This window comes from Mesorhizobium humile (assembly GCF_033977215.1).
Lineage (GTDB): Bacteria > Pseudomonadota > Alphaproteobacteria > Rhizobiales > Rhizobiaceae > Mesorhizobium > Mesorhizobium humile.
On record NZ_JAVIIV010000031.1, the window covers coordinates 1 to 50,156 of the forward strand.

42 protein-coding genes are annotated in these 50,156 nt (G+C 63.6%); 19 read left to right on the forward strand and 23 right to left on the reverse strand.

The window, feature by feature from the left end:
* The 6 genes from RFM52_RS29910 to RFM52_RS29935 form a co-directional block, all read right to left on the reverse strand.
* Positions 1-1,193: COG1361 family protein (locus RFM52_RS29910; RefSeq protein WP_320327894.1), on the reverse strand; the 1,193-nt coding region annotated here is incomplete at its 3' end.
* A gap of 510 nt (positions 1,194-1,703) precedes the next feature.
* Positions 1,704-2,561: a patatin-like phospholipase family protein gene (locus tag RFM52_RS29915; protein ID WP_320298258.1), complete on the reverse strand. Its 858-nt coding sequence runs from the start codon at positions 2,559-2,561 to the stop codon at positions 1,704-1,706.
* Positions 2,558-3,817 carry a M16 family metallopeptidase gene (locus RFM52_RS29920; protein WP_430699298.1) on the reverse strand — a complete coding sequence of 420 codons (1,260 nt, stop codon included), beginning with the start codon at positions 3,815-3,817 and terminating at the stop codon, positions 2,558-2,560. Before RFM52_RS29920 ends, RFM52_RS29915 begins: the two co-directional genes overlap by 4 nt.
* A gap of 296 nt (positions 3,818-4,113) precedes the next feature.
* Complete coding sequence (locus RFM52_RS29925) at positions 4,114-5,472, reverse strand: M16 family metallopeptidase (protein WP_320298259.1); 1,359 nt, start codon at positions 5,470-5,472, stop codon at positions 4,114-4,116.
* A gap of 84 nt (positions 5,473-5,556) precedes the next feature.
* Positions 5,557-6,111 carry a 16S rRNA (guanine(966)-N(2))-methyltransferase RsmD gene (gene rsmD, locus RFM52_RS29930; RefSeq protein ID WP_320298260.1) on the reverse strand — a complete coding sequence of 185 codons (555 nt, stop codon included), beginning with the start codon at positions 6,109-6,111 and terminating at the stop codon, positions 5,557-5,559.
* Positions 6,092-8,233 carry a pseudouridine synthase gene (locus tag RFM52_RS29935; RefSeq protein WP_320298261.1) on the reverse strand — a complete coding sequence of 714 codons (2,142 nt, stop codon included), beginning with the start codon at positions 8,231-8,233 and terminating at the stop codon, positions 6,092-6,094. The genes rsmD and RFM52_RS29935 overlap by 20 nt, the downstream gene beginning before the upstream one ends.
* Positions 8,234-8,413: 180 nt before the next feature.
* On the opposite strand from RFM52_RS29935, the gene RFM52_RS29940 reads away from it, so the two are divergent.
* Complete coding sequence (locus tag RFM52_RS29940) at positions 8,414-8,872, forward strand: nucleoside deaminase (protein ID WP_320298262.1); 459 nt, start codon at positions 8,414-8,416, stop codon at positions 8,870-8,872.
* A 119-nt stretch (positions 8,873-8,991) separates the two neighbouring features.
* On the opposite strand, the gene RFM52_RS29945 is transcribed toward RFM52_RS29940, so the two are convergent.
* The 4 genes from RFM52_RS29945 to RFM52_RS29960 form a co-directional block, all read right to left on the reverse strand.
* Complete coding sequence (locus RFM52_RS29945) at positions 8,992-9,666, reverse strand: hypothetical protein (protein WP_320298263.1); 675 nt, start codon at positions 9,664-9,666, stop codon at positions 8,992-8,994.
* A gap of 370 nt (positions 9,667-10,036) precedes the next feature.
* On the reverse strand, positions 10,037-13,003 hold the full coding sequence (ileS, locus tag RFM52_RS29950) for an isoleucine--tRNA ligase (protein WP_320298264.1): 2,967 nt from the start codon (positions 13,001-13,003) through the stop codon (positions 10,037-10,039).
* A 305-nt stretch (positions 13,004-13,308) separates the two neighbouring features.
* Positions 13,309-14,106 carry a MipA/OmpV family protein gene (locus RFM52_RS29955; RefSeq protein WP_320298265.1) on the reverse strand — a complete coding sequence of 266 codons (798 nt, stop codon included), beginning with the start codon at positions 14,104-14,106 and terminating at the stop codon, positions 13,309-13,311.
* Positions 14,107-14,221: 115 nt separating this feature from the next.
* Positions 14,222-15,337, reverse strand: a complete 1,116-nt coding sequence (locus RFM52_RS29960; protein ID WP_320298266.1) for a glycosyltransferase family 4 protein — start codon at positions 15,335-15,337, stop codon at positions 14,222-14,224.
* A gap of 156 nt (positions 15,338-15,493) precedes the next feature.
* Between RFM52_RS29960 and RFM52_RS29965 the strand changes: the two genes are divergently transcribed.
* From RFM52_RS29965 to RFM52_RS29980, 4 genes are all read left to right on the forward strand, one after another.
* The gene (locus RFM52_RS29965) at positions 15,494-16,501 is read left to right on the forward strand and encodes a hypothetical protein (protein ID WP_320298267.1); all 1,008 of its coding nucleotides are present in this window, start codon (positions 15,494-15,496) and stop codon (positions 16,499-16,501) included.
* A 119-nt stretch (positions 16,502-16,620) separates the two neighbouring features.
* Positions 16,621-17,577: a glycosyltransferase gene (locus tag RFM52_RS29970; protein WP_320298444.1), complete on the forward strand. Its 957-nt coding sequence runs from the start codon at positions 16,621-16,623 to the stop codon at positions 17,575-17,577.
* A 10-nt stretch (positions 17,578-17,587) separates the two neighbouring features.
* Entirely contained in the window at positions 17,588-19,018 is a 1,431-nt protein-coding gene (locus RFM52_RS29975; protein ID WP_320298268.1) for a glycosyltransferase family 4 protein, read from the forward strand.
* A 125-nt stretch (positions 19,019-19,143) separates the two neighbouring features.
* Positions 19,144-19,698 carry an HdeD family acid-resistance protein gene (locus tag RFM52_RS29980; protein ID WP_320298269.1) on the forward strand — a complete coding sequence of 185 codons (555 nt, stop codon included), beginning with the start codon at positions 19,144-19,146 and terminating at the stop codon, positions 19,696-19,698.
* Positions 19,699-19,915: 217 nt separating this feature from the next.
* On the opposite strand, the gene RFM52_RS29985 is transcribed toward RFM52_RS29980, so the two are convergent.
* Positions 19,916-20,896: a bifunctional riboflavin kinase/FAD synthetase gene (locus RFM52_RS29985; protein ID WP_320298445.1), complete on the reverse strand. Its 981-nt coding sequence runs from the start codon at positions 20,894-20,896 to the stop codon at positions 19,916-19,918.
* A 35-nt stretch (positions 20,897-20,931) separates the two neighbouring features.
* On the reverse strand, positions 20,932-21,792 hold the full coding sequence (locus tag RFM52_RS29990) for a TIGR01459 family HAD-type hydrolase (protein ID WP_320298270.1): 861 nt from the start codon (positions 21,790-21,792) through the stop codon (positions 20,932-20,934).
* Between the two features lie 284 nt (positions 21,793-22,076).
* Here RFM52_RS29990 and RFM52_RS29995 point away from each other — a divergent pair, with 284 nt between their 5' ends.
* The 3 genes from RFM52_RS29995 (at position 22,077) to RFM52_RS30005 (ending at position 26,885) form a co-directional block, all read left to right on the forward strand.
* On the forward strand, positions 22,077-23,945 hold the full coding sequence (locus tag RFM52_RS29995) for a pilus assembly protein (RefSeq protein ID WP_320298271.1): 1,869 nt from the start codon (positions 22,077-22,079) through the stop codon (positions 23,943-23,945).
* Positions 23,946-24,141: 196 nt separating this feature from the next.
* Positions 24,142-26,115 (forward strand): pilus assembly protein, encoded by a 1,974-nt coding sequence (locus RFM52_RS30000; protein ID WP_320298272.1) that lies wholly within the window; start codon positions 24,142-24,144, stop codon positions 26,113-26,115.
* A gap of 137 nt (positions 26,116-26,252) precedes the next feature.
* The gene (locus RFM52_RS30005) at positions 26,253-26,885 is read left to right on the forward strand and encodes a LysE family translocator (RefSeq protein WP_320298273.1); all 633 of its coding nucleotides are present in this window, start codon (positions 26,253-26,255) and stop codon (positions 26,883-26,885) included.
* 25 nt (positions 26,886-26,910) lie between these two features.
* Here the strand turns inward: RFM52_RS30005 and RFM52_RS30010 are convergent, their stop codons facing one another.
* Positions 26,911-27,735: a DUF2189 domain-containing protein gene (locus tag RFM52_RS30010; RefSeq protein ID WP_320298274.1), complete on the reverse strand. Its 825-nt coding sequence runs from the start codon at positions 27,733-27,735 to the stop codon at positions 26,911-26,913.
* Positions 27,736-27,959: 224 nt separating this feature from the next.
* Between RFM52_RS30010 and RFM52_RS30015 the strand changes: the two genes are divergently transcribed.
* Complete coding sequence (locus tag RFM52_RS30015; protein WP_320298275.1) at positions 27,960-28,466, forward strand: CAP domain-containing protein; 507 nt, start codon at positions 27,960-27,962, stop codon at positions 28,464-28,466.
* A gap of 36 nt (positions 28,467-28,502) precedes the next feature.
* Here RFM52_RS30015 and RFM52_RS30020 read toward each other — a convergent pair whose 3' ends face one another.
* On the reverse strand, positions 28,503-29,228 hold the full coding sequence (locus tag RFM52_RS30020) for a haloacid dehalogenase type II (protein ID WP_320298276.1): 726 nt from the start codon (positions 29,226-29,228) through the stop codon (positions 28,503-28,505).
* On the reverse strand, positions 29,225-30,148 hold the full coding sequence (locus tag RFM52_RS30025) for a DMT family transporter (RefSeq protein ID WP_320298277.1): 924 nt from the start codon (positions 30,146-30,148) through the stop codon (positions 29,225-29,227). The genes RFM52_RS30020 and RFM52_RS30025 overlap by 4 nt, the downstream gene beginning before the upstream one ends.
* A 204-nt stretch (positions 30,149-30,352) precedes the next feature.
* Between RFM52_RS30025 and RFM52_RS30030 the strand changes: the two genes are divergently transcribed.
* The gene (locus RFM52_RS30030; RefSeq protein ID WP_320298278.1) at positions 30,353-31,243 is read left to right on the forward strand and encodes a LysR family transcriptional regulator; all 891 of its coding nucleotides are present in this window, start codon (positions 30,353-30,355) and stop codon (positions 31,241-31,243) included.
* Positions 31,244-31,286: 43 nt separating this feature from the next.
* Here RFM52_RS30030 and RFM52_RS30035 read toward each other — a convergent pair whose 3' ends face one another.
* The 4 genes from RFM52_RS30035 to RFM52_RS30050 form a co-directional block, all read right to left on the reverse strand.
* Positions 31,287-32,819, reverse strand: a complete 1,533-nt coding sequence (locus tag RFM52_RS30035; protein WP_320298279.1) for a DHA2 family efflux MFS transporter permease subunit — start codon at positions 32,817-32,819, stop codon at positions 31,287-31,289.
* A 408-nt stretch (positions 32,820-33,227) separates the two neighbouring features.
* A complete protein-coding gene (locus tag RFM52_RS30040; RefSeq protein WP_320298280.1) occupies positions 33,228-34,406 on the reverse strand; it encodes an HlyD family secretion protein in 1,179 nt (392 codons plus the stop codon).
* Positions 34,403-34,882, reverse strand: a complete 480-nt coding sequence (locus tag RFM52_RS30045) for a MarR family winged helix-turn-helix transcriptional regulator (RefSeq protein WP_320298281.1) — start codon at positions 34,880-34,882, stop codon at positions 34,403-34,405. Before RFM52_RS30045 ends, RFM52_RS30040 begins: the two co-directional genes overlap by 4 nt.
* Before the next feature lie 202 nt (positions 34,883-35,084).
* Entirely contained in the window at positions 35,085-36,290 is a 1,206-nt protein-coding gene (locus RFM52_RS30050) for a glycosyltransferase family 4 protein (protein ID WP_320298282.1), read from the reverse strand.
* Between the two features lie 178 nt (positions 36,291-36,468).
* Here RFM52_RS30050 and RFM52_RS30055 point away from each other — a divergent pair, with 178 nt between their 5' ends.
* From RFM52_RS30055 to RFM52_RS30090, 8 genes are all read left to right on the forward strand, one after another.
* A complete protein-coding gene (locus tag RFM52_RS30055; RefSeq protein ID WP_320298283.1) occupies positions 36,469-37,356 on the forward strand; it encodes a glucosamine inositolphosphorylceramide transferase family protein in 888 nt (295 codons plus the stop codon).
* A gap of 182 nt (positions 37,357-37,538) precedes the next feature.
* Complete coding sequence (locus tag RFM52_RS30060) at positions 37,539-38,147, forward strand: CDP-alcohol phosphatidyltransferase family protein (protein ID WP_320298284.1); 609 nt, start codon at positions 37,539-37,541, stop codon at positions 38,145-38,147.
* Positions 38,148-38,183: 36 nt separating this feature from the next.
* Positions 38,184-39,971 carry a bifunctional alpha/beta hydrolase/class I SAM-dependent methyltransferase gene (locus RFM52_RS30065; RefSeq protein ID WP_320298285.1) on the forward strand — a complete coding sequence of 596 codons (1,788 nt, stop codon included), beginning with the start codon at positions 38,184-38,186 and terminating at the stop codon, positions 39,969-39,971.
* Between the two features lie 13 nt (positions 39,972-39,984).
* The gene (locus RFM52_RS30070) at positions 39,985-41,322 is read left to right on the forward strand and encodes a phosphatase PAP2/dual specificity phosphatase family protein (protein ID WP_320298286.1); all 1,338 of its coding nucleotides are present in this window, start codon (positions 39,985-39,987) and stop codon (positions 41,320-41,322) included.
* A complete protein-coding gene (locus RFM52_RS30075) occupies positions 41,319-41,762 on the forward strand; it encodes a hypothetical protein (protein ID WP_320298287.1) in 444 nt (147 codons plus the stop codon). Before RFM52_RS30070 ends, RFM52_RS30075 begins: the two co-directional genes overlap by 4 nt.
* The gene (locus RFM52_RS30080) at positions 41,759-42,418 is read left to right on the forward strand and encodes a lysophospholipid acyltransferase family protein (protein WP_320298288.1); all 660 of its coding nucleotides are present in this window, start codon (positions 41,759-41,761) and stop codon (positions 42,416-42,418) included. The genes RFM52_RS30075 and RFM52_RS30080 overlap by 4 nt, the downstream gene beginning before the upstream one ends.
* The gene (locus RFM52_RS30085; RefSeq protein WP_320298289.1) at positions 42,418-43,353 is read left to right on the forward strand and encodes a phosphatidate cytidylyltransferase; all 936 of its coding nucleotides are present in this window, start codon (positions 42,418-42,420) and stop codon (positions 43,351-43,353) included. Before RFM52_RS30080 ends, RFM52_RS30085 begins: the two co-directional genes overlap by 1 nt.
* A gap of 274 nt (positions 43,354-43,627) precedes the next feature.
* Entirely contained in the window at positions 43,628-44,461 is an 834-nt protein-coding gene (locus RFM52_RS30090; RefSeq protein WP_320298290.1) for an AraC family transcriptional regulator, read from the forward strand.
* 161 nt (positions 44,462-44,622) lie between these two features.
* Here the strand turns inward: RFM52_RS30090 and RFM52_RS30095 are convergent, their stop codons facing one another.
* The 4 genes from RFM52_RS30095 to RFM52_RS30110 all read right to left on the reverse strand — a co-directional run bounded on the left by RFM52_RS30095 (position 44,623) and on the right by RFM52_RS30110 (position 49,344).
* On the reverse strand, positions 44,623-45,558 hold the full coding sequence (locus RFM52_RS30095; RefSeq protein ID WP_320298291.1) for a bifunctional helix-turn-helix transcriptional regulator/GNAT family N-acetyltransferase: 936 nt from the start codon (positions 45,556-45,558) through the stop codon (positions 44,623-44,625).
* Between the two features lie 173 nt (positions 45,559-45,731).
* Entirely contained in the window at positions 45,732-46,868 is a 1,137-nt protein-coding gene (locus RFM52_RS30100; RefSeq protein WP_320298292.1) for an alanine racemase, read from the reverse strand.
* Positions 46,865-48,145 carry a D-arabinono-1,4-lactone oxidase gene (locus RFM52_RS30105; RefSeq protein ID WP_320298293.1) on the reverse strand — a complete coding sequence of 427 codons (1,281 nt, stop codon included), beginning with the start codon at positions 48,143-48,145 and terminating at the stop codon, positions 46,865-46,867. The genes RFM52_RS30100 and RFM52_RS30105 overlap by 4 nt, the downstream gene beginning before the upstream one ends.
* Before the next feature lie 14 nt (positions 48,146-48,159).
* Positions 48,160-49,344 (reverse strand): MFS transporter, encoded by a 1,185-nt coding sequence (locus RFM52_RS30110; protein WP_320298294.1) that lies wholly within the window; start codon positions 49,342-49,344, stop codon positions 48,160-48,162.
* A gap of 120 nt (positions 49,345-49,464) precedes the next feature.
* On the opposite strand from RFM52_RS30110, the gene RFM52_RS30115 reads away from it, so the two are divergent.
* Positions 49,465-50,091 carry a TetR/AcrR family transcriptional regulator gene (locus RFM52_RS30115; protein WP_320298295.1) on the forward strand — a complete coding sequence of 209 codons (627 nt, stop codon included), beginning with the start codon at positions 49,465-49,467 and terminating at the stop codon, positions 50,089-50,091.
* The last annotated feature ends 65 nt before the right edge of the window (positions 50,092-50,156 follow it).

Genomic DNA, 50,156 nt, shown 5'->3' on the forward strand with positions numbered 1-50,156 from the left:
TAGTGCGTGCCATGTGAGGAGTTGGCGACGAAGCCGGCCAGCAGGTCGATGTCGTCGCTGGTGTCGCCGGGGGTCGCATTGTCGTCGATCAGCGAGGTCAGCGTCAGTGGATCAAAGGCGCCGGCAGCGCTCGTGTTGGTCACCTCATAGGTGTAGGTGACGTCGGTGGCCGAGCCTTCGTTGATCGAGGTCGGGTCGGCCGTCTTCTCGATGGCGACCGACGGCGCGACGTCGTTCACCGTCACGGTCGCGGTGTCGTTGGCGGTCACGTCGTTGGTGCTGTCGTCGTCATGGGCGTGTACCACCACCGTGTTGACGATGCTGTCGCCGGCATTGTGGGCACCGATATTGACGTCCGCCGTAAATATCCAAGTCTCGTTACTGTCGACGAGGTAGTCGCCGTCGGTGTCACCGGAGACATAGTGCGTGCCATGTGAGGAGTTGGCGACAAAGCCGGCCAACAAGTTGATGTCGTCGCTGGTATTGCCGGGCGTTGCATTGTCGTCGATCAGTGAGGTCAGCGTCAGTGGATCGGCAGCACCGGCCGTGCTCGTGTTGGTCACCTCATAGGTGTAGGTGATATCGCTGGCCGAACCTTCGTTGATCGAGGTCGGATCGGCGGTCTTCTCGATGGCGACCGACGGTTGATCGACAACACTCGGCACGGTCGTAGTGCGCCATTCCTCAAAACCGCCATCCGAGCCAGAGAAGCTGGAGAAGAGTGTTACGTAGGAACCAGAGGTCGCGCCAGCGGCTGTAAACGAGCTGACCGGGACAAGCACCCGGTAGTCATCCGTGCCGGAACCGCTATTGGAATCGGTCAATACCTGCGTGCCGGCCATATCGAAGACCGAGACGAAGCCGGAGAAGCCACCGTTATAGTCAGTCAGGGTCGCGTCATGATCGGAAATATAGACCCTGAGGTCGGTTAGCGTGATGTTGGCATTGACGTTTTCGTTAAGGTCCAGCCGAAATTCGATGTATTGGACGCCGCCCACGGTGATCGGTTGCAGATTGCCCCATTGCAGGCTGTGCGTGAAGGAGGCCTTGTTGTCGAGGACGTTGCCGTTCTGGTCGGTGTTAAAGCCTTGCTCGACACCCGTCGCCTGCAAGCGAAAAAAGGAATCGTAATTGCCTGTGCCGGAACCAATTGACGTGGCCTCGAGGAGCACGCCGTCGCCAATATCACTCATCGTCTTTCCTCCACGGGCGCACACGCCCCTATTGGCCGCGCAAGGCGGCGAATTACCCCATGCCAAAGGCGCCGAGATCGGCGCCCGAATTCAGTGAGGAGGATCAGCTTGGCGTCCGGCAAGCCGCGCCCACCGGCTCCGGCCAGCGAGCAGCAGATGGCGGCTCACGACGGCTGGCGATCCGATGATGACGGCTAATGCGGCATGGATGCCGCGCTGCACTTCCCCTGCCCCGGTAGCGCGTTACTCGTTGTTGCCGGTCACGAGATTGTTCACGCCACCCTATATTAGGATATTATTAACTCTACCGCAGCGTGCGTCAACGGGCAATTGGATGAAGAGTTAATGACAAAGGCCAAACTTGCGCGTGAACACGCGCCAATCAGAATAAAGAATACTTTGCTCTATTCTTAGGTCTTATTTTATGAGGGACCTTTGCGTCATCCCCATCAGACCTCAGGCGCCGGCCTTCGGTGTCCCCATTCCCCAACGGCGCGATCCCCGAGGCTCTCAGACCACCTTCTTCTTGCCTCGCCTGCCGCCATGCGCTTCCACGGCCTTCTCGACGGCGCGCTTCAATTCGTCCTTGATCTCGACCGTCTCGGCCATCAACGCCTCGATCTTGAGGAATTCGAGCACGCGGTATTTCGAGACATTCGGCCGGATCAGAATGTCCGGCGGGTGCTGCCTGAGCTTGTTGGCGATGATCGACTGCATCATCAGCTGGGTGGCGCCATACATCAGGTCGACGGTGGTCGGATGCCTGCGCTCGGCCTCGCTCGGCGCGCCGACGACATCGACGGCGATGATGATGTCGGCGTCCTTCTCGATGAGGTCGAAAGGCACGGGGTTGTAGATACCGCCGTCGATCAGCACGCGGCCTTCGCGCGTCACCGGGCGGAAGACCGCCGGGATGGCCGCCGAAGCGGCAAGCGCCGAATGCAGGTCGCCTTCGGCGAACACCGCAAGGCTATGGCCGAAATAGTCGGTCGCGGTGACCTTGAGCGGGATCTTCAGCGCCTCGAACGTCTGCGGGATCGCCTCGGGCAGGAAAGCCTTCAGAATGCGCTCGATGTTGAACTGGCTGACCCGGATGCCGCCCTGCATGGCCTCGGCGATCGTGCCGGGCCGCGAGCGCCACATGCGCGCCGCCACTTCGGCCCGGCTGCCGAGGATCGATCGGGCATAATCGTGGATCTCGGCACCTGTCATGCCCGACGCCATGCCGGCGCCCATGATGGCGCCGATCGACGAGCCGGCAATCGCCGCCGGCTTGATGCCAAGCTCGTCGAGGGCCTCGACGATATGGATATGCGCGAGACCGCGCGCGCCGCCGCCGCCGAAGGCCACCCCGAAGGTCGGGCTCATCCCTTGCCGCCTCCCGCCACCTGCACCAGCGGCGGCCCGATGACCATCACCGCGGGGTCGGTCGACAGGAGCTTCTTCGCCTCCGCCTTGACGTCGGCCAGCGTCACCGCGTTGATGAGAGCCGCGCGCCGCTTGATGTAATCGATGCCGAGATTGTCGATCTGCAGCTCCACCAGCGTCGCGGCGATGGAGCTGGACGAATCCAGATTGTTGATGGCGTAGGCGCCGACCATGTATTTCTTGATCGCCGCGAGTTCCTCCTCGGTGGGACCGTTCTCGGCCATGTCCTTCACCACCTGGCGCACGATCGAAAGCGTCTCGGCGGCGCGGTCGGAACGCGTCGCCGTCGTCACCAGCAGCGCATTGGAATGCTCGTGATCGACGAGATCGGAGCTGACGCTATAGGCAAGGCCGCGCTTCTCGCGTACCTGCTCGTACAGATGCGAGGTAAATGTCGAGCCGCCGAGAATCTCGTTCATCAGCACGGCGGCGTAGAAATCGGGATCGCTCCGCTTCACGCCCGGCCAGGCAAGCTGCAGGGAGGTCTGCGGCAGGTCGTAATTCACTTCGAGCTGCTGGCCGAGCTTGGGCGCGACATCGGCAACCGGCGCCAGCGTCTGCTTGTCCGGCAGGTCGCCGAACACCTCGTCGAGCCTGCCGCTCAACGTGGCGGCGTCGATATCTCCGACCACCGCCACATGCAGGCCGCCGCGGGCGAAATTCGCCTTGTGGAAGGCCTTGAGATCGTCAGTGGTGATGGCGGCGAGGCTGTCTTTGTTGCCCTCGTCCGGCCGCGCGTAGGGGTGCTGGCCATAGATCGCGCGCAGCCAGCGCTGCTGGGCGATCGTATTGGGGTCCCGCTCGTTGGCGAGGATGCCGGAGAGTATCTGGGCGCGGATGCGGTCGATCGGCGCCTGGTCGAAGCGCGGGCTGTTCACCGCCAGTTTCAGCAGGCCAAAAGCCTCGTCCTTCTGGTCGGACAGCATGCGCATCGAGCCATAGGTGCCATCGCGCGCCGCCTGAAAACTCATCTCGGCGCCGGCATCGTCGAGCTTCAGCTGGAAGGCCTCGCTGTCGAGGTCGGCGGCGCCCTCGTCGAACAGGCCGGTCATCAGGTTGACCAGGCCTTCCTTGCCGGCGGGGTCCTGCGCCGTGCCGCCGTCGAAGACGAAACGGATCGCAACCAGCGGGATCGAATGGTCTTCGACCAGCCAAGCGGTGACGCCCTTCTTCGACTTCACCTCCTGGATATTCACTTCGGCGCGCGCGGCAAGCACGGGCAAAAGCAGGAAGAACAGGGCGAAGCAAAGGGTGGCAATGGCGCGATAAACGCGCCCCCCTTCTCCCCTTGTGGGAGAAGGTGTCGCCGAAGGCGACGGATGAGGGGTGTTGGACGGAGTGCGACCCCGGTGACTGCCGGTTCTCAATGTCCGGCGGAATAGGTCGCGTTTCTTCCAGCACCCCTCATCCGTCTCGGCGCTGCGCGCCGATCCACCTTCTCCCACAAGGGGAGAAGGAAAGGTGCTCGTACGGTCAAGAACCATGCTCATCATCAATTCCCCGCCTGCTGTTGCGGCAAGAGATAGCCGGTGGTGGAGCGATCGAGCACAAGATAGCGGGCGGCGACCGCCTTGACCTCATCGGCGGTCACCTTGCGGATGCGGTCCGGCCATTCCTGGACGTCCTTGACGTTGCCGCCCGTGGCAAGGGTCGAGCCATACATGTTGGCCATGTCGTCCTGCTTGTCGCGCGCAAAGATCATGGAGCGCACATAGCGCGTCTTGGCCCGATCCAGTTCATCGTCGCTCACGCCGTCCTTGACGATGCGGGCGATCTCGGCATCGACCGCCGCCTCGACATCGGCAAGCCTGGCGTCGCCGCGCGGGGCGCCATAGACGGTGAAGTTGGTGGCGTCGAGCATGGTGCCCTGGAAGTAGGCGCCGGCCTCGGAGGCGATGCCCTGCTTGACGACGAGTTGCTGGTACAACCTGCTGCGGTTGTCGCCGCCGATGATCTCGGCAAGCAGGTCGAGCGCCTCGGCTTCACCGGCCTTGGCCGTATGGTAGGACGGCACGACCCATTGTGTGGAGAAGCTCGGCACCGACACACGCGCGTCGGTGAGCGTCACCGTGCGCTTCGTGTTCTGCTCCGGTTCCACGGGGCGGATGCGCGGCCGCAGGTCCGGGCCGCGAGCGACCTTGCCGTAGGTGCGCTCGGCCATCGCCTTCACCGCGCCGGGTTCGACGTCGCCGGCCACCACCAGCACGGCGTTGTTCGGCCGGTAGTAGGCGTCGTAGAAGGCTTTCGCGTCCGGGCGGTTCAACTGCTCCATTTCCTGCATCCAGCCGATCACTGGAATGCGGTATGGCTGGTTCTGCCAGAGCGTCGCGTCGACCTCCTCGTCGAGCACCGCCTGCGGATTGCTGTCGATGCGCGAGCGACGTTCCTCCAAGATCACGTCGCGCTCGGTCTTGATGACATCGTCGGTCAGGATGAGGTTGCGCATGCGATCGGCCTCGAAGCCCATCATCTGTTCAAGCGCCGAAGGCGGCACCGTCTCGTGGAAGGCGGTGTAGTCGTAGGAGGTGAAGGCATTGTTGGAGCCGCCGATCTCGGACACGGCGCGGTCGAACTCGCCGGCGGCGTGGTTGGTCGTGGCCTTGAACATCAGGTGCTCGAAGAAATGCGCGATGCCGGATTTGCCGGGCGGCTCGTCGGCGCTGCCGATCTTGTACCAGACCATGTGCGTGACGATCGGGGCGCGGTGGTCGGGGATGACGACCACTTCCATGCCGTTGTCGAGCAGGAAATCCTTGGCCTCACCGTCGTCGGCCGCGCGGGCCGTGGCCGCGGCGAGCGCCAGCGTGCCGACAAGAAGCGCCGCTCGCAGCCCAATCCCCGTTGGTGTCATCAAGATCTCCGGTTCCGGTTGCGCGACGATAGGCAAGGTTCACCGGCGAGGCAAAGTGAATTGTTCGGCATTTTCGAGGCGAGGCTAGTTCGCCTCGACGAAGCGTATGACCGTTTCGCCGTAATTGCGCTCGTCCATCACGGAAAAACCGGCGCCCGGCTCGAACGGCGCCGAGGCAGCTTCCTCGACGACGCAGAGCGCGCCAGGCAGAAGCCAGCCGCCGGCTTTGGCCGAGCGCAGCGCGCGCTCGCCGAGTCCTTTGCCATAGGGTGGATCGGCAAAGACCAGACCGAAGGGCGAGATCGTGCCGGTTTCGCCGAGATGCGTGGCGTCCCGGCGGAAGATCTTGGTGCGGCCGGTGAGGCCATAGGCCTCGACGTTCTCGCGGATCAGGCCTCGCCCTTCCGTCGATTCCTCGATGAAGACGCAGTAGGAGGCACCGCGCGACAGCGCCTCAAGTCCGAGCGCGCCGGTGCCCGCGAAGAGGTCGAGCACGCGGCTGCCTTCGAGCTTTTCAGCGTAACGATGCGCCAGGACGTTGAACACCGCCTCGCGGGTGCGGTCGGTTGTCGGGCGGATGGCATTGCTTTTCGGCGTCGCCAGCGGACGCCCGCGGAACTCACCGCCGACGATCCGCATCGCCACCCCTCTTCGGACCGCGCGGCCTGTCGCCGCCATCGCCTTCGGGACGCTCGCCGCGGGGCTTGCCGAACGGCTTTGCGCCCGGCTTGCCCTTGCCGCCGGGCTTGTAGGATGCCTTGCGCGCCTTTGCCTCGGCGGCCTTGGCAGCATCGGCTTCCGCCCTGCCCTTGCCGATCGGCCGGGCGCCCGGCGCCATCCAGACATTGGCCTTGCGCTGGCCCGGCGGTTCGATCGGCCGCTGCTCACGCTCGGATTTCTTCCCGCCGAAACGGGGCTTGTCGCCAAAGCCACCACGCGGCTTGTCGCCGAAACCGCGGTCGGATTTCGGGCCGCGCTCGCCAAGCGCCCTTTCCGGTTTCGTCGAGAGCTTGCTCAGCGCCTCGTCGCGGCTGTCTTCGCGGCGCTTGCGAGCCTTGATCAGACCACCCTCGCCGATTGGCCGGCGGTCGCCGTCGCGTGTGAATTTCGGCCGGTCGGCCTCTTCACGGCGGGGGCCGCCACCGCGCACCGGCTTGTTGGAAAACGGCTTCTGGATCTCGGCATCGAAATTGGCGCCGGATTCCTCGATCAGCCGTTCGCCGAGCTGTTCGCGCAGCACACGGCCCTTGATCTCGAGCACATGGCCTTCCGGCAGATCCTCGAGCTGGAACGGCCCGTAGGAGATGCGGATCAGCCGCGTCACGTCGAGACCAAGCGCGCCGAGGATGTTCTTCACCTCGCGGTTCTTGCCCTCACGCAAGCCGAGCGTCAGCCACGCATTGCTGCCCTGCTCGCGGTCGAGCGAAGCCTCGATCGACCCGTAGAAGACACCGTCGACTGCGATGCCTTCGCGCAAGCCGGCAAGCGCGCTCTCCTCGACCTTGCCATGGACGCGCGCGCGGTAGCGCCGCAGCCAGCCGGTGGCCGGCAATTCGAGCACGCGCGACAGCCCGCCGTCATTGGTCAAAAGCAACAGGCCCTCGGTGTTGATGTCGAGCCGGCCGATGGTCATCAGCCGAGGCAGGTCGGCCGGCAGCACGTCGAAGACGGTCTTGCGGCCTTCAGGATCGCGGTTGGTGGTGACGACGCCCGCCGGCTTGTGGAACAGGAACAGCCGCGTGCGCTCGATCGGCGGGATTTCCGTGCCGTCGAGATGGATGATGTCGTTGGCGCTGACGTTGAAGGCCGGTGAGTCCAGCACCTTGCCGTTGACCTTGACGCGGCCGGCCGCGATCAGTTCCTCGGCGTCGCGGCGCGAGGCGATGCCGGCGCGCGCCAACCGCTTGGCGATGCGCTCGCCGCTTTCCGGCGCGGCTTCCGAGGGACGCGGCCTTGGCTTGAAGCCGCCTTCCGGTTTTCCGCCAGCCTCGCGTGGACGATCGCTGAAGTCTCGCTTCGGCCGGTCGGCGAAATCGCGCTTGGGACGGTCGTCGAATGCGCGCTTGGGGCGGTCGAAACGTCGCTCGCCCCGCTCGCCTTCGGCAGCAGCAGGCCGGTCGCCACGCGGTGCGTAGGGCTTGCCGCCCTCACGCCTCTCGAAAGGCTTGCCGTCGCGCGGCGGAGCTTTGCGGAACGGCCGGTCACCACGCTCCCCGCCTTCACCCATTTCACGCGGCTTGTAGCTGCGCTTGACATCGCGGGCCGGGCGCTCGCCTTCGGCCGCCGCCGGCCGGTCGCCACGCGGCGCGTAAGGCTTGCCGCCCTCACGCTTCTCGAAAGGCTTGCCGTCGCGCGGCGGAGTTTTGCGGAACGGTCGGTCACCACGCTCCCCGCCTTCACCCATTTCACGCGGCTTGTAGCTGCGCTTGAAATCGCGGGCCGGGCGCTCGCCTTCGGCCGCCGCCGGCCGGGCGCCACGCGGTGTGTAGGGCTTGCGGCCATCGCGCTTCTCGAAGGGCTTGCCTTCGGGGCGCGGGCCTTTGCGGAACGGCCTTTCGGCGCGCTCCGCGCCCTCACCCGCTTCGCGCGGCTTGTAGCTGCGCTTGAAATCGCGGGCCGGGCGCTCGCCTTCGGCCGCCACCGGTCGCTCACGCTTGGCGAACGGCTTCTTGGCACCGTAGGCCGGTTTTCCGTCACGCCCGCCCGTCGGTCTGGAGCCACCCTTGCGTGGCCCGCGTGGAGATTTCTTGTCGTCGTCCATTACATTGCTCGTCTTCGCCTGCTACAGCGCCGCGCGTCCTTGCGGACGCCTAACGCAGGCAGTGTCATCTTGATTTTGCGCATCCAGCGGCGCGGCAAAAACCGATTCCGGTTTTCAGGGTCTCGCGCTAGATAACAGGATCACTCCCGGGTGGCGAGAAGTAATCGGAATGGAAACCGCTTGAAACGACCGGATTTCATGGCCCTGGCGCTTGAAGAGGCCGCGGCGGCCGCCAGCCGCGGCGAAGTGCCGGTCGGCGCTGTGATCGCCAATGGCGGCACGGTGGTCGCAAAAGCCGGCAACCGCACGCGCGAGCTCTCTGACCCGACCGCGCATGCCGAGATGCTGGCGATCCGCGAGGCCTGCCGGAAGCTCGCCAGCGAACGTCTCACCGGCCATGATCTCTACGTGACGCTGGAGCCCTGCGCGATGTGCGCCGGCGCGATCTCCTTCGCCCGGCTGCGGCGGCTCTATTTCGGCGCCGCCGACGAGAAAGGCGGCGCGGTGGTCAACGGCGTGCGCTTCTTCGCCTCACCCACCTGCCACCATACGCCGGACGTCTACCCGGGGATCGGAGAGAGCGATGCCGCCCTGATCCTGAAGGATTTCTTTCGGGAGAGACGGGGTGGTGAATGGTGAATGGTGAATGGTGAATGGTGGGCACGCAGTTGGTAGTCAGTAGTCAATAGTGAGTAGTCAGTAGAGCTATTCACTATTCACTATTCACTATTCACTATTCACTATTCACTATTCACTATTCACAGACCCAGCCAGTCGAACCAGCCGCCCTTCTTGCCTTCGGCCTGCGCCTTGAGGCGGCGCTCTTTCTTGTATTCGTCCTCGCCGAGCTCGTTCTGCGGCGCGGTGTCGGCAGCCTGGCGATAGGCGAGCGGCGGCTCGCTCAGATATTTGCGGGTAGTCGGATCGCCCTGCTTCTGTTCGGCGAGCCGGCGCTGAACCTCATTGCGACGCGTGACGCTGGAATCATCCGGTGACCAGCGCGGGGGGTGGCTGGACCCAGATTCCGCCATCGCTTTCTTAACTGCCTCGGGATCGGTCTGCACGTCCTCGACCGCTTCAGGCTGATAGTTGGGATCGTTCTGATGCGTGGTGGCGTCGGCGCGAATGCGGGCGCGGCGCGCCTCAGGCGATTCGGGCCAGTCGGCGCTCGCCGTCTCGATGCTCTGCTGCGGCGGCGGCAGGTTTGCCTTCTGCCCGGGCGCGGGCTTCACCAGATCAGGACGCGGCTTGTAGTCGATCGGATCCTTGTGCTTCGGCGTGATCGCAGCAGCGCCGGAAACATCGTCCAAGAGCTGCGCGGCTGCCGTCTTGTCGGTTCCATAGGTGGGCGAGCTCATGCAGCCCGACAGAGCGATGGCCGATACCACAAGCGGCGCCACCAGCGCGGCGCGCGCAAACATTCTGTCGGTCATGCCAAAAAGTCCCACTCTAACAGCCTTTCGGTCGCCACCGGCCAAGGGCACGGTCCCCTGCTTCCCCGCACTTGCGACGGAAATCCGGCGACAATTTGTCTGCCGGAGTGTCGCGTGTTTACCTCAACCACTTGTTAAGGGCAACGCACGGGCAGTTTCAGGCCGCCCGGCGTGGCATTTTGTGCACTTATTTAACGTGGTGCATGTCGTCGTCCCAAAACCGTTTCACACTTTTGGGCGACATGCATTTATTTGATTTGGTGCATGTCGTCGTCCCAAAACCGTTTCACACTTTTGGGCGACATGCATTTATTTGATTTGGTGCGTGTCGTCGTCCCAAAACCGTTTCACACTTTTGGGCGACATGCACCTACAGCCGCCCAAGAGCCTTCAGCTCATGCAACACGGCGGCGTCGCGGGCCGACACATCCGGGAATTCCCGATCTTGCCCGACATCGGCGGTGTAGCGCCAGGAGCGCGCGCATTTTACCAGGCCGCGATCCTCGGCCTTCTCCACCACCACCGCCACACCCTTGACGTCGTCGAGCGTGAAGGCGCCTTCCGGGGTCTTGCCGTGCTTGACGACGAGATCGCTGGTAATCGCCATCTCGGCCATGTCGACATCGGCGATCGCGGCTTCCAGCGCCGCGTCGTCGAGCGTCACCACAGGCACCGCCTCGAGCGAAGAGCCGATCAGCTTCTCGGCGCGCGCAATCTCCAGCGCGCCGGTGACGACGCGGCGAACCTGCCTCACCTTGCGCCATTTCTCGGCCAGCGCCTCGTTGCGCCAGTTCTGCGGGATCGCCGGGAACTGGTCGAGATGCACCGAGACGGCGTCCGGATGGCGGTCGAGCCATGCTTCCTCTGTGGTGAAGGGCAGCATCGGCGCCAGCCACTTCACCAGGCATTCGAAGAGATGGCGCACCACCTGCACGGCCGCCCTGCGGCGCAAGCTTGACGGTCCGTCGCAGTAAAGCGCGTCCTTGCGGATGTCGAAATAGAAGGCCGAAAGCTCCACCACCATGAAGTCGAGCAGCGTGCGGGTGATGCGCTTGAACTCGAAAGCGTCATAGCCCTGGCGCACCACTTCGTCCAACTCTGACAGCCGGTGCAGCATCAGCCGCTCCAGTTCCGGCATCGTCTCGACCGGCACGTCCTGGCCGTCGTCATGGGCGAGCGTGCCCAGCATCCAGCGGATGGTGTTCCTGAGCTTGCGGTAGGCGTCGATATTGGTCTGCAGCACGTTCTTGCCGAGCCGCTGGTCTTCCCAATAATCGGTCGTCACCACCCAGAGCCGCAGGATATCGGCGCCGGACTGCTTGATGACGTCCTGCGGCACGACGGTGTTGCCGAGCGACTTCGACATCTTGCGGCCTTCCTCGTCCATGGTGAAGCCATGGGTGATGACCGTGTCGTAGGGCGCCCTGCCCCTGGTGCCGCAGCTTTCGAGCAGCGAGGAGTGGAACCAGCCGCGATGCTGGTCCGAGCCTTCGAGATAGACGTCGGCCGGCCATTTAAGGTCGGGACGGTCCTCCAGCGTGAAGACATGCGTCGAACCGGAATCGAACCAGACGTCGAGGATGTCCATCACCTGGTGCCATTTCGAGGCGTCGTGATTGCCGAGGAAACGTTCCTTGGCGCCGTCAGCGAACCAGGCGTCGGCGCCTTCTTTCTCGAACGCCTCCATGATGCGCTGATTGACGGCCTCGTCCTTCAGCACATTGCCGTCCTCGTCGGCGAAGACGGCGATCGGTACGCCCCAGGCGCGCTGGCGCGACAGCACCCAGTCGGGGCGCTCCTCGATCATGGCGCGGATGCGGTTCTGGCCGGCCGCCGGCACGAAGCGGGTGTCGTCGATCGCCTTCAGCGCGCGGCTGCGCAGCGTGGTGCCATCGCCGAGGTCCTTGTCCATATAGACGAACCATTGCGGCGTGTTGCGGAAGATGATCGGCTTCTTCGAGCGCCAGGAATGTGGGTAGCTGTGCTTCAACCGGCCGCGCGCGAAGAGCGCATTGCGCTTGATCAGCTCGTCGATGACCGCCTGGTTGGCGTTGCCCTTCTTGCCGTTGTCGTCGATGACGCGCGCCGCACCGCCCTCGCGGTCCGGGCCGAAGCCCGGCGCGTCCTTGGTGAAGAAGCCGGCATCGTCGACCGGGAACGGGATCGCCGTGTCGATACCGCCGCGCTTGAGCAGTTCGGCCACCGCGTCCATCCAGGCGTCGAAGTCCTCGCGGCCGTGGCTGGGGGCGGTGTGGACGAAGCCGGTGCCGGCATCGTCGGTGACGTGCTCGCCGGCGATCATCGGCACCGGGTACTCATAGCCGCCGCCAAGCCCCTTGAACGGATGCGAAAGCGTAAGGCTTGCAAGCTGTTCGGCCGAGACGCTGTTAAGCCGGTTCAGGGTGATCTTGGCCTTGGCCGCGCTCTCCTCGGCGAGCGCGTCGGCAAAGATCAGCTTCTCGCCGGGCTGCGGGCCGAAGGCGTTCTCGGCCGCCGTCACCTCATAGAGGCCATAGGCGACGCGGGGCGAATAGCTCACGGCGCGGTTGCCGGGGATGGTCCAGGGCGTGGTCGTCCAGATGACGACATGCGCCTCGACGAGGTCTAGCGCGGCTCCGTCCAACGCCGGCGCGGCGCCGGCGACGGGCTGGGCGAGGCTCGCGACAGGGAACTTCACCCAGATTGTGTCGCTCTCGTAGTCTTGGTACTCGACCTCGGCCTCGGCGAGCGCGGTGCGCTCGACCACGCTCCACATCACGGGCTTCGAGCCGCGGTAGAGCTGGCCGGACATGGCGAACTTCAACAGTTCGCCGGCGATGCGCGACTCGGCATGGTAGGCCATCGTCGTATAGGGATTGTCGAAATCGCCGATGACGCCGAGGCGCTGGAACTCGCCGCCCTGAACCTTGATCCAATGCTGGGCGAAGTCGCGGCATTCCCTGCGGAACTCGTTGACCGGCACCTCGTCCTTGTTCTTGCCCTTGGCGCGGTACTGCTCCTCGATCTTCCATTCGATCGGCAGGCCGTGGCAGTCCCAACCCGGCACGTAGTTGGCGTCATAGCCGCGCATCTGGAAGGAGCGGTTGATGACGTCCTTGAGGATCTTGTTCAGCGCATGGCCGATATGGATGTTGCCGTTGGCGTAGGGCGGGCCGTCATGCAGCACGAATTTCTCGCGGCCGGCGGCCTCCTCCCGCAGCTTTTTGTAAAGCTCCATGTCCTGCCAACGTTTGACCAGGCCAGGCTCCTTCTCGGGCAGGCCGGCGCGCATCGGGAAGTCCGTCTGCGGCAAATAAAGCGTCTTGGAATAGTCGATCGTTTCAACAGTGTCGGTCATTGATCTGCCATCTGCGTTGCCCGGCGGCGGAAAGCCCGGGCGTTGAGTCTTAGCTGACGCATATCGCTTTCCCAAAACCGGAGCCCACTTTTGGGCGATATGCGTTGATTTTCTTGAAAAAGCGCGAGGGGCGCGCGCGAAAACTCCCGGCGGCTCCAGCGGCGCTCAGGCCGCCCGGAACACCGGGCCCGTAATTCGTATCGCGATCGCGAAAAGGCGCGAAAAGCTCGTCATGGCGTGGCTTTTAGCGGATGGCGCGGCAGGAATAAAGCGCGGATTTCAAGGCATGAAGCCGCTTTCACGGCCTACATGGTGAAATTGAAGCGGTAAGTGGTCGAGACACCGAAGGTCCACTGGTTGCGATCGCCGCGTTCCTTGACCAGGCTGGAATCGGCGGCCGGCCCCATCAGGCGCGAATATTCGGTAAAGACGCTCGCCGTCATCGGCTCGGTCACTTTCCAGGTGATCGCGCCGCCGAGGCCCGTCGACTTCAGCCCGCCGCCCGGATGGTATTCGCTCAAGCCCGAGGCAGCCGCTTCCTTGGCGTTGACGCCGTAATAGGCGTCGAAATAGTCGGACGATGCGAAGGAAACGCGCGGACCACCGGAAATGCGCACGGTCGGCGTGATGTCGTAGAAGGCGTCCGCGGCGATGTCCGCGACGAAGCCGTTATGGGCACGAATGCCGTGCCTGAGTTCCGCCCGCGCCCTCAGCCAGTCCAGCGGATAGAATTCGAAGAAGCCGCCCGCCTCACCGCCCCAGCGCACGGGATCGAGGCCCTTGAGCTCGTCCTTGCTCTCGCGCGAGAAGATGAACTTGCCGGTCAAGCCGGCGCGAACGGAACCGTCATCGATCAGCGCCAGCGAGATGTTGTCGTTGCGCGAGGTGAAGCGCGCCTCCGGACCGACCTTGCCGAGCGAGATGATCGGCTGGGCGCTCAGCATGTATTTCTTGCCGCCCTCGAAATTCGGCGCGACAAGCGCCGTGGCGCCGAGCGTCAGGTACCAGTCGCCGGATATCCAGCTGCCTTCGCCCGCCTGGGCGACAGGTGCACTGAGCAGGCCCATGGCGACGGCCAGCGGAATCGTCCCGACAATACGCATCGTCACCCCTTACGCGAAACGCGCCGGCAGCACCACCTGCCAGCGCTCAAGCCATGCCGTGCGTCCGGTAAAATTTGACTTAAAATCGTAACATCGAAACCGACCGGCAGGCCAACTAGCCCACACGCCGGTTGCGGCGGAACGTCTCTATCAGATCGCAAGCCGCTTCCAGCCCGCCGGTAAGCTGGTTCGATGCGCCGTAGGCAAGAGCCGCCTCGCGCCATCGGCCCCGAATCGCCGGATCGCCGGCCTTCAGGATTGCCTGCCGCCAAATTTCGGGATCGTCGCGACTGGCTACGACCAGCCCCGCCCCGCTGGCTTCGACATATTTTGCATATCCGCAGGCGGCCGATGCGATGACCGGCAGGCCATTTGCGAGTGCCTCGAGGATCACCGTGCCGGTATTTTCCAGGCGAGCCGGATGCAGCATGAAATCGCTCGCAACCACAATCGCCGGGATGTCTTCCTGGATGCCCAGCAGGGTAACCCGTTCCGATATGCCGGATTTGGCAATCAGGGCGCGAAGCCGCGTTTCTTCTTCGCCGTTCTTGCGAAAACCGGCGACCAGCCAATGGATGTTCGAGACCGATTGAAGAGCCTTTGCCGCCCGGTCAAGACCCTTCACCTTCAATTTGTTGGCGATGGTCAAGGCTATGGTGGCCTCACGAGGAAGCCCGAAACGATCGCGGATTTCATTACGGTCGCCGGTCAACAGCTCCGGTCGGCGCCGTTTCGGGTCGAGCGTCGGCCCGACCACGTGAATGCGGGATTCCTCGGTTCGCCAGAAGCCGCGGTAAAGCGCTGCCTGCTGTTCGCTGAGCGCAATGATCTGCGCGGCGCTACCGGGGGCAAAGATTATCGATTCGAGGTTCTGCTGGCGCATGAAGCGCGGAGAGAACGGCCGCCACCACCCGAGCTTCGACACAAAATAGGGCGGGTCGCCGGCATAGTAGATGTCCAGGCCCGCCATCTTGTTGAAACCGACCACGCAGTCGAAGTCGCGCCTGACCGCCAGCACGGTCCTTCCCAGCGCATATTCGGTGCCCGGGTTCGAGAGAACCCGTGCCGGATGGACTTTTATCGTGGCCGAACTCTCGACGTGACCGACCTGACGGGTCGTCAGGATGGTCACGTTATGGCCACGCTCGACCAGTCGGTCGCTGATGTTGAGACAATCCCTTTGCAGCCCTCCGTTCATGAAGAGGGCAGAGATTGCGCAGCAGATTCTCATTTCATTTTCCGGAGCGCCGCCTTACCCCCCAAGATCGACGGAGAGAGGCTCCGGGTGCGCCCCAGACTTCCCCACTCAAACAAACACAGCCGGGCGCTCAAATGTTGGTCGTGTTGAAACCACGAATATGCTGTATATAGCCGGTTATCAAGAGACTTGGATGCTTTCGCGTTCGAGCTTCCTAAAAGAACCCAACCGGAGCGCGCTCATGAAAATTCCACGGGGCGATCGCAGCTGCCAAGCCGGGTTCGCCTGAAAGCCGCCGCAGCCGTGCCAAAGACCCTGCGCGAATATGACTGGCGGCAATGGCTGAGGCTGCAGCCGATGCTGCATGCCATCAAGACCGCCCGTTACCGGAGAATCGACCGAAGGTTTCTGCGTCAGCCGGCCAAGGATGGCGACATCCCGGGTATCCGTGCCGCCGCCCGGGGTCGCGATGTCCTGCTGACCGTTGCCTTCGGCGATGCCCAATGCCTGGATCTGCAGTTGCGGCTGACGAAGGGACTGGTTCGCCACGATCTCCACATCGTGGCCGACAACAGCGTCGGCGAAGCCTCCGCAGGCAAGAACAGGCAGGTATGCGCGGCTCACGGCGCCGCTTATGTCAGGCTGCCTGCCAATCCGTGGACCGTAAGGAACCCGAGCCGGTCCCATGGCGCGGCGCTCAATTGGATGTGGCACAACATTCTGAAGCCCGCCGCACCGGCCGCGTTCGGATTCCTCGACCAGGACCTTTTCCCGACGCAGCCATGCGACCCCTTCGAACCTCTTGAAGGCGCGGCGTTTTACGGCGATCTGCGCTGGGCAGGCGCGCGATGGTATTTGTGGGCCGGCTATTGCTTCTTTCGGTTCGACGCCGTCGGCCGCGAGCCTCTCGATTTCGGGCTCGACTGGTTCGCCGGCCTTGACACCGGCGGAGCCAATTGGGAGGTGCTCTATCGGGATGCGGATCCCAATGCGGTGCCGCAACGGCCGATAACCGCATTCGCCGCCTTGCCGGGAATTGAGCTCAGGCAAGCCTATTGCGAATGGCGCGGAAGCTGGCTTCATGAAGTCGGCCTCGACGGCGACTTGTCGTTGAAGGCGAAAAAGCGCGAGACGGTCCTGCGACTGCTCGCCCCCGCACTCGAGATCGCGCTGGGATCGGCCCGACAATCAGATTGACAGTCGACAGACCGACGAAACTTTGGAATTGGAATTTTGAAACCAGGCTGCCGACATTCGACAATTCAACGGCCATTCGGTCACGGCCGATTATCGCAGGGAAAGTTCCATTGCCGACAGTGAGCGTGATCATTCCGGTGCGAGACGGCGCGCCATATGTCGGCGAGGCCCTGCAAAGCATCCTGGACCAGGATCTGGCGGATATTGAAGTCATCGTCGTCGATGATGGATCTCGCGACGACAGCGCCGCGATCGCGACGTCGATCAGCGACCGTGACAGCCGCGTCAAGCTTGTCGCCAACTGCGGCAAGGGGATCGTCGATGCGCTCAACATGGGGCTTTCGCTCGCGCGGGCCCCTCTTGTGGCGCGCATGGATTGTGACGATGTCTCGCTGCCCGAGAGGTTGCGCCTGCAGGTGGCGTGTTTCGAGGCGAATGTCGATCTGCAGTTGCTCGGTACGGCGGGATTGCAGATCGACCGGGACGGAAACCCGTTGAGGCCGCTTGACGTCCCCAGCCGCAACGACCAATTGCGGGACGCGCTGGCCAGGTACAATCCCATGCTTCATCCGACAGTGATGTTCCGGGCCGAGGCCGTCCGGCGCGCCGGAGGCTACCGCCGCGCGTTCACCTATGCGGAAGACTACGATCTATGGCTGCGGCTTTCCGAAACGGGAAAACTGGCCAACATGGATGCGCGGCTCGTGAAGCTGAGATCGCATCCGGGACAGGTATCGCGCATGAAGGAAGATCAGCAAAAGGCGGTCGCGGCGTTGGCCAGGCAGTCGGCGCTGCTGCGTCGCCATCGCGCCGAGCCGTTCGACGCGAACGGACAACCCGCGCAGGCGATCGCGAGCTTTCTGGCATCGCGCGCGGCTATGGGGGGCGGCATCTCCAGCCTGGAAAGACGCGACATCGAACTGCTGTTGCGAACCGCGGACATACCCCTTGCCCTCACTTTAAAACTACTGTTCCTCGCGGCTGTGGGCGCGCCCTCCTTCAGGACGCTCGCGCTGGGACCCCGGCTGGCCTGGCGCAGGACGATCGCGCGTCCCGCGAAAATGCGGCTCAACTGATGCGCCCTCAATGATGCGTCTCGTCGTCGATCTCACGAGCATGGTGCGCTGGCTCGGCCCTCCGGTCGGCCTGGTCCGCGTGCAACGCCACTACGCGGCCGCGGCGGCCGCATTCAAGGCCTCCGAGATGGCATTCACGGTGTTCGACCCGATCGAGCGGGTGCTTAGACAAGTTTCGCCTGGTATGGCGGCGGAAATCATCGCCGGCGACATTTCGTGCGATATGAGCTTCTACCCGGATCCGGCCCGTATCAAGATGCGGTTTTACGATCGCTGGCCGAACTGGGCGAGGCGGTTGGCGGTGGCGATGATAAAACCGCGCCGGGTCCTGATAACCGAAATCGGCGCGTTCGGCCGGCGCCACCCCGACAGTCCTTTTCTTCGCTTCCTCGAACGGGTGGAAAACCAGCTGATGAAGGAGAACGAGCGGCGGCAGGTCGCCCGCGAGGACGGCTCCCGCGCCCGGATCGTCCCGCTCAGGACCGTGGCCGGCGACAAATACAATCTTTCGCCCGGCGACCATCTGCTTTTGATGAACAACGACTGGGCGCATACCGATATCGAGGTCATTTCGCGCGAGGCGCGCCCGGCCGGCGCAAAGCTGATCGTGCTCTTGAACGACATCATTCCGATCCAGTTTCCCGAATGGTACAGGCCGCACGACGTCAAGAGATTCACGGACTATGTGAATCTGGCGGTCGGGCTGGCAGACCGCTTCATCCTGACGTCGAGGCGCGTCACTTCCGATGTCGAGGACTATGCCGCCAAGCTCGGCGTCCATCTGCCGGAGCTGAGACACGTTCCTCTCGGCTGCGACAGCGCCCGCAAATCGAAGGCGGACGGCGGCCTGCCGGACGGGATCGAGACGGATCGCTATATCCTGTTCGTTTCCACCATCGAACCACGCAAGAACCATTCCCTCCTCATGGATGTCTGGCGGCGCCTCGTCCTGGACGGAACGGTCGCGCGCAGCGGCATGAAGCTGGTTTTCGTCGGCCGCAGCGGCTGGATGGTCGACGGGGTCCTGGCGAAGCTTCACAGCCATCCCGACTACGGCAAGAGCCTTGTCCATCTCGACAATGTCGATGACGCAACATTGTCCCGCCTTTACCGCAACAGTGCGTTCTGCGTGTACCCGTCGCTCTATGAAGGATATGGGTTGCCGCCCGTCGAGGCGCTGGCCTACGAAAAGGCGCTGATCGCCTCGACGGGCGGAGCCATCGCCGAAGTCGTCGGCTCTTCGGGCCTCTGCGTTGATCCGCTCGACATCGAAGGATGGGAAAACGCCATGCGGGAGTGGATCATCTCGCCCGCGGCCCGTGCTCCATACGAAGCGAAGGCCAGAGAATTCGTGGCGCGAAGCTGGGAGCAGGCCGGCCGGGAGACACTGGAGGCGACGCTTGCACCGTTCCCGGACGAAGTCCGGCCATCGCGACAGTGACCGCCTCACGGTCATGGAGAGCCGGCCACCCGCGGGTTCGGCCCGCGTTGCTGGACGGACAATGCCATTGGGTTTAGCTTCCTGTCGCCGCATGACCGGTGGTGAATTTCGAGGGAGATGAAACCATGACCTTGCCAAGCGACGCTCTCAAGGATGCGATCGGCCAGACGCGCGACAAATGGGGATGGTTCGTGGCGCTCGGCGTGTTGCTGCTGATCTTCGGCGGCATCGCCTTCGGCAATCTGTTCATCGCCACCGTCGCCTCGGTCTATGTCGTCGGCTGGCTGATGCTGATGGCAGGTCTCATCGAGATCATCCACGCCTTCGGGGTCAAGACCTGGGGACGTTTCTTCTATTGGCTGCTGAGCGGCCTGCTCTACGCCGTCGCCGGCTTCTTTGCCTTCGACAACCCGTTGCTCGCCTCGGCGGTGCTGACGCTGCTGTTGGCCATCGCGCTTGTCGCCTCGGGGCTTTTGCGGTCCTGGGTGGCCTTCAATCATCGGCCACAGCAAGGCTGGGGATGGCTGCTCGCGGCCGGCATCATCACCATTCTGCTCGGCCTGATGATCGCGATGGGCTGGCCGGTGAACAGCCTTTGGGTGCTGGGCATGTTCCTGGCGATCGACCTGATCTTCCAGGGCTGGAGTTTCATCGCCATCGGGCTGGCGCTGAAGCGATAGAAGCACGCACTAAAGCGCGTCGCGCTGAAACGGATTCAGTTGACGCGCTTTAGGTCCTTTGTTTGATGCATGTCGTTGCCGCAAAACCGAGGTCACTTTTGCGCGACATGCATTAGTGCGTTTCACCGTTTCACGGAAACGGCGAACCGCACTATCTCCTTGTTTTGACGCAATTTCGGACGGAAAACCGCTCACACTTTTCCTGAAATTGCTCTAGCTAGAACGCGATCTCGGCGTCCAGTTGCGAGAGCGGGCGCACGCCCGCCAGCAGCGCCCTCGCCTCGGCCTCGTCCTTCTTCATCTGCGCCACCAGCGAATCCAGGCCGTCGAATTTGAGCTCCGGGCGCAGGAAGCCGAAGAACGACACCTGGCAGGTCTGGCCATAGAGATCGCCGGAAAAATCGAAGACATAAGTTTCGAGCAGCGGCGCGCCATTGTCGTCGACGGTGGGACGCCGGCCGAAGCTGGCGACGCCATCATGGAGCGTGCCGTCGGCGCAGCGGAAGCGGACGGCATAAATCCCTTCCCTCAAGGCCGCCTCCGGCGAAAGCCGCATGTTGGCGGTCGGGAAGCCCAGGGTGCGGCCAAGCTGCTGGCCGCCGATCACCTCGGCCTCGACGGTGAAACGGTAGCCGAGCAGGCCGGCGGCCTCCTCCACCTTGCCCTCGGTGAGCAGTCCCCGGATGCGGCTCGACGAAACCACCTCCGCGCCTTCATCGCGGAAGGCGTCGACCAGCGTCACGCCGAAGCCGTGCCGCTCTCCGGCCGCCATCAGAAAGGCCGGGCCGCCCTGGCGGTCCTTGCCGAAATGAAAGTCGAAGCCGGTGACGGCGTGGCGGATGCCGAGGTTCTTCTCCAGCACATCGGTCACGAAAGCTTCGGGCGAGAGCGAGGCAAAATCGCGCGTGAACGGCTGCTCGGCCAAAGCGGCAAAGCCAAGCCCGGCGAGCAGTCGCGCCTTCATCGGCGGCGGCGTCAGCACGAAGAGCGGCACCTGTGGCCGGAACACCTTGCGCGGATGCGGCTCGAAAGTAAGCACCAAAGCTGGCACGCCATTGCGCCGGGCCTCGGTCAGCGCGCGCTCCAGGACCGACTGGTGGCCGCGATGGACACCGTCGAAATTGCCGATCGCCACGACGCCGCCGCGCAGATGCGCGGGCAGCGGCGCGACCGCCGGAAGACGTTGGAAGGCTTGCATCATGTCGAGGCGCCCGTCATGGCTAGACCACCAACCTATTGCAGACGCGGAATGACGGCGACCGGCCGGTAGCCGTGCTTTTCAAGGAAGCCGGCCAGCCTTTCAGGATCGGGGCGGAGCGGATCGCCATAGTCACGGGCGTGGATGCCGCCCGAGACATAGAGCACGTCGAAGCCGTTGTCGGCCGCGCCCTTGACGTCCGTCATCATGCCGTCGCCGATGGCGAGAACCTCGCTGCGCTCGACGGATCGGCCAAGAAGGCCGGCGACCTCCTTCATGGCAACATCGTAGATCGGCGCGAAGGGCTTGCCGGCAATCAGCGTGCGGCCCCCCAGTTGTGCGTAATCCCGCGCAAGCGCGCCGGCGCACCAGATGGTGCGCTCGCCGCGCTCCACCAGGATGTCCGGATTGGCGCAAATGAACGGCAGATTGCGGGCACGCAGCCGCAGCAGCAGCTCGGCATAATCGGCGGGTTTCTCGACCTCGTCGTCATAAAGGCCGGTGCAGACGATGCCAGAGGCCTCGAATTCCTCGACGAGATCGACATCGAGCCCGTCATAGAGCGTGAAATCGCGCTCGGGACCGATGTGGAAGATCTTCCTCGGTCCCTCGGCGATCAGGTCGCGGGTCACATCGCCCGACGTAACGACCCGGTCGCAGGCATCGGCCGGGACGCCGATAACCTTCATCTGGGCGACGACGTCGGCGCTGCGACGCGGCGAATTGGTGATCAGCACGACAGGCACCTTGGCCGCGCGCGCCCTTGCAAGTGCGGCGGCAGCGGCCGGAAAATGCCATTCGCCGTTGTGCACGACGCCCCATACGTCGCACAGGATTGCGGCGTAGCGCCCCGCCAGATCGTCGAGCGAAGCGATGATGTCAGGCGAATCCGCCATGCTGTGTCCCTGATTTTGATCCCTGGCAAGGCCGCGACGGCCGGGTCCACCGCGGCTGGTCCCGCATAACGGAAGCGCTTCATCCTGTCACGAGCTTTCCCCGTCGCCTTCTGTCGAGTCGATATCGCAAGCCCCGCAAGCACAGGGTTAACGCGCCGTCAAAAAGGCGGCGCGTGGTTGATTGTTTCGCGCAAGCTGAAATTTAACGATTTGTGACCATGGTAGCAGACTGGATACGACTATCGTCGCATCTCGACATGGGTCCTTGGCGGGGGAAAAGCGCAATGATCCTCGATTTTTTTCGCGATAGGCGGGGTAACTACGCCTTAATGACGGTCATCACGATGATACCGCTGATGGGCGGCGTGGCATTGGCTGTGGACTATACCGAGCTGGTGCGGGAGCGGCAGGAGACACTCAACGCACTGGACGCCGCCGGTATCGCGACGGCACAGCAGATCGTCGCCGGCGCCACGGACGCCGAAGCCAAGGCCTATGCCAAGACATTCTTCGAGGCCAATCTCAGGCATGTCCTTCCAGCGAACACGACGCTGACGGTGACCCTGCCGAACAACAATGCTGGCGGCGGCACGCTGGTTCTCGAAGCAGGGATGACCTACAAGCCGTATTTCCTGCCGGCCGCGGTCGCGCTGCTCGGCGGAACAGCCGGCCAGACGAACCTCAACTTCTCGGCCAGGTCCGAGATCCGCCTCAAGAACACGCTGGAAGTTTCGCTGGTGCTCGATAATTCGGGCTCGATGACCGATATCAGCGTCTCGAACAAGGTGCGGTTCGACCTGTTGAAGAGCGCGGCCAAGCAGCTTGTCGACCAACTGTCTGGGCAAGCGCAGTTGATGAAGCAGGTTTCCAAGTCAGTCCAGTTCAGCCTGGTGCCCTTCGCCGCCTCGGTCAATGTCGGCTCTGCAAACGCCGACGCTGCCTGGATGGACACCACAGGCCTCTCGCCGCTCGACCAGGAGAACCTCGATTGGTCGACGCTCACCTCGGCCAACTCTCCCAACCAATATGCGGTGAAATCCGGCAACAACTACTATGCGAAAGGTTCGGCGTGGGATCCAGTTCAGTTGAACAATGTGCTGACGCGCTTCTCGATCTACAAGTGGATGAAGCGCATATCGTCGTGCACCAAAGACAGGAATAACAACTGCACGTCCAACATTGTGTACGCGCCAATTGCGAGCTGGGGCGGCTGCGTCGAATCGCGCCCCTATCCCTACAACATTCAGGATACGGCCGCCTCGACCTCGACACCGGCGACTATGTTCGTGCCTATGTTCGCCCCTGACGAGACCGATAACACCGACGGCTTTTCGCGTTCCGCCTACAGCAATTGGCACTTGGATGCATCAAGCGGTACGGACGCGGCGCGGCAGCGCTACATGCCGAAATATTTCAATGCCGGCATCGGCACTAAAGTGACGCCCGCCTACGGCATGAACGAAGGCCCTAACACCAGTTGCAGCACAACCGCTATCACGCCGCTCACCGACGTATCGACCACGGCAGGCGCAACGTTCGTCAAGACGGCGATCGATGCCATGGCCGCCAGCGGCGCCACCAACGTACCGGAAGGCATGGCCTGGGGCTGGAGAACCCTCTCCAGCACAGCTCCGTTCACTGAGGGCCGCCCCGAGAATGAAAAAGGTAACGACAAGGTCTTGATCGTCCTGACGGACGGCGCAAATACGTATTACACACCAAACTCGCTCGGGGCCAATGACCTGGCGGGTGCCAAATCTACTTATTCGGCGCTTGGTTATGTGAATCCGTACAATACTACCTACAGCTATGGCCGCATTTTCCTCGGTACCAGCAGCAACGTCAGCAAGACCGACTATTCGAATGCCAACTACACCAAGGCCATGAACGAGCATTTCGCCACGCTGTGCGACAATGCCAAGGCCGCTAACATCATCGTCATGACCATCGCGCTTGACCTCAATTCCAGCAACACCGCCGAAGCGGCGCAGATGGCCGCGCTGAAGAGCTGCTCGTCGGATTCGCGTTTCCGCAAGGATCCAACCGACCCCAGCAAGCCCAAGAAGCTGTTCTGGAACTCGACCGGCGCGACGTTGTCGGACGACTTCAAGGAAATCGGCAACGAACTGTCGAACCTGCGCATCGTCAGCTGAACAGCAGGACAAACGATCCTCGACGCCCGCCGCGCGGCGGGCGTTTTTCGTCGTGGACCACGCCATTGCAACTGGCTTGGTTAGCGGTTGGTGAAGCCGCCGTTAAGCAATCGAGCGGTTTGCCAAACCGGTCCTTCAGCGTTTTGTGGAAGTGTGGCCCGGCGAAAATCCGGCGGCGGGGGGCCGCTTACCTGAAATGCGTGAATTCTGGCGTCACTTCTGCCGCGACCGGCGCGGCAACTATGCCCTGATGACGGCGGTCGCCATGGTGCCATTGATGGGCGCGGTGGCCATGGGTGTCGATTTCGGCGAGCTCAACCGCGAAAAACAGATGGTGCTGAACGCCCTCGACGCCGCCAATTTCGCCGCGGCGGGGCGGCTTTCGCAAGGGGCGACCGACGACCAGATCAGGGCCTACGCAGCAGGCTTCTTCAATTCCAACCTCAATAGCATCGACCCCAGCAACCTTTCGCTCGACGTCACGCTGCCGGGCAGCCAGACCGGTGGCGGCCTGTTGAAGCTTTGCGCGACACTCACCTATCATCCCTATTTCTATCCGGCCGCGGCGCTGCTCAATGGCGCGTCGGATGGTGATGCGCATAAGCCAATCCAGATCGAGATGTGCTCCCAGGTGCGGCTGAAGAACACGCTGGAAGTGGCAATGGTGCTCGACAATTCGGGCTCAATGACAACGCCCGGCACCGGCTCGGGACAGAAGCGCATCGACCTGCTCAAGCAGGCCGCCAAGCAGCTTGTCGACACGCTGGCGCAGCAGGCGGCGCAGATCAAGCAGATCGACAAGCCGGTGCAGTTCAGCCTCGTGCCCTTCGCGGCCTCGGTCAATGTCGGGCCGGAAAACGACAACGCCTCCTGGATGGACGTCTATGGGCTGTCGCCGATCGCCAACGAGAATTTCGACTGGTCGACGCTGAATGCTCCCGACAAATACGCCCAGAAGGTCAACGGCGTCTGGTACAAGAAGGGTACCGGTTGGGGTGGCGAAGAAGACCAGGTTCTGAGCCGCTTCGAGCTCTACCAAGACATGAAGGTGGTGACCAGTCACGAGCGCATCGTCGGCAGCGCGCGCACCGTCTGCGACACATATCGCTCGAACCACACCTGTTCGCACAGCCATACGGAATATGATTACAACGACACCTATGGCCCGTTCGCCAGCTGGCAGGGTTGTGTCGAGGTCCGTCCCTATCCTTACAATGTCGACGACACGCCGGCCTCGGGCGGCCCGAACAACACCGGTATCGGCATCGGCGACCCCGCCACCATGTTCGTGCCGATGTTCGCGCCGGACGAGCCTGGTAATCATTGGAAGATCACCCAGAACCCGCTCGAGCCGAATCCGACGACCTATGGCGCGGCGAACAGTTGGTGGAACGACGATCCGTCGAGCACCACCGGCAAGACCAGGCAGTCGAACATGGCCAAATACTTTCAGCCGCGGCCGATCGATGCTCCGACCCTTGGTTCGGGCGCCGGCCCGAACTACAGCTGCACCACCACGCCGATCACGCCGCTCACCGACGTCACGCAGACGGATGGGCTTGCAGCCATCAAGGCGGCGATCGACCTGATGCAGCCCAACGGCAACACCAATGTGCCCGAAGGCATGGCCTGGGGCTGGCGCACCGTGTCGAGCGCGCCGCCCTTCACCGAGGGACGGCCGGAAACGGAGCGCGGCAACGACAAGGTCGTCATCGTGCTCACCGACGGCGAGAACACCTATTCGACGGTCAGTTCAGATCCGGCCGGCAACAAGTCGACCTATGCCGCCTATGGCTACACCGGCGTCGGCTACAACGGCACCTCGGTCACCCGCCTGTTCGGCGGCACGTCGAGCGCCATCGGCCAGTTCAACTATTCGTCGAGCAACTATACCGCGGCGATGAACGAGCAGATGGCGAAGCTGTGCGACAACGCCAAGGCGGCCAACATCATGGTAATGACGGTCGCGCTCGACATGTCGTCGACCAGCTCGAGCGACCAGAAGGCGATGGCCGCTCTAAAGACCTGCTCTTCCGATTCCCGCTTCCGCAAGGATCCGACCGACCCAAGCAAACCCGCCAAGCTGTTCTGGAACGCCACCGGAGCGACGCTCTCCGACAATTTCAAGGAGATCGCCAACGAGTTGTCGAACCTGCGCGTGGTCGGGTAGGCATGCCGATATTCGGGTGAGACCGGCCTCACCTGAATCTCACCACGCCTTGTGCTGGCGCAACGGCCCAGCGCCGCCAAGCCCTTGCGAGTTTTGGCGAAGCGGCGCACATCTCGGGCACTTTCGCAGAGACCCCGATGCCCGACGCCGCCAATCATCTGACCTTCGCGCTGATCTGCCTCGGCATGGTGCTCACGCCGGGGCCGAACATGATCTACCTGATCTCACGCTCGCTGTCGCAAGGGCCGAAAGCCGGGCTGATCTCGCTCGGCGGCGTGGCGCTGGGCTTCCTGTTCTACGTGGTGTCGGCGGCCTTCGGCATCACCGCGCTCATCTTCGCCGTGCCTTACGCCTACGACGCGCTCCGCTTCGCCGGCGCGCTGTATCTTCTATGGCTCGCCTGGCAGGCGCTGAAGCCCGGCGGGCGCTCGCCCTTCCAGGTCCGCGAGTTGCCGAGGGACAGGCCGCGCAGGCTTTTCGTCATGGGGCTGATGACCAACCTGCTCAATCCGAAGGTGGCCGTGCTCTACCTGTCGCTGCTGCCGCAGTTCATCAATCCGGCCAAGGGCCATGTTCTGTCGCAGCTTCTGGTGCTGGGCGTGACGCAGATCTCGATCAGCCTCACCGTCAACGCCATCATCGCCGTGACCGCCGGCTCGATCGCGACCTTCCTGGCCGGACGGCCGTTCTGGCTGGTCGTCCAGCGTTGGATGATGGGCACGGTGCTGACGGCGCTGGCCTTGAGGATGGCGACCGAGGCGCAAAGGTAGCCGTCACCCCAAGAACACTGCCATTCTACATCGGCCGGCGTTCAGGCCGGATTTGCTCCGGCTCGACGACCTTGCGGTAGAGATGCCAGGTCGCGTGGCCGAGGATCGGCATGACGACGGCGAGCCCGGCAAACAGCGGGATCGAGCCGATCACCAGCAACACGGCGACGGTGAGGCCCCAGAGCGCCATCGTCAGCGGGTTGGCCATCACCGCGCGGGCCGAGGTTTCGATCGCCGAGACGGCGCCGACGTCGCGGTCGAGCAGCAGCGGGAAGGCAATGACGGTGGTGGCCAGAACGACAACGGCGAAAACGAAGCCGACGGCGTTGCCGACGAGGATCAGCGTCCAGCCCTTGCCGGTCGTCAGCACGTCGCGCACAAAAGCGCCGACCGAGGCGGGCGGCTCGGCGCCGAACAGGCTGGTGTAAAGCGACTGCGCGGTGAACAGCCACAACAGGAACAGCGCGAAGAGCAGGATGCCGATGACAGCGATCGACGGCAGCGCCGGCGAATGGCGGACATCGAGCGCATGCCGCCAATGCGTGTTCATGCCGAGCTCGCGCCGGCGGCTGATCTCATAAAGGCCGATGGCCGCGAACGGGCCGATCAGCGCGAAACCGGACATCAACGGATAGACGAGCTGGATGGCGTTCGAGCCCGAGGTCCACTGCGTCAGGATCAGGCCGACGATCGGGTAGACCAGGCAGAGGAACACATAATGCGAGGGCTTGGCCCAGAAGTCTTCGGCGCCGAGCTTCAGCGCGTCCCAAAGGTCCGAGGTGGAGATGCGGCGCACCGTGGGCTGCACATGCATCCCGTACGCGTCCGACATGACATGAAAACCGGCCATAACCGTCCTCCGTTTGTCAGTGCATGAGCCCGAAAACCAGGAGGTTCTCGCCAAGCAATCATGCGCCAGATCAACGCGGGTCGGTCACCGCCTGTGGGTGGCCGCCCGTGGCTGCCACTTCAAGAACGACCACATCATAATCGATCTTCCGGGAAAAGTCGCCGCATCACGCGATTTTCATCGCCTGCCCGGCAAAAGCCACGATCGCCGGTATCAGAGGCCGGATGAGCATCTCGATCACAGCCCTCCCCGATCTCAACCGCCGCATGCTGCTCAAGGCTGCCGGCCTTGCAGCGCTTGCCGGCATCGCCGCCTGCAGCACCGTCACGGTGCCGACCGGCGAAGGCGCCGGCGCCTCCTCCTCAGCCACCGCGACGCTAGCCAGCATCCGCAGCTCCGCTGGGATGCCGGCGCTGACGCCGGACGCGCAGCTCGAACAGGCAGCACTTCAGCAGGCCGGCTACATGGCCTCGCGTGAACGCATGAGCCACACCACCGGCTGGGGCAAGGATTTCGCCTCGCGCATGAAGGACAATGGCGTGCGGGGTGCCGCGGCGGAAAACATCGCCGAGGGCCGTTTCGACCAGCAAAAACTGTTCGACATCTGGATGCATTCGGCCGGCCACCGCCGCAACATGCTCGATCCGGACTTCAGCCGTTTCGGGCTGGCTTATGTGCGCGACGGCCGCGATCCCGCCTTGCGCTATTGGGCGCTCGTGCTCGGCAGGTAAGGCTGGAAGAGCCACCGCCTGCGGGCGGCTCGATGATCAGCCGCCGCGCAGCTCTTCAGCGTGCGCCTTGGCCAGCGCGGCCATGCTGTCGAAGCGAAAATCCACCTTCGGCACCTCGCCCGGATGCATCGTGGCGCCAAAGCCCTGATCGGCGTGCCTGCGATGGATCCAGCAGGAATTGAGACCTAGGCGGCTGGCGGGAACATGATCATGGAACAGGCTTTCGGCCGTGTGCAGGATCTGCCCCTTGGCGATGCCGATCGTGCCGAGCTTCTCGAGCATATAGTTGAAGTTGCGGTCGGAAGGCTTGTAGGAGCCGATATCCTCGGACGTGTAGATCGCGTCGAAATCCACGCCGAGCTTTTTGTTGCTGAAAGAGAAGCTGGTGTTGTCGACGTTGGAGAGGACGACCAGCTTGTAGTGCTGCTTGAGATATCGCAGCGCTTGCGCGGTATCGGCAAAGGCCGGCCAGTCCTTCACGCTTTCGCCATAGGCCACGCATTCTTCGCGGGTGGCGACGACGCCCCATTCCTCCGCGAGCCGCTTGTAGACGACCGCCAGGAGGTCGCTGTAGCGCTTTGCAGGCGTCCATGTCTGCTGACTGGATTCATGGCGGGCATGCGCTTCCAGTATCTCGTTGCGGCTGACGCCGCGGCCGACCCGATCGGTCAGCGGCTTCAGGCCGTCGATCATGCCGGTTTCCCAGTCTATGAGGGTTCCGTAGCAGTCGAAGGTCAGCGCTTGGAAATCCGTCAGCTTCATGGGTTTACCTCCTTGATGTCCATGATTGGTTGAATTCGGCCGCGCGACGCGGTGAGCCAGACCCCGAACAGGGTCACGCCAAGGCCGAGGAACATCGCCGTCGACAGCGGCTCGCCGAACATCGCCCAGCCCCACAGCATCGTCACCGGCGGGCTGAGATAGATCACGCTGCCGACCTGGGCGACGCTGTAAAGGCGCAGGCTGGCGTAATAGATGCCGTAGCAGAAGAAGGTCGAAAACAGCACCAGCCAGGCGATGCCGAACGCGAAACGGCCGTCGAGAGGCGGCGCCAGCCCGCCATTCCATGCGGCGCAGACGGCAAAGAGCATCGCTGCCGTCAGGCATTGAATGCACAGGCTCTGGTGGATGGGCATATCGATCGTCCCCATCCGCTTCTGCACAACCGTCGCCAACGCCATGACCAGCATGGAGCCGACCGTCACCAGATAGGCCCAGAGCGGGGCCGTGCCGAGGGTCAGGCTGTCGAGCGAGACGATGAGCACGCCGGCCGCTCCGAGAGCCGTTCCGACCCATTGCCTGCCGCTGAGACGCTGACCCAGCACCGGTTGCGACAGGGCCGCGATGGCGAGAGGGACAAGATCGGAGATCAGCGCGACAAGGCCGGTCGGCACACGTTGGCCGATGGCCAGGGCGAACCCGCCCAGATAGAGAAACATCGTCGCCGCGCCGAACACCATCTGCTGACTCACCGCACGCGCGCCGATACGCGGCCCGATCAGGAGGGCGAATGGCAGAAGGATCAATCCGGACACCAAGGTCCGCCAGAACAGCACCAGCATGACATGGGCATTCTCGCTGGTGAAGCGGATGCCGACAAAGCCGGAGCTCCAGCTCAGGACCAGTGCGGCCGCCATGATCGGCCACAGCAATGGATAGGCTTTGTTTTGCGCCAGCATCATCAAGCTTTCTGTCCCCGGCACCTCGATCCAAAAGCGGATCAAAGCCGTCTGCGCAGACTTATGGCGACGCAAACGCGCACTTGCACATGACAAATTTCGATAGGCTCATGAAATTGCCATGAGACCTGGCATACATGATTGCCTGAAATTCGGTTCTGCGTCAGAAGTTGGCGTGTTGTTTTTTCATTCTGAACGAGATTTGTCATGGCTGGAGTGATGAGCCGCCGCCTGGATGTCGATGCCATGCGGGCATTGGTGGAGATCGAGAACCATGGCGGCGTCACGCGCGCGGCCGAGATTCTGGGCCTGTCGCAGTCGGCCGTCAGCCACAAGATCAGAAGGCTTGAAGCAAGTCTCGACTGCGAGATACTCAGCCGCAAGGCAAACGCGCCGCTGTTCACCGCGGCCGGGCGGGATCTCCTGAGCTATGCGCGGCGCATCCTGGGCATCCATGACGAAGCGATCCTCAGCCTGTCCAAAAGCACGCTGCAGGGCAAGATCGCCTTGGGGATGACCGAGGACACGACCTGCACCGACCTGGCGCGTATCCTTGGCCGGTTTCGCCGGCTCTATCCCGAGGTGAGCGTGCGCACGCAGGTGCGCATGAGCCTCGCACAGCAGGCGCTGCTGGGCCAGGGCGCGCTCGATGCCGCCATCATCCAGGTGTTTCAGCATGAGGTGCGTCCCACCGACGTCGTGCTGTTTCGCGAAACGCTGCATTGGGTAAAATCTCGCGACCTCATCGTGTCGAAGGACAAGCCGGTGCCTTTTCTGTCCTTCGACGAGAACTGCTTCTACCGGCGCTGGGGTCTCGAGCTCGGGCAGGACGACGGCATGCTGTTCGAGATCGTGTTCGAATGCTCGAGTGCCGCCGGGATCGTTGCCGGCGTGACCTCAGGCCTCGGCGTGGCGCTGTTGAGCGAGCGACACTTGCGACCCGAGATGGAGATCGTCGACAGGGATTTTCCCAAGCCTCCAGGCCTGGCCTATGTCATCAGGCGCGCACGCGGGCCTCGCAATCAGGCGCTGGAGACCCTGATCGCGGAAATCGTGGCCGAGGTAAGCCGTCACGGGGTGCTTCAAATCGCGGTCTGAGCGCAAGCATGCAGCCGCGCCCGCGACCGGCGCCGCCGCGCCATCAATCCATATGGGCGGCCGGCGCTCCGCCCGCCGGCGCCGCTTTTGGCTTGCGCAGCAGGATGACGAACGGAACCGCGATCAGCGTCATCACCATCAGGATTTTGAAATCGTTGATGTAGGAGATCATCATCGCCTGGGCGTTCACGGCGCGGTCGACCTGCGAAAGTGCTGCGGGATCGGCGGCGGCGGCCGCTGGAGAGGCGGCCCACAGGTTCGGGTTGTAGGGGTTGATGAAGGCCGAAAGCTCGGTGTGGTTGATCTGGGTGTTGCGCACCATCAACGCCGCGACCACCGACACGCCGATGGACGAGCCCAGATTGCGCACCAGGCTGAACAGCGAGGTGGCGTCGGTGCGGTAGCGCGCGTCGAGCGTGGCGAAAGCGACCGCCGACAGCGGCACGAACACCATGCCCATGCCGAGGCCCTGGACGACGCCCGAAGAGATGATCAGCCAATTGTCCATTTGCGGCGTAAAGCTCGCCATCGTGTAAAGCGACTGCGCGGTGAGCAGGAAGCCGATGGCGACGAGGATCCTCGCGTCGATCCTGTGCATGATGCGGCCGACGACCAGCATCGAAATCATCGTGCCGATGCCGCGCGGACCGAGCACCACGCCGATGGTCACGGTCGGATAGCCGAAGATATTGGCCAGCATCGGCGGCAACAGCGACATCGAGGCCAGGATCAGCACGCCCATGACGAAGATGAAGCCCAGCCCGGTCACGAAATTGCGGTCGAGGAAGATCTTTGGATCGATGAAGGGATGCTCCGATGTCACCGTGTGGATGACGAACACCCAGAAGCCGGTGAGCGACAAAGCAAGCTCGATCCAGATCTCGGCCGAGTTGAACCAATCGACCTCGCCGCCGCGATCGAGCAGAAGCTGCAGCGCGCCGACGCCGAGCGACAGCATGGCGAAGCCGAAGAAGTCGAAGCCGCGCATGCGCTTGGCGACGACGGGCAGATAGGCGGCCATACCGAGGAAGGCGAGGATGCCGACCGGCAGGTTGATGAAGAACACCCAGCGCCAGTTGAAGTTCTCCGTCAGCCAGCCGCCGAGCGTCGGCCCCAGGATCGGCCCGAGCATGATGCCGGCGCCCCAGATCGCCATCGCCTGGCCGTGGCGCTCCTTCGGGTTGATGTCGAGCAGGAAGGTCTGCGACAGCGGCACGATGGCCGCGCCGAACACGCCCTGCAGCAGGCGGAACAGCACCATCGTCTCGAGGCTCCAGGCGAGGCCGCACAGCATGGAGAAGATGGTGAAGCCGACGACGGAGAAGAGGAACAACTCCTTGCGGCCAAGCCTATCGGCGAGCCAGCCGGTGACCGGCGTCATGATCGCGGCGGCCACGATATAGGAGGTCAGCACCCAGTTGATGTTGTCGGGCGACGCGCCAAGGTCGCCGGTCATGGTCGGCAGCGCGACATTGGCGATCGTGGTGTCGAGCGCCTGCATGATCGTCGCCAGCATCAGCGCGACCGTGATCAGTCCGCGATGCGGCACTTCCTTGAAGGTTTCTGGCGTGCTCATGGTGCTGAACTTCCAGCAGGGTACAAAAACGTGTAGACTAGAGCATGATGCCGAAAAGTGTGGAGCGGATTTCGGACGACATCATGCTCTATCTCTTTGATTTAGAGTCGGATTCAGATTTCAGGTCGAATAGACCTGAAATCATCCGGCTCTAGGCTTCCGGGCGGCAAAGCCTTCCGTTGAGAGACCTTCATCGCGGTGGGACGCGACTATCGATGTGGGGGTTACATCGACCGAAAGTCTCTGTTGGAGCGGATGCCTGCCGCCCGGAAACCTGAGGACCGACGGGTCCGCGACGAGGCCTCAGCATTCGAACGAGCCGCCATGCGGCTGCCTTGCTGAGCCTTGTCACTCCTCCCGTCAGACCAATCCCCAATGCCCGTCGGATCGCGGCGGGCTTCGCTGTCGTTACTGCGTGTGCTCCCCCGCCGTGGCGTGACCGAAGATCGACGGCAGGCCGCGCGCCACGCCGGTGTCGACGGTGACGGTCGCGCTCATGCCGGTGCGCAGCGCCATCTTGGCGTCGGGATCGGTCAGTTCCAGGCGCACGGGAATGCGCTGCGTGACCTTGACCCAGTTGCCGGTGGCGTTTTGCGCGGGCAGCAGCGAGAACTCCGCGCCCGTGCCGGCGCCGATCGCCTTGACGGTCGCCTCGAAGGTACGGCCCGGATAGGTATCGACGACGATTTCGGCCTTCTGGCCCTGCTTCATGTTGGTGAGCTGGGTCTCCTTGAAATTGGCGTTGATCCAGGTGTCTCCGGTCTCGACCAATGCGAACAGCGGCGTGCCGGCGGAGACATACTGGCCGACCTTGAAGGACGCGGCCTGGTAGATGACGCCGTCGGCCGGCGCCTTCACGGTGGTCTGCGCCAGGTCGTAGGCGGCCTTGTCGCGCGCGGCCAAAGCCGCCATCACGGTCGGATGCTTGTCGGTCTCGATGTCGGGATTGCCGCCCAGTGCCGCCTTGGCGCTGACGATGCCTTGCTCCGCGACGGCCAGTTGCTGCTGGGCCTTGTCGAGGTCGTTGCGGGCCTGGTCGAGCGAGGACTTGGCATTGATGCCTTTCTGCGCGAGATCGGCGGCGCGGCCATATTGCGACTGCGCATAGTCGACCTCGCTGGAGGCGGATTTTTCCTGCGCCATCGCCTGGCTGTAGGCGGCGCGCAACTGCTGGACATTGAGACGCGCCGCGGCGACCGCCGCATCGGCCTGGGCGAGCGCGATCCGGTAAGGCTCGGGATCGATGACGAAGAGAAGGTCGCCCTGCTTGACCAACTGGTTGTCGGCGATGCCGACCTGGACGATACGGCCCGCCGTGTCGGAAGCGACCGAAATCCTGGCCTGCTGCAGATTGGCGTTCTCGGTTTCCTGATAGCGGCCGCCGGTCACCCAGACATACGTGCCGCCCGCAAGCAGGACGAGCGGCAGCGCAACCATCAACAGGAAGCGGCCGATGCGCCGCTTCTTCTTGGGCGCGGCCGGAGCGGGCTGCCGCCCGGGAGCCACCGCGACCGGAGCGGCCGTCGGCTGCGTCGGGGCTTCCAGCTTGGTTACGACGTCGTCTTCTCTCTTGGCTGCCGCGCTCATGCTGCCGCCCCTTCCCTGCTTTTCATCTGTTCCAGGGACGATGCCTCGCCGTCCGTCAGGTTCTGCACGATCGTGTCCAGAACCCGGATCAGGATGCGCCGATCTTCCGGCGAAACACCGGTCAAGGACTCCTCATAGACCTCGCCGGCAAGGCTTTTGACATCGGCGTACGCGGCACTCGCCTTCTCGGTCGGAAAGATCATGCGCACACGGCGGTCGGTCGCGTCCTGGCGGCGCTCGATCCAGCCGCCTTCCTCCATGCGGTCGACCAGCCGCGAGACGCTGATCGGCTCGATTTCGAGGAGTTCGGCCAGCCGCGCCTGGTTGATGCCTTCCTCCTTGGCAACGCGCACCATCAGCCGCCATTGCGCCGAGGAAAGCCCCAATCCGCTGGCGCGCGCTTCGAAACGCTTGCGCATCAGGCGCTGCACGTCGTGGATCAAAAATCCCAGTCTGTCGATACCATCTGAAACCATGTGCGATAGATATGATAAGCGTGCTTACTATTCAAGCGAAAGCTTTGCCCCAGAAGCCGGCAAATCGACATATCCGGCATCCGATGCATTCATGGTTAGCGGCCGGTGAATTCGGAGATCCGCTCCAGGGCTCGCCGCCAACCCGCCGGGTTGCGGATTTAAATGAGGCGATACGGGACGACTGCGTTAGCACTACAAGCCGTCAGCGAACCTGCCGTGTGATCAAAGATTTGAGCGCGCTGGCGTTGTTTTCGATGCTAAACCGGGACCGAACATCCGCTCGAGCCCGATGCGCCATCGCGCGCATTTCGTCCGGGTGACACAGCGCGTAATCCAGCCATTGTGCAAAATCATTCGCATTTGGCTCGGCCAGCAGGCCTGTTTCCAGATGGGAGATTGTCTCCGGAATACCGCCAATATTGCTTGCCACGATCGGAATGCCGAGTCCCGCCGCCTCAACTTGAGCCATACCCAAAGCTTCGACGAATGAAGGCATAACGACGAGATCCGCCTTTTCCAGGATCGCCGCAACGGATGGCAATTCACCCATCCAGATTTGATCATAAAGGCCAAGCTCGATTGCCCGCTGCTTGATCGATTCTTGCTCAGGCCCCGATCCAACAATTGCATAATGAACCGGGGGCCACCGCGAACGCAATTTCGCTATTGCGTCAAGCATCATAAGGTGGCCTTTTTCCTTGCGGAGCATGCCTACCTGCACGATCAGCGCGCCGCGCTTCCTTTCGATCCAGTGAGAAAGATCAGAAGGAAGATCAAGGTAACGTTCCGCGTCAAGTTTTTCGAAATCCACGCCTGGATAAACCACTTCGATCCGCTTAGGGTCGACTCGGCTATTGGACAGAATTCTTGACCGCAAATACTTGCTTGGAGTGAATGTAACGTCTACGAAATAGTTATAACTATTTGCTGATATTTTTCCAGCTAGGTATGCTTTAGACCTAATCAGGCGCGGACGATTTCGACCGAAAAATCGTGCAGCAATTGCAAGATTGTCTGTATCATGACCGCTGTGACAGACGCATGCGGTGGGCCGCATTGCAGCGATCAGCCGACATAAGCCAATTATCGTGCGCGGATCTGCACCGTTTCTAAATGGAAGCGTCTCTGTCCGAATGTTCATTGTCGCCGCTAAAGCCCCAACCCGAGAATTCGGGCGGCAGGCAAGCACCACGTCAATCCCAGACGCTAGAAGTGATCGCATTTGGATCAGCAACTGGCGTTCCTGTCCGCCGATATCAGGTGAGCTTTCAGTAAAAATAACGCTGTCGATTTTTTTGTTATTTGAATTCATGATATTTAAATGGCGATTGTCGGAATCGCTTGCCTGCTGATCGACACTTTTCTTCGGAGACGGCCGGGCGAAGAGGCGCCCGCTCCAGCCCAACAAATGGATAAGCGAACAGAGCCGCCGGCCAGCGGTATCGCGAATTCACTTCCCAGGGCAATGTAAAAAAATCAGCTTGGCCGCGCCTTGCGGAACAAGCCTTCCCGCCCACAGTGCCGCAAACGCGGTTTGCGGGGCTGCATGGTTTGCTGCATAGATGCGCCGGCGCAGCGGGGACCAAATGATGTTCGATATCTGGCAGGCGGGTATCGTCCCGGATCGGATCGACAACGCACTTGCCCCGCAAGGCCTGGACAGGAGCCGGATCGTCTGGCTGCCGTCTCAAGGATCCTACCGCTTCATCGCCGATCCGTTCGGCCTCTTCCATGGCGACCGTTTCGTGGTGCTGGTCGAGGCCTATGATCACAGGGTGAGACGCGGCGAGATCCACTACTACAGCTACGACCGGGACTGGACGCTCAAGGAGCGCGGCGTGGCCTTGAAGGAGCCGTTCCACCTCTCCTATCCGTTCCTGATCCGGCAGGGGGAGGATATCTTCATGCTGCCGGAGGCCTTCAAGAGCGGGCGGCTCACGCTTTACAAGGCGACCGATTTTCCAAAGGCGTGGCAGCCGGTCGCCGTGCTGCTGGACGAGCCGGTGGTCGACGCGGCCATCTTTCGCCACCAGCAGCGCTGGTGGATGCTCTACGCGCTCAACGGCCCCGACAAACGGGACACGCGCGAGTTGCACGCCTCTTTCGCGGAGAGCCTGACCGGCCCCTGGAGCAAGCATCCGCGAAATCCGGTGCGCACGGGATACGCATCGTCGCGGCCCGGCGGCTCGCCCTTCGAGCATGATGGCCAACTGCATTTCCCGACCCAGGACTGCACAAACGGCTACGGCGCAGCCATCAACCTGTTGCGGATCGAGCGCCTGACGCCGGAGGAATTTTCGGCCGACATCGTCAAGCGGCTGTCGCCCGAGGGGTGGCTCGATGGCTTCGACACCGGCCTGCACACGCTGTCGGACGGTGGCGGCGTGACGCTGATCGACGTCCGCCGCTTCGAGCGCACGCCGAAGCGGCACCTGATCAAGCTGCAGTATTGGCTGCGCAAGCAGATGCGGTGAGCTTGCGGCAACCGCGATCATGGTTAGCGTCGAGTGAATTCGGCAATCCGCTGCCACCGGCCTGAGGCGATGCATTCACGGCAAGGCGTCAACCGTCTGAAAATTCACTGTGTTTTCTGCCGTACGCTAGCGCCTTTCGGCTCGCTCATGATAAAGGTTGGCGTGGATCGGGGGATCACGCAATGCCGACGCTTTATGCACTGAAGCCGGCCTTCCAGGACAGGCTGCGGCCGCTTGTCGGCCGGCTGGCGGCAATGGGCGTGACGGCCAATTTCATCACCATCGCGGCGGCCGCCCTCTCGATAGCGGCCGGCGTGGCGATCGCCACGGCGCCGGGTTCGCGCCTGCTTCTGCTGCTCATTCCCCTGGTGCTGTTCGTGCGCATGGCGCTCAACGCCATGGATGGCATGCTGGCGCGTGAGCACGGCCAGGCCTCGACGCTTGGCATGTATCTCAATGAAATCTGCGATGTCGTTTCCGATTTGGTGCTCATCCTGCCCTTTGCCGCCTTCGCGCAATTTGGCGCCTGGGGCGTCGTCGCCTTCGCCATCGCAGCGATGCTCGCCGAATTCGCCGGCGTGCTCGGCATCGCCGCAGGCATCGGACGCAACTATGCCGGGCCGTTCGGCAAGAGCGACAGGGCGCTGGGGCTCGGCGTGGTCGCTGTGCTCACTGCCGCCGGCCTCTGGCCCGCGGTGATCGCGCCTCTTGTGTTTCCGGTGATGGCTACGCTTTCGCTGCTGACCGCCATAAACCGGATACGCGCCGGTCTTACTGGCAAGACCGGCTAGGCATCGAGGCTCGCGATGCCGTCCGAGGGGAAAAGCATGCTTCACGAACAGATCGCAGCCGCGCCGGCGGAAAGCCCTGCGCGGCAGGCGCAGGAACGCAGCTTCCACAGCCATGACGGCACCGAGATCTTCTACCGTTTCTGGCCGGCGTTATCGGCCAAGGCCAAAGGCGCGGTCGTGCTTTTCCATCGCGGCCACGAGCATGGCGGCCGCATGGCGCATCTGGCCGACGAATTGCGCATGCCGGATTACGCCTTCTATGCCTGGGATGCGCGCGGCAACGGCCGCTCCGCCGGGGAGCGCGGCTATGCTCCGTCTTTCGCGGCACTTGAGCGCGATATCGACTGTTTCATGCGCGAGATCGCCGCCAAGGACCGTTTCGGCGCACAGGATATCGCGCTCATCGCGCAATCCTTCGGCGCTGTGCTCGCCGCTGCGTGGGTGCACGACTATGCGCCGAAACTGCGCGCCATGGTGCTCGCCTCGCCCGCTTTCTCGGTCAAGCTCTATGTCCCCTTCGCCAAGGAAGGCATCGCGCTGTGGCAGAAGATCAAGGGACGCTTCTTCGTCAATTCCTATGTCAAGGCGAGCCTGCTCACCCATGACCCGGTGCGCATCGCCTCGTTCGAAACCGATCCGCTGATCACCAGGCCGATCGCGTCGAACATCCTGGTCGAGCTCTACCAGCATGCGGCGCGCATCGTTGCCGACGCGCGCGCCATCACCGTGCCGACGCAGCTTCTTCTGTCCGGCAGCGACTGGGTGGTGCGGCACGGCCCCCAGCACGAGTTCTTCGTCAATCTCGGCAGCCGCGTGAAGGAGCGGCATGTCCTGGCGGGCTTCTTCCACGACACGCTGGGCGAGCGCGACCGCGCCAAGGCGCTCGATCTGATCCGGCCGTTCATCGAAGGACAATTCGCGTCGCCGGCCGAAGCTGTCGACCTGAAACAGGCGGACATTGCCGGTTACACACGCGACGAGGCCGACAGGCTCGCCTCTCCGCTCGATCTCCTCTCGCCCAAGGGCCTCTATTGGGCATTAAGCCGCGCTTTCATCCGCATCGGCAGTTGGTTCTCGCGGGGCATGAAGGTCGGCGTCGGCACCGGTTTCGATTCCGGCTCGACGCTGGACTATGTCTATGAGAACGACGCCCGCGGCCTCGGGCCGATCGGCCGCATGGTCGACAGGACTTTTCTCGACGCCATCGGCTGGCGCGGCATCCGCCAGCGCAAGCTCAACATCGAGGAGCTGATCGGCCAGGCGCTGGCGACGCTGAAAGCGGCCGGGCGGCCAGGCCACATCCTCGACATCGCCGCCGGCCACGGCCGCTACGTGCTCGATGCGATCGGCAAAAGCGCCGAACAGCCGGCCAGCGTGCGCCTGCAGGACTATTCGGATCTCAATGTCGAGTTGGGCCGCAAGCTGATCGCCGAGCGGCAATTGCCGGCCAGCGTCTCGTTCCGGCGCGCCGACGCCTTCGACGGCGACGGGCTGGCGGCGCTCGATCCGGCGCCGGACCTCGCCATCGTCTCCGGCCTCTATGAGCTCTTCTCCGACAATGCGCCAATTGCCCGCTCGCTCGGTGGCCTCGCCCGTTCGATGCAGCCGGGCAGCCTGCTGATCTACACCAACCAGCCATGGCACCCGCAGCTCGAAATGATCGCGCGCAGCCTGACCTCGCATCGCGGCGGCCAAGCCTGGGTGATGCGGCGGCGCACACAAGGCGAGATGGACCAACTGGTCGAAGCCGCGGGCTTCGAGAAGCTCGACCAGCGCATCGATCAGTGGGGCATCTTCACCGTCTCGCTGGCAAGGCGGGTTTAGGAACCGTCCACGCATGCCCACCAGTGCCGAGCCTCCGTCGCCTCCAGCCAACGCAGCCGCCGAACCCTATGGCCGCGTCGTCCTCCGGGCCGCGCTTTGGCTCGCCTTTCTGGCGCCGTTCTTCTATTCGACCTACGGCTTCGCCAACTGGCTGGCCTCGACCCGCAATCAAGTCGGCAGCATCGTCTTCTCCTGGGAGCACCATGTTCCGTTCATGGCCTGGACGATCGTGCCCTACTGGTCGATCAACCTGTTCTACGGCCTGTCGCTTCTGCTCAACGATAGCCGGCGGGGCGTCGACCGGCTGGCCGGCCGCTACCTTACCGCGCAGGTCGTCGCCGTCTCGTGCTTCATCCTGTTTCCGCTGACCGCGACCTTCGTGCGCCCGGCAACGACCGGCCTGCCCGGCTTCCTGTTCGCCGTGCTCGGCGGTTTCGACAAGCCGTTCAACCAGGCCCCTTCCCTGCATATCGCGCTGCTGGTGATCATCTGGGACCATTGGCGCCAGCGCCTTTCCGGCCCCCTGCTCGTTCTCTGGCACTTTTGGTGTTTTCTGATCGGCGCCTCGGTGCTGACGACCTGGCAGCACCATTTCATCGACATCCCGACCGGCGCGCTGCTCGGCTTCTTTGCGCTGTGGCTGTTTGCAGCCGAGGGCGAGCTGCCTTTCGCCGGCTTCCGCCTGACGATCGATGGCAAGCCTCGGCGCCTTTCACTCTACTACGCGCTGGGCGCCGCTCTGGCGCTTGCCGGCGCGGCCATTGGCGCTTTCTTCTCGGCCATCGCGCTCGTGCTTTTGTGGCCTTCGCTGGCACTAGTCATCGTCGCTTTCGGCTATGCCGGTGCCGGACCAAAAGTGTTCCAGAAGACGGCGGACGGGCGCGTGTCGCTGGCAAGCCGCGTCCTGCTTTGGCCATACCGGCTGGGCGCAAGGGCCAATGCCTGGGCCTGGACACGCAAGCTGCCGCCTGTCGTTGCCGTCACCGACGGCGTCTTCCTCGGACGTTTTCCCGATGCTGCCGAAGCCGATGGCTTCGGCATGGTGATCGACCTTGCCGCCGAACTGGAGCGGCCACACGATGCGACAGGGCGCTGGACGAGCTTTCCCATGCTCGATCTTGTTTCGCCTGCGGAGAGCACGCTCGACGAGGCCGTGGCGGCGATCGAGCCGGCGCGCAGGCAGGGCACGGTTCTGGTCTGCTGCGCGCTCGGCTTCCAGCGCAGCGCCAGCGTCGTCGCCAGATGGCTGGTCGCCACCGGCCGCTCGCACACGCCGGCGCAGGCCCGCAAGCAGCTCGCCGCTTCCGGCCGACCGGTGCATCTTCAGGTCGGACTGGACGAGCCGGCATGAGCGGCGACGCCTATCAACGCAAGACTGCCGGCCTCGCCGCAATGCTGGTCAAGCAGGCGGCATGGCCGGTGGCAATCGTGATCGCCGGCGAGAGCATCGCGCCGCTCGTCGCTTCGGCGCGCGGCGCCTTCCACGCGCCCCTCGCGGTGCTGGCGCTGCTGGTCGCGGCGGCGAGCGCCGTGGCGGTGCTCGGGCTCTCGGCGCTTCTCCTCTTCGATGCGCTGTTGTTCCGGCTGATGGCGAGCCATGATGACGAGGCTTCCGGAGGCGTCGCGGTCGACGACGTGCTGGCGCGCATGCGGCTGAAGCCCTCCCCGGCCACGCCGCGGCGGCTCAACGAGCGTATCGCCGGTACTCGCCGCCTGCTGGCCAGGCAGCGGATCGCCTTCGCGGTCTTCGTCGTCGCGTTCCTTTGGGCCGGTTTCTGGATGCCAAGATGAGCAAGCTGGCGCTGCGCACCTATACGCTGCTGCAGACGGTCACCTCCGTCGGCCTGTCTGCGATGGCCTGGGCGGTCACCGGCGTGCGGCCGATCTGGAACGGCAGCCAGCCGTCGGACCGGCAGCGCATCTATTTCGCCAACCACACCAGCCATGGCGACTTCATTCTTCTGTCGGCCTGCCTCAGCGAGACGGAGCGTGCCAAGACGCACGCGATCGCCGCGGCCGAATATTGGGGCAAGTCGCGGCTGCGACGCTTCATCGCCCAGGACATGCTGTCTTCCGTGCTGATCAGCCGGCAATGGACAAGCGAGGCGGAGCATCCGATCTCGATCATGCTCTCCGTGCTCGACCAGGGCCATTCGCTGATCATCTTCCCGGAAGGTACCCGCAACAGCAGCGACGAGCTGCTGCCGTTTCGTTCCGGCCTCTACAATCTGTCGATGGCGCGGCCGGACGTCGAGCTGATCCCCTGCTGGATCGAGAACATGTCGCGCGTGCTGCCCAAGGGCCAGTTCCTGCCGGTGCCGCTGCTCTGCCGCGTCGTCTTCGGCGCCCCCGTTGCGGTGGCGCCGGGCGAGGAACGCCGCGCCTTTCTGCAGCGCGCCCGCGACGAGCTTCTGGCGCTCGATCCGCGCCCCGACCGAGACGATTGATGCGCCACGAAATCAGTATCTTGATCATCGGCCTTTTCGTGGTGCTGAGCACCGCCAGCATCACCGCCGCCATCCTTTCGGCGCGCGCGCCCAAACCGCTGAGCGCGACGCTGGTCAACCTCACCCAGCGCATCAACGCCTGGTGGGTGATGGTGGCGCTGATGACGGTCGCCTTCTTCTTCGGCCGCTACGGCATGACCATCCTGTTCGCGCTGATCTCGTTCGCGGCGCTGCGCGAATTCGTGACGCTGACGCACAGCCGGCGCAGCGACCATTGGGTGCTGCTCGGCATGTTCGGCATCGTCATCCCCTTCCAGTACTGGCTGGTGTGGACAGCCTGGTATGGCCTCTTCATCATCTTCATCCCGGTCTACTGCTTCCTGCTGATGCCCGCGATCACGGCGCTGCACGGCGACACCGAGCGCTTCCTGGAGCGCATCGCCGCGCAGCAATGGGCGATCATGATTTCGGTCTATTGCGTCAGCCACGTCCCTGCTTTGCTGACGCTCAACGTGCCGGGTTTCGAAAACCGCAACCTTCTGCTCATCGCTTTCCTGATCATCGTCGTGCAAGGCAGCGACGTGCTGCAGTACATCTTCGGCAAGCTGTTCGGAAAGCACCGCTTCTCGCCCACCGTATCGCCATCGAAAACCTGGGAAGGGTTGGTCGGCGGGCTGGTTGCGTCGAGCCTGCTCGGGGCGCTGCTCTCCTTCATCACGCCATTCTCGCCGCTGCAGGCCTCGGCCGTCGCCTTCGTCGCCTGCACGATGGGATTCCTCGGCGGGCTGGTCGCATCGGCGATCAAGCGCGACCAGGGCGTCAAGGACTGGGGCCATCTGATCGAGGGCCATGGCGGCATGCTCGACCGCACCGACAGCCTGGTCTTCGCCGCGCCGATCTTCTTCCACATCGTGCGCTACTTCTGGACCGTTTGATCCTCGCCAGTCACAGCCGGTTGCGCATCAGTATGGTGACGACGAAGAAGGCGTCGAGCGAGCTGGTGATGATTTGCCGCGGCACATCTGTCGACCCCTCCTCCGGGCCGTTCGTTATCGGGACGCCCCTTCCCGGACTGCTCGGTAGCGCCGCGTCGGTTTCCGCATCCGACGCGGCGCAGGTCGCATATGCGCATTGTTGCTCGAAGCGCAATTTCGATCAAACTGTCCGCCGGCGGGGCGGCTAGTGTCGTCCCGCCAAATGCGAGGAGCCATGAACCCGACCGAGAAAGCGCTGTGGTTTGTCGAAAGCCACCTTCCCGACGCCATCAGCCTCGACGAAATAGCGGCAAGCAGCGGCGTGTCGCGCTTCCATGTGACGCGCGCCTTCGGCGCCGCCACGGGACGGTCGGTCATGGGCTACATGCGGGCGCGCCGCTTGAGCGAAGCGGCGCGCAAGCTGGCCGGCGGCGCGCCCGACATTCTCTGCGTCGCGCTCGATGCCGGTTACGGCTCGCATGAGGCGTTCACGCGGGCCTTTCGAGATGCGTTCGGCACCACGCCGGAACTGGTACGCGCGCAAGGCTCGACCCAAAACCTCGACCTCGTGGAGCCCATTCTGATGGACAGTTCGCTTCTCACAACACTCGAGCCGCCGCGCTTCGAGACCAGCCGCCCCTTCCTGATCGCCGGGCTCGGCGAACGCTACAGCTGCGAGACCAGCGCCGGCATCCCAATGCAATGGCAGCGCTTCGCCCCCTATATCGGCAACATTCCAGGCGAGGTGCCCGGCGTGTTCTACGGCGTCTGCCTCAATGGCGACGACGCCGGCAATTTCGACTATGTCGTCGGCGTCGAGGTGAAGGATTTCTCCGACCTGCCCAAGGATTTTTATCGGGCGCGCATACCGGCGCAGAGATACGCGGTGTTCGCGCATCGCGAGCACATCTCGACCATCCGCCGCACCATCAACACGATCTGGAACAGCTGGCTGCCGGCCTCCGGCCATGAGGTCGCCGACGCGCCGGAATTCGAACGCTACGGGCCAGAGTTCGATGCGCATTCCGGCAATGGCGGGCTGGAGATCTGGCTGCCGGTGAAGGGGTGAGGCGCGCCTTCCCTTCTCCCCTTGTGGGAGAAGGTGGATTGCCGCGAAGCGGCAAGACGGATGAGGGGTGTTCCAGGGAAAGCCAGCGTCCCGCTTCGCTGGAGCACCCCTCATCCGTCGCCTTCGGCGACACCTTCTCCCACAAGGGGAGAAGGGGGAGCCTAGAGCTGCAGATCCCACGTCTGGCCAACCAGGTCCTTGCCGAAGGAGTGGTGCTTTTCCTCCTCGACCAGCTTGAATCCGGCGGCCTGGTAGATGCGGCGGGCCGAGCCCAGTATGTCGTTGGTCCAGAGCGTCAGCCTCTTGTAGCCCTTGGCGCGGGCGAAGGCGATGCATTCGTCGACCAGCCTTGCGCCGATGCCGAGGCCGCGCGCCGAATGCTCGACATAGAGCAGCCTAAGCTTAGCCACGTCGGCCGACTTGCGCACGACGAAGACCGAGCCGACCACCTCGCCCTCGCGCTCGGCGATCCAGGCGCGCTCCCAGTCCGGATCGAACTTCTTGACGAATTCGCCAAGGATCTCGGCGACCAGCGCCTCGTAGGTTCCGTCCCAGCCATAGTCCTGCGTGTAGAGCATGCCCTGGCGGCGCGTGATCCAGCCGATGTCGCCGACCTGCAGCGGGCGAAGGATATAAGGCACTTTCGGCTCGGGCTTGTCGCCGAGCAGGTCCTGCACGGTGCGCATGGCCTTGACCAGCCGCTCCTGGTCGACAGGCGCCAGACGATCGAGCAGCGCGCGCACCTGATCGTGCGAATCCTGGTTGAGCGGCGCGAAGGCTTCCCTTCCAGCCGTCGTCAACGCGATCGAGGCGCGGCGCGCGTCGGCCTCGCTGGCCTCGCGCTCGACCAGGCCGCGCTCCTCGAACTTTTTCAGCAGACGGCTGACATAGCCGGGGTCGAGGCCGAGATCGCGCACCAGGTCGCTGGCGACGAGCCCATCGCGATTGGCAAGCTCATAAAGCACCCGCGCCTCGGTCAGCGAAAACGGGCTCTTCAACAGGCCTTCGTCGAGCAGGCCGATCTGGCGGGTATAGAAGCGGTTGAAGGACCGGACCGTGTCAATGCGTTCCTTGCCGGGGTGATCGTGGATGGTCATGGCGGTTTCTCCTGTCCCAGGCAGGATCGATCATTTAGTTGACTAAGTCAATAAACCGATCATCACGCCTTCGTCATTCCAGGGCGGAGCAAGGAGCGAAGCGAGGCGCGCGAGACCCTGGAATGACGACATCGCGGATGCAGGCGCCAATGGCGAGCGCCGATGCGGCAGCCTCACCCCATCGGCAGCGCCGGCCAGAACTCCACGATGCGGCCGTTGGAAAACACCGCAATCGCACCGAAATGCTGCAGCACAGCCTCGCTCTGCGTCGGCCGCAGGAAGGCATAGTCGCCAGGCTTCACGTTCGCTCCCGCGGGCAGCCCCATGAACTGCTGGTTGGAGGACAGGCCGATCAAGCTGTTCGGCTTCATGCCATCGGGAAACACCGGCTCGGCCATCCACTTGCCGCCATAGAGATAGCAGCCCTTGCGCGGGAAGAGGCCGAGCGACTGCAACGCCTTGGAAACCGCCGCCGGGCCAGGCAGCATCGCATCGACCGCCTTGAGGATCGGGGCGGCGATGAAGGCCGCCGGCTGGAAACGGTCGAGGCCGGGCGTGTCGAAATCGCTGGGCAACACGAAAGCGGAGCCCATCGACACTTCGTTCGCCACACCCGCGCCATGCAGCAGCGCCGTCTTCGAGCCGCCAATGTTGAGGATGCGGCGCGCCTGCGGCTCCAGCACATCGATAAAGCCGGCAGCCTTGGCCGAGGCCCGCTTCAGGGCCTTGGCCGCGCCGCCGAACAAACCGGGGATCTCCGGCGCATGCGCCTCATAGGCCATGATGCCTTCGCAGCGCAGGCGCTCCGGTATCGTCAGCGCCTTGATCTCGGCCGGACTGGAAAAACCGCCGCGATGCAGACCGACATCGACCTCGAAGGCGAAGCGCAATTCGGTGTCGAGCGCGGCGGCCAAGGCGCCATATTCGGCCAGCCGCTCCGGCGTGTCGATCAGCCAGCAGACGCGCGACCACCAGCCGGCGCCGCCCCTGGTCAGCGCAGCCTTGGCGGCGCCGACCGGCATCGGCTTGCCGTAGAGCAGGTCGCCCTCGGGAAAAGCGTCGAGCACGGCCTGCGACACCGGCGGGTGGAAGGTCATGAAGCGGTTGGTGCCAAGCACCCTGGCGATGTGCGAAAGCAGCGGCACGCAGGGCAGCGACTTGTCGACCAGCCGCACGCCAAGCCCCGGCGCCAGCCTCTCCTTCGCCAGGGCGATGTTGCCGTCCAGCCGGTCGCGGTCGAGCACCAGGCAGGGCCGGAAAATCTCGGCGGCCCTCAATGCGTCGGACAGAGCAGCAAAATAGGCGCTCATGGTTGGATGCCGAACAGGCCGGCCATGTAGGGCGAGACGAAACGGTTTTGCGGATCGATGTCGCGCCGCACCGCCATCGCGTCATCCCAGCGCGGATAGAGCTTCTTGAAATCCGCCGCCTTCAGGCTGTGCATTTTCCCCCAATGCGGCCTGCCGCCATACTTGCGGAAGATCGGCTCGGCGGCGCGCATGAAGGGCAGCGGATCGTTCGCCGCATCGTGATGGATGGCGATCGAGCAGGTCAGCCTCTTGTAGAAAGGCGAAAGCCAGAATTCGTCGGGCGCCACCGAACGCACCTCCATCGGGAAATAGACTTCCGGGAAGTGCTTCTCCGTCAGCGCGATGATCTCGGCCAACGCTTTGGGACCTTCCTCGTAAGGCAGGTGGTACTCCATCTCGTTGAATTTGGTGCGACGGTCGCTGGCGTAGACGTTGAGCCAGTCCTGAACATAATCCTCGGAGGGCACTTTCTTCACCGCGCCCCTGATCAGCGCGCGACGCAACGACGGCAGCCAGCGCAAGGCAGTGCGCAGCTTGCGCAGCGTCGCCAGCCCTTCCTCGTCGTCATCGGTGGGACGCGGCGTCGTCGGCGCGTCGCTGAGATCGCTGGCGATGAACTGCGCATGGTCGGCGAAAGGGATGTAGTAGAACTCGGCCGACCGGTGCGCGGCCATCATCGTCTCGAAATCGCGCAGCATGTCGCCGATCGGCAGCACCCATTTGCGACGGCGCAGCCGATAGCTCGCAATGTTGTTCATCGTCACTTCGGTGAGCACGCCGAAGCTGCCCAGGGCGACACCGGTGGCGTGGATCATATCCTGATCATTCGCCCGGCTGTATTCGCGCAGCTTGCCTTGCCCGTCCACCAGTTGCACCATCTCGAGCTGCGTGTGATAGGCGCCGAGCGTCGGACCCGAACCATGCGTTGCCGTCCCGAGCGCGCCGCCGATCGCCTGCTTGTCGATGTCACCCATGTTGGGCAGGCCCTGGCCGATGTCCTGCAGGATGTACATCAGAGCGCCGAGCCTGGTTCCCGCCCTCACCCGCGCCCGATTGGCGGCCGCTTCATGCGAGACCAGCCCGTCGATCTTCTCCAGCGAGACGATGGCGCCTTCGGACTGCACCAGCGGCGTGAAGGAATGGCCCGCGCCGGCGACGCGCAAAGGACCGGGCGCCGAGCGCACCAGTTCGGCCAGTTCGCCGGCGTCGGCCGGCATCGCGATCAATTTCGGGGAAGCCGTGACGAAGCCCGACCAGTTGCTCCAGGCGTTTGCCATCTCGGTCCTCCCGCTCAGGCCCGGCCGCGCCGTCGCGCGACCAGCACGAAGACGCCGAGCAGAAGTACGCTGGCCAAAGCGGTGGCGGCGGCGAATTCGGGCACCGGCCGGAAGTTCGCGCCATCGATCAGCAGCGAGGCGGCGACCGGCCCGAGCGCAAGGCCGAAAAGCTGGGCAGCCGGCACCAGAAGCACGGCAGTGCGCGTTTCGTCGGCGGTGATTGCCAGGCGGATCTGGTAGGGAACGATGAAGAGCAGGATGAAGCCCATCACCAGTGCCGCCGCCCAGAACACCGAAAGACCCGGACCGGACGCAAGCAGCACCGAGCAGATCGCAGCGATGATGCCGATGATTGTGATGGCAAAGCGGTAGTCGATGCGCGCCTCGAAGATTGTCGCGGTCATCGCGCCGATCACTTGCGCGGCAAGGCTCGCCGAAACCATCAGGCCGACGGTGCGGCCGTCGATGCCGAACTGCGCGCCGATGGGCTCAAGAAAAGCCCAGACGGCACCGAAGAACATAAAATAGCAGAGGATCGACAAAAGCGCGGTGATCGCCGGCACCGTCGCCACATTGGCGAACTGTTCTTCCTTTGGCAGGTCGGCATAGTCGTTCGGCACGGCCCAGGCCACCACCAGCGACAGCAGGCAGACGATGGCGAGCACGATGAAGCCGCCGGCTGAACCCGCGGCAGGCACGGCATAGATCGCGAGGATCAGCGCCAGCGCGCATTGCGCCAAGGTCTGCAGCGTGACGAAATAGCCGCCGATGCGTTCGGCCCGGCGCGAGCGGGCGATCAGCTCGGTCGCGACGGCGACAAGCCCGCCCTCCGCGAGGCCGGCCAGCGTGCGCGCGCCGATCAGTGCATCGGGGCTACCGGCATAAGCGGTCCAAAAATTGGCGAACGCGAGAAGGACAAGCAATATCGTGCTCTTCCAGCGCATGTTCCTGGCGGGGAGCAGCATCGCCACGATCGCCGAGCCGATGGCGATCGCGATCATCTCGGCGGTGGCGACCAGCGCCAGCTCGTCGCCGGTGACATGGCCCTCCGTATAGAGCGCGCCGAGCAGCACCGGCTGCAGTCCGAGGATGAGCAGGCCGACCGAGCCGATCCATAGCGCGGAGGCCAGTTGCAGGCCGGTCGGATTGCCGACCAGCCAATCGCCACTTTCCGCTTGCGCGGCTTGCGATGCAGTCACGAGGTGCCCTCCCTTGCAGCTCGATCCAAAAACTGACAAGTTGTCAGCATTTAGCGAAACTGATACTTGATCATGTTTCTTGTCAACCACGAATTCGCACTCTCGTGAGAGATTTGGCGCATGACGCAGATCAGGCGAACGGCGACGGAACCGCGGCGTAGGCCGAAGCAGGAGCGCAGCCGCGAGCGCATCGATGCGATCCTGGCCACCACCATGCGGTTGATCGGCGAAAAGGGCATCGACGCGGTGACGATGAAGGAGGTCGGCGCGCTTGCCGGCGGGCCGATCGCCACCGTCTATCACTACTTCCCGAGCAAATCAGCGATCCTGGCGATGCTCTACGAGCGGTTTTCCGAGGAAAGCCGTGCCAGATTCGGCGCGATCATCGCCGAGATAGGCCGGCTGGAGGACGTGACCGCGGCGGCTGACCGCCTGCTCGACGATTACTATTCCCGCGTCGCGGCGGACCCGGCGATCCAGGACCTGCAGAACGCCATCCAGGCCGACAAGGCGTTGCAGCATCTCGACATCGCCGAGACGCGGCATCAGGCGAAAATGTTCTGCGACCATGTCGCGCCGATGCTGAAGTCCGAGCAGCGCGAGGCTTTCGGACGCGTCGTGTTCCTGATCTTCCAGCTTGCAGGCGGCGTCGTGCGGCTGGCGCTGACGCAGGACGAGGAAGAAGGCCGGCGCACGATCGACGATTATCGGTCGATCATCCACACGCAGTTGCGGTTGTTTTTGTAGGGCGCCTGCCGCCTAAAGCAGGTCGCGTGAAGAAGAATTCACGCGACCTGCTTTAAGTTTTTGAT

What these genes read in the sequence shown, in the direction of transcription:
- RFM52_RS29915 (WP_320298258.1), bottom strand. Translation starts at nt 2,561, where the DNA reads ATGAGCCCGACCTTCGGGGTGGCCTTCGGCGGCGGCGGCGCGCGCGGT.
- RFM52_RS29925 (WP_320298259.1), bottom strand. Translation starts at nt 5,472, where the DNA reads ATGACACCAACGGGGATTGGGCTGCGAGCGGCGCTTCTTGTCGGCACG.
- rsmD (WP_320298260.1), bottom strand. Translation starts at nt 6,111, where the DNA reads ATGCGGATCGTCGGCGGTGAGTTCCGCGGGCGTCCGCTGGCGACGCCG.
- RFM52_RS29935 (WP_320298261.1), bottom strand. Translation starts at nt 8,233, where the DNA reads ATGGACGACGACAAGAAATCTCCACGCGGGCCACGCAAGGGTGGCTCC.
- RFM52_RS29945 (WP_320298263.1), bottom strand. Translation starts at nt 9,666, where the DNA reads ATGACCGACAGAATGTTTGCGCGCGCCGCGCTGGTGGCGCCGCTTGTG.
- ileS (WP_320298264.1), bottom strand. Translation starts at nt 13,003, where the DNA reads ATGACCGACACTGTTGAAACGATCGACTATTCCAAGACGCTTTATTTG.
- RFM52_RS29955 (WP_320298265.1), bottom strand. Translation starts at nt 14,106, where the DNA reads ATGCGTATTGTCGGGACGATTCCGCTGGCCGTCGCCATGGGCCTGCTC.
- RFM52_RS29960 (WP_320298266.1), bottom strand. Translation starts at nt 15,337, where the DNA reads ATGAGAATCTGCTGCGCAATCTCTGCCCTCTTCATGAACGGAGGGCTG.
- RFM52_RS29975 (WP_320298268.1), top strand. Translation starts at nt 17,588, where the DNA reads ATGATGCGTCTCGTCGTCGATCTCACGAGCATGGTGCGCTGGCTCGGC.
- RFM52_RS29980 (WP_320298269.1), top strand. Translation starts at nt 19,144, where the DNA reads ATGACCTTGCCAAGCGACGCTCTCAAGGATGCGATCGGCCAGACGCGC.
- RFM52_RS29985 (WP_320298445.1), bottom strand. Translation starts at nt 20,896, where the DNA reads ATGCAAGCCTTCCAACGTCTTCCGGCGGTCGCGCCGCTGCCCGCGCAT.
- RFM52_RS29990 (WP_320298270.1), bottom strand. Translation starts at nt 21,792, where the DNA reads ATGGCGGATTCGCCTGACATCATCGCTTCGCTCGACGATCTGGCGGGG.
- RFM52_RS29995 (WP_320298271.1), top strand. Translation starts at nt 22,077, where the DNA reads ATGATCCTCGATTTTTTTCGCGATAGGCGGGGTAACTACGCCTTAATG.
- RFM52_RS30000 (WP_320298272.1), top strand. Translation starts at nt 24,142, where the DNA reads ATGCGTGAATTCTGGCGTCACTTCTGCCGCGACCGGCGCGGCAACTAT.
- RFM52_RS30005 (WP_320298273.1), top strand. Translation starts at nt 26,253, where the DNA reads ATGCCCGACGCCGCCAATCATCTGACCTTCGCGCTGATCTGCCTCGGC.
- RFM52_RS30010 (WP_320298274.1), bottom strand. Translation starts at nt 27,735, where the DNA reads ATGGCCGGTTTTCATGTCATGTCGGACGCGTACGGGATGCATGTGCAG.
- RFM52_RS30015 (WP_320298275.1), top strand. Translation starts at nt 27,960, where the DNA reads ATGAGCATCTCGATCACAGCCCTCCCCGATCTCAACCGCCGCATGCTG.
- RFM52_RS30020 (WP_320298276.1), bottom strand. Translation starts at nt 29,228, where the DNA reads ATGAAGCTGACGGATTTCCAAGCGCTGACCTTCGACTGCTACGGAACC.
- RFM52_RS30025 (WP_320298277.1), bottom strand. Translation starts at nt 30,148, where the DNA reads ATGATGCTGGCGCAAAACAAAGCCTATCCATTGCTGTGGCCGATCATG.
- RFM52_RS30030 (WP_320298278.1), top strand. Translation starts at nt 30,353, where the DNA reads ATGGCTGGAGTGATGAGCCGCCGCCTGGATGTCGATGCCATGCGGGCA.
- RFM52_RS30035 (WP_320298279.1), bottom strand. Translation starts at nt 32,819, where the DNA reads ATGAGCACGCCAGAAACCTTCAAGGAAGTGCCGCATCGCGGACTGATC.
- RFM52_RS30040 (WP_320298280.1), bottom strand. Translation starts at nt 34,406, where the DNA reads ATGAGCGCGGCAGCCAAGAGAGAAGACGACGTCGTAACCAAGCTGGAA.
- RFM52_RS30045 (WP_320298281.1), bottom strand. Translation starts at nt 34,882, where the DNA reads ATGGTTTCAGATGGTATCGACAGACTGGGATTTTTGATCCACGACGTG.
- RFM52_RS30055 (WP_320298283.1), top strand. Translation starts at nt 36,469, where the DNA reads ATGATGTTCGATATCTGGCAGGCGGGTATCGTCCCGGATCGGATCGAC.
- RFM52_RS30060 (WP_320298284.1), top strand. Translation starts at nt 37,539, where the DNA reads ATGCCGACGCTTTATGCACTGAAGCCGGCCTTCCAGGACAGGCTGCGG.
- RFM52_RS30065 (WP_320298285.1), top strand. Translation starts at nt 38,184, where the DNA reads ATGCTTCACGAACAGATCGCAGCCGCGCCGGCGGAAAGCCCTGCGCGG.
- RFM52_RS30070 (WP_320298286.1), top strand. Translation starts at nt 39,985, where the DNA reads ATGCCCACCAGTGCCGAGCCTCCGTCGCCTCCAGCCAACGCAGCCGCC.
- RFM52_RS30075 (WP_320298287.1), top strand. Translation starts at nt 41,319, where the DNA reads ATGAGCGGCGACGCCTATCAACGCAAGACTGCCGGCCTCGCCGCAATG.
- RFM52_RS30080 (WP_320298288.1), top strand. Translation starts at nt 41,759, where the DNA reads ATGAGCAAGCTGGCGCTGCGCACCTATACGCTGCTGCAGACGGTCACC.
- RFM52_RS30085 (WP_320298289.1), top strand. Translation starts at nt 42,418, where the DNA reads ATGCGCCACGAAATCAGTATCTTGATCATCGGCCTTTTCGTGGTGCTG.
- RFM52_RS30090 (WP_320298290.1), top strand. Translation starts at nt 43,628, where the DNA reads ATGAACCCGACCGAGAAAGCGCTGTGGTTTGTCGAAAGCCACCTTCCC.
- RFM52_RS30095 (WP_320298291.1), bottom strand. Translation starts at nt 45,558, where the DNA reads ATGACCATCCACGATCACCCCGGCAAGGAACGCATTGACACGGTCCGG.
- RFM52_RS30100 (WP_320298292.1), bottom strand. Translation starts at nt 46,868, where the DNA reads ATGAGCGCCTATTTTGCTGCTCTGTCCGACGCATTGAGGGCCGCCGAG.
- RFM52_RS30105 (WP_320298293.1), bottom strand. Translation starts at nt 48,145, where the DNA reads ATGGCAAACGCCTGGAGCAACTGGTCGGGCTTCGTCACGGCTTCCCCG.
- RFM52_RS30115 (WP_320298295.1), top strand. Translation starts at nt 49,465, where the DNA reads ATGACGCAGATCAGGCGAACGGCGACGGAACCGCGGCGTAGGCCGAAG.